The sequence below is a fragment of the Levilactobacillus wangkuiensis genome, from assembly GCF_016861605.1.
GTDB lineage: Bacteria > Bacillota > Bacilli > Lactobacillales > Lactobacillaceae > Levilactobacillus > Levilactobacillus wangkuiensis.
In genome coordinates this window covers 1-57,671 of record NZ_BOLM01000012.1, presented here as the reverse complement: position 1 = coordinate 57,671, position 57,671 = coordinate 1, and the positions used below count along the sequence as shown (strand labels likewise).

46 protein-coding genes, 1 tRNA gene and 1 rRNA gene are annotated in these 57,671 nt (G+C 52.3%); 6 read left to right on the top strand and 42 right to left on the bottom strand.

Going from position 1 to position 57,671, the window contains the following annotated elements:
* Window positions 1-24: 24 nt before the first annotated feature.
* The 14 genes from JUF13_RS09590 to JUF13_RS09525 form a co-directional block, all read right to left on the bottom strand.
* Window positions 25-1,005: a ribose-phosphate diphosphokinase gene (locus JUF13_RS09590; RefSeq protein WP_203639458.1), complete on the bottom strand. Its 981-nt coding sequence runs from the start codon at window positions 1,003-1,005 to the stop codon at window positions 25-27.
* A gap of 83 nt (window positions 1,006-1,088) precedes the next feature.
* A complete protein-coding gene (gene glmU / locus JUF13_RS09585) occupies window positions 1,089-2,468 on the bottom strand; it encodes a bifunctional UDP-N-acetylglucosamine diphosphorylase/glucosamine-1-phosphate N-acetyltransferase GlmU (RefSeq protein ID WP_125765472.1) in 1,380 nt (459 codons plus the stop codon).
* A 16-nt stretch (window positions 2,469-2,484) separates the two neighbouring features.
* Window positions 2,485-3,324 (bottom strand): pur operon repressor, encoded by an 840-nt coding sequence (purR, locus tag JUF13_RS09580; RefSeq protein WP_125765471.1) that lies wholly within the window; start codon window positions 3,322-3,324, stop codon window positions 2,485-2,487.
* A gap of 984 nt (window positions 3,325-4,308) precedes the next feature.
* Window positions 4,309-5,106 carry a metal ABC transporter permease gene (locus JUF13_RS09575; protein WP_203639456.1) on the bottom strand — a complete coding sequence of 266 codons (798 nt, stop codon included), beginning with the start codon at window positions 5,104-5,106 and terminating at the stop codon, window positions 4,309-4,311.
* Window positions 5,099-5,800 carry a metal ABC transporter ATP-binding protein gene (locus JUF13_RS09570; RefSeq protein ID WP_203639455.1) on the bottom strand — a complete coding sequence of 234 codons (702 nt, stop codon included), beginning with the start codon at window positions 5,798-5,800 and terminating at the stop codon, window positions 5,099-5,101. The genes JUF13_RS09575 and JUF13_RS09570 overlap by 8 nt, the downstream gene beginning before the upstream one ends.
* On the bottom strand, window positions 5,800-6,726 hold the full coding sequence (locus tag JUF13_RS09565) for a metal ABC transporter solute-binding protein, Zn/Mn family (protein ID WP_203639454.1): 927 nt from the start codon (window positions 6,724-6,726) through the stop codon (window positions 5,800-5,802). The genes JUF13_RS09570 and JUF13_RS09565 overlap by 1 nt, the downstream gene beginning before the upstream one ends.
* Before the next feature lie 645 nt (window positions 6,727-7,371).
* Complete coding sequence (locus tag JUF13_RS09560; RefSeq protein ID WP_203639453.1) at window positions 7,372-8,619, bottom strand: MFS transporter; 1,248 nt, start codon at window positions 8,617-8,619, stop codon at window positions 7,372-7,374.
* A 289-nt stretch (window positions 8,620-8,908) separates the two neighbouring features.
* Window positions 8,909-9,829, bottom strand: a complete 921-nt coding sequence (locus JUF13_RS09555) for a dihydroorotate dehydrogenase (protein ID WP_203639452.1) — start codon at window positions 9,827-9,829, stop codon at window positions 8,909-8,911.
* Between the two features lie 186 nt (window positions 9,830-10,015).
* On the bottom strand, window positions 10,016-10,948 hold the full coding sequence (locus JUF13_RS09550; RefSeq protein WP_203639451.1) for an alpha/beta hydrolase: 933 nt from the start codon (window positions 10,946-10,948) through the stop codon (window positions 10,016-10,018).
* 486 nt (window positions 10,949-11,434) lie between these two features.
* Window positions 11,435-11,626: a hypothetical protein gene (locus tag JUF13_RS09545; protein ID WP_203639450.1), complete on the bottom strand. Its 192-nt coding sequence runs from the start codon at window positions 11,624-11,626 to the stop codon at window positions 11,435-11,437.
* A gap of 66 nt (window positions 11,627-11,692) precedes the next feature.
* A complete protein-coding gene (locus JUF13_RS09540; protein WP_203639448.1) occupies window positions 11,693-12,577 on the bottom strand; it encodes an ROK family protein in 885 nt (294 codons plus the stop codon).
* The gene (locus JUF13_RS09535) at window positions 12,561-14,036 is read right to left on the bottom strand and encodes a 6-phospho-beta-glucosidase (RefSeq protein WP_308439870.1); all 1,476 of its coding nucleotides are present in this window, start codon (window positions 14,034-14,036) and stop codon (window positions 12,561-12,563) included. The genes JUF13_RS09540 and JUF13_RS09535 overlap by 17 nt, the downstream gene beginning before the upstream one ends.
* A 1,029-nt stretch (window positions 14,037-15,065) precedes the next feature.
* Entirely contained in the window at window positions 15,066-16,223 is a 1,158-nt protein-coding gene (locus JUF13_RS09530; protein ID WP_203639447.1) for an ROK family transcriptional regulator, read from the bottom strand.
* Between the two features lie 22 nt (window positions 16,224-16,245).
* Window positions 16,246-17,646 (bottom strand): MFS transporter, encoded by a 1,401-nt coding sequence (locus tag JUF13_RS09525; protein ID WP_203639446.1) that lies wholly within the window; start codon window positions 17,644-17,646, stop codon window positions 16,246-16,248.
* Window positions 17,647-18,092: 446 nt separating this feature from the next.
* On the opposite strand from JUF13_RS09525, the gene yicI reads away from it, so the two are divergent.
* A complete protein-coding gene (yicI, locus tag JUF13_RS09520) occupies window positions 18,093-20,381 on the top strand; it encodes an alpha-xylosidase (RefSeq protein ID WP_203639445.1) in 2,289 nt (762 codons plus the stop codon).
* Window positions 20,382-20,574: 193 nt separating this feature from the next.
* Entirely contained in the window at window positions 20,575-20,847 is a 273-nt protein-coding gene (locus tag JUF13_RS09515; RefSeq protein WP_203639444.1) for a hypothetical protein, read from the top strand.
* A gap of 55 nt (window positions 20,848-20,902) precedes the next feature.
* On the opposite strand, the gene JUF13_RS09510 is transcribed toward JUF13_RS09515, so the two are convergent.
* From JUF13_RS09510 to JUF13_RS09435, 16 genes are all read right to left on the bottom strand, one after another.
* The gene (locus JUF13_RS09510; RefSeq protein WP_203639501.1) at window positions 20,903-21,481 is read right to left on the bottom strand and encodes a uracil-DNA glycosylase family protein; all 579 of its coding nucleotides are present in this window, start codon (window positions 21,479-21,481) and stop codon (window positions 20,903-20,905) included.
* A 48-nt stretch (window positions 21,482-21,529) separates the two neighbouring features.
* Window positions 21,530-22,096 (bottom strand): ImmA/IrrE family metallo-endopeptidase, encoded by a 567-nt coding sequence (locus JUF13_RS09505; RefSeq protein ID WP_203639443.1) that lies wholly within the window; start codon window positions 22,094-22,096, stop codon window positions 21,530-21,532.
* A 121-nt stretch (window positions 22,097-22,217) separates the two neighbouring features.
* On the bottom strand, window positions 22,218-23,072 hold the full coding sequence (ispE, locus tag JUF13_RS09500; RefSeq protein ID WP_203639442.1) for a 4-(cytidine 5'-diphospho)-2-C-methyl-D-erythritol kinase: 855 nt from the start codon (window positions 23,070-23,072) through the stop codon (window positions 22,218-22,220).
* Between the two features lie 209 nt (window positions 23,073-23,281).
* Window positions 23,282-23,521 (bottom strand): Veg family protein, encoded by a 240-nt coding sequence (locus JUF13_RS09495; RefSeq protein WP_125765455.1) that lies wholly within the window; start codon window positions 23,519-23,521, stop codon window positions 23,282-23,284.
* Window positions 23,522-23,620: 99 nt separating this feature from the next.
* The gene (rsmA, locus tag JUF13_RS09490; RefSeq protein ID WP_203639440.1) at window positions 23,621-24,511 is read right to left on the bottom strand and encodes a 16S rRNA (adenine(1518)-N(6)/adenine(1519)-N(6))-dimethyltransferase RsmA; all 891 of its coding nucleotides are present in this window, start codon (window positions 24,509-24,511) and stop codon (window positions 23,621-23,623) included.
* Window positions 24,511-25,074, bottom strand: a complete 564-nt coding sequence (gene rnmV / locus JUF13_RS09485; RefSeq protein WP_203639438.1) for a ribonuclease M5 — start codon at window positions 25,072-25,074, stop codon at window positions 24,511-24,513. The genes rsmA and rnmV overlap by 1 nt, the downstream gene beginning before the upstream one ends.
* A complete protein-coding gene (locus JUF13_RS09480; RefSeq protein WP_203639436.1) occupies window positions 25,061-25,840 on the bottom strand; it encodes a TatD family hydrolase in 780 nt (259 codons plus the stop codon). Before JUF13_RS09480 ends, rnmV begins: the two co-directional genes overlap by 14 nt.
* A gap of 715 nt (window positions 25,841-26,555) precedes the next feature.
* Window positions 26,556-28,592: a methionine--tRNA ligase gene (metG, locus tag JUF13_RS09475; protein ID WP_203639434.1), complete on the bottom strand. Its 2,037-nt coding sequence runs from the start codon at window positions 28,590-28,592 to the stop codon at window positions 26,556-26,558.
* A 200-nt stretch (window positions 28,593-28,792) separates the two neighbouring features.
* On the bottom strand, window positions 28,793-29,638 hold the full coding sequence (locus JUF13_RS09470; protein WP_203639432.1) for a DUF72 domain-containing protein: 846 nt from the start codon (window positions 29,636-29,638) through the stop codon (window positions 28,793-28,795).
* Window positions 29,639-29,651: 13 nt separating this feature from the next.
* A complete protein-coding gene (locus tag JUF13_RS09465; protein WP_125765450.1) occupies window positions 29,652-29,978 on the bottom strand; it encodes a hypothetical protein in 327 nt (108 codons plus the stop codon).
* A 4-nt stretch (window positions 29,979-29,982) separates the two neighbouring features.
* A complete protein-coding gene (locus JUF13_RS09460) occupies window positions 29,983-30,687 on the bottom strand; it encodes an NAD-dependent protein deacylase (RefSeq protein WP_203639430.1) in 705 nt (234 codons plus the stop codon).
* 993 nt (window positions 30,688-31,680) lie between these two features.
* Window positions 31,681-32,646: an IpaB/EvcA family protein gene (locus JUF13_RS09455; RefSeq protein ID WP_203639429.1), complete on the bottom strand. Its 966-nt coding sequence runs from the start codon at window positions 32,644-32,646 to the stop codon at window positions 31,681-31,683.
* Window positions 32,647-32,661: 15 nt separating this feature from the next.
* Complete coding sequence (locus JUF13_RS09450; protein ID WP_203639499.1) at window positions 32,662-33,924, bottom strand: hydroxymethylglutaryl-CoA reductase, degradative; 1,263 nt, start codon at window positions 33,922-33,924, stop codon at window positions 32,662-32,664.
* Between the two features lie 12 nt (window positions 33,925-33,936).
* Window positions 33,937-34,857, bottom strand: coding sequence for a Ppx/GppA family phosphatase (locus JUF13_RS09445; protein WP_125765446.1), 921 nt, complete (start codon window positions 34,855-34,857; stop codon window positions 33,937-33,939).
* 20 nt (window positions 34,858-34,877) lie between these two features.
* On the bottom strand, window positions 34,878-35,897 hold the full coding sequence (gene trpS / locus JUF13_RS09440; protein WP_203639428.1) for a tryptophan--tRNA ligase: 1,020 nt from the start codon (window positions 35,895-35,897) through the stop codon (window positions 34,878-34,880).
* Between the two features lie 434 nt (window positions 35,898-36,331).
* Window positions 36,332-37,282 (bottom strand): alcohol dehydrogenase catalytic domain-containing protein, encoded by a 951-nt coding sequence (locus tag JUF13_RS09435; protein WP_203639427.1) that lies wholly within the window; start codon window positions 37,280-37,282, stop codon window positions 36,332-36,334.
* A 1,114-nt stretch (window positions 37,283-38,396) separates the two neighbouring features.
* Here JUF13_RS09435 and helD point away from each other — a divergent pair.
* Window positions 38,397-40,703, top strand: coding sequence for an RNA polymerase recycling motor HelD (gene helD / locus JUF13_RS09430; protein WP_203639426.1), 2,307 nt, complete (start codon window positions 38,397-38,399; stop codon window positions 40,701-40,703).
* A 54-nt stretch (window positions 40,704-40,757) separates the two neighbouring features.
* Here helD and JUF13_RS09425 read toward each other — a convergent pair whose 3' ends face one another.
* The 4 genes from JUF13_RS09425 to JUF13_RS09410 form a co-directional block, all read right to left on the bottom strand.
* Window positions 40,758-41,219 carry a hypothetical protein gene (locus JUF13_RS09425; protein WP_203639425.1) on the bottom strand — a complete coding sequence of 154 codons (462 nt, stop codon included), beginning with the start codon at window positions 41,217-41,219 and terminating at the stop codon, window positions 40,758-40,760.
* A 534-nt stretch (window positions 41,220-41,753) separates the two neighbouring features.
* Window positions 41,754-42,935: a cation:proton antiporter gene (locus JUF13_RS09420; RefSeq protein WP_203639423.1), complete on the bottom strand. Its 1,182-nt coding sequence runs from the start codon at window positions 42,933-42,935 to the stop codon at window positions 41,754-41,756.
* Between the two features lie 1,136 nt (window positions 42,936-44,071).
* Window positions 44,072-45,406, bottom strand: coding sequence for a dihydrolipoyl dehydrogenase family protein (locus JUF13_RS09415; protein WP_203639422.1), 1,335 nt, complete (start codon window positions 45,404-45,406; stop codon window positions 44,072-44,074).
* 55 nt (window positions 45,407-45,461) lie between these two features.
* The gene (locus tag JUF13_RS09410; protein ID WP_203639421.1) at window positions 45,462-46,727 is read right to left on the bottom strand and encodes an MFS transporter; all 1,266 of its coding nucleotides are present in this window, start codon (window positions 46,725-46,727) and stop codon (window positions 45,462-45,464) included.
* Between the two features lie 188 nt (window positions 46,728-46,915).
* On the opposite strand from JUF13_RS09410, the gene JUF13_RS09405 reads away from it, so the two are divergent.
* The 3 genes from JUF13_RS09405 to JUF13_RS09395 all read left to right on the top strand — a co-directional run bounded on the left by JUF13_RS09405 (window position 46,916) and on the right by JUF13_RS09395 (window position 48,612).
* Window positions 46,916-47,362 carry a DUF3290 domain-containing protein gene (locus JUF13_RS09405; protein ID WP_203639420.1) on the top strand — a complete coding sequence of 149 codons (447 nt, stop codon included), beginning with the start codon at window positions 46,916-46,918 and terminating at the stop codon, window positions 47,360-47,362.
* A gap of 3 nt (window positions 47,363-47,365) precedes the next feature.
* Window positions 47,366-48,004, top strand: coding sequence for a DUF421 domain-containing protein (locus JUF13_RS09400; protein ID WP_203639419.1), 639 nt, complete (start codon window positions 47,366-47,368; stop codon window positions 48,002-48,004).
* Between the two features lie 77 nt (window positions 48,005-48,081).
* Entirely contained in the window at window positions 48,082-48,612 is a 531-nt protein-coding gene (locus JUF13_RS09395) for an NUDIX hydrolase (protein WP_203639418.1), read from the top strand.
* Window positions 48,613-48,678: 66 nt separating this feature from the next.
* Here the strand turns inward: JUF13_RS09395 and JUF13_RS09390 are convergent, their stop codons facing one another.
* The 8 genes from JUF13_RS09390 to rrf all read right to left on the bottom strand — a co-directional run bounded on the left by JUF13_RS09390 (window position 48,679) and on the right by rrf (window position 57,619).
* Window positions 48,679-48,885 (bottom strand): hypothetical protein, encoded by a 207-nt coding sequence (locus JUF13_RS09390; protein ID WP_203639417.1) that lies wholly within the window; start codon window positions 48,883-48,885, stop codon window positions 48,679-48,681.
* A gap of 124 nt (window positions 48,886-49,009) precedes the next feature.
* Window positions 49,010-52,768 (bottom strand): MucBP domain-containing protein, encoded by a 3,759-nt coding sequence (locus tag JUF13_RS09385; protein WP_203639416.1) that lies wholly within the window; start codon window positions 52,766-52,768, stop codon window positions 49,010-49,012.
* Window positions 52,769-52,922: 154 nt separating this feature from the next.
* Window positions 52,923-53,774, bottom strand: coding sequence for a C39 family peptidase (locus JUF13_RS09380; RefSeq protein ID WP_203639414.1), 852 nt, complete (start codon window positions 53,772-53,774; stop codon window positions 52,923-52,925).
* A 17-nt stretch (window positions 53,775-53,791) separates the two neighbouring features.
* Window positions 53,792-54,694 carry a C39 family peptidase gene (locus JUF13_RS09375; protein WP_203639412.1) on the bottom strand — a complete coding sequence of 301 codons (903 nt, stop codon included), beginning with the start codon at window positions 54,692-54,694 and terminating at the stop codon, window positions 53,792-53,794.
* A gap of 15 nt (window positions 54,695-54,709) precedes the next feature.
* A complete protein-coding gene (locus JUF13_RS09370; protein ID WP_225893680.1) occupies window positions 54,710-55,495 on the bottom strand; it encodes a CAP domain-containing protein in 786 nt (261 codons plus the stop codon).
* A gap of 433 nt (window positions 55,496-55,928) precedes the next feature.
* Window positions 55,929-57,149, bottom strand: a complete 1,221-nt coding sequence (locus tag JUF13_RS09365; protein WP_203639410.1) for an RNA-guided endonuclease TnpB family protein — start codon at window positions 57,147-57,149, stop codon at window positions 55,929-55,931.
* 208 nt (window positions 57,150-57,357) lie between these two features.
* Window positions 57,358-57,430 (bottom strand) — tRNA-Thr (locus JUF13_RS09360).
* 72 nt (window positions 57,431-57,502) lie between these two features.
* Window positions 57,503-57,619 (bottom strand): 5S ribosomal RNA (gene rrf, locus JUF13_RS09355).
* Window positions 57,620-57,671: the final 52 nt, after the last annotated feature.

Genomic DNA, 57,671 nt, shown 5'->3' with positions numbered 1-57,671 from the left:
CCACTTGAGTCTCTCCGTATCTTTTTATTGTTCGTGACTCCGGAAACGGTTCTTGAACAATGGGCTGACTGGCCGGTTTTCGTTGATTCGCTTGATGGCTTGACCAATCAGCGGACCGACTGAAATTTGTTCGATCTTATCGATTTGCTTGTCGGCGGTCAATTGAATGGAATCCGTCACAACCAATTTCTTGATTGGTGACTTCTCGATTCGTTCAATGGCTGGCCCAGACAAGACTGGGTGGGTACAGCTAGCGTAGACTTCCTTGGCGCCCGCATCCATTAAGGCTTGCGAACCCAAAGTAATCGTCCCGGCCGTATCGATCATATCATCGATCATGATGCAACGTTTGCCTTTGACATCACCGATGATGTTCATGATTTCAGCCACGTTCGCCTTTGGCCGCCGCTTGTCGATAATGGCAATTGGGGCCTTCAAGAATTCAGCTAATGCCCGTGCCCGCGTCACACCACCATGGTCAGGTGACACAACAACAGCATCTTCAGCCAAACCACTGTTGATGAAGTAGTCCGCTAACAGCGGTGCGCCCATCAAATGGTCAACTGGCACGTCGAAGAATCCTTGAATTTGGGCGGCATGCAGGTCTAATGCTAAAACCCGGGTCACACCGGCCGTTTGTAACATGTTAGCGACTAATTTCGCCGTGATTGGTTCGCGGGAACGCGCTTTACGATCTTGCCGCGCGTAGCCGTAGTACGGAATGACCACGTTGATGGTAGCCGCACTTGCCCGTCGTAACGCATCGATCATGATCAACAGTTCCATCAAATTGTCGTTGACGGGTGCTGACGTGGACTGAATCACGTAAACGTGACTGCCCCGCACACTCTGTTCGATGTTAATTCGAATTTCGCCGTCGCTGAATCGGTCCACCGAGGTTTTCCCTAATTCGACACCAACTTCGTTAGCAATTTTTTCTGCCAACGGTTTGTTGGAGTTCAACGCAAAAATCTTTAGTTTAGGGTCAAAATATTGCGTAGCCATAATTTCCTCCAATAGCCTATAGTCTGCCTGAATTTCCTACAACAATTTTATGCTATCGGGTCGGGAAACACAAGACCTTCGGCTTAATCTTCGCCACGATATGGCAGTTTTTGATAATAATTAGGCTTATTTGTCTGCCGTTCCCGGGCAATTGCCATGTCGTATTTATTTACGGCGTCGGTAATCGTCGAACCGGCAGCGATGAAACTGTGATCCGCCACGTCCAATGGCGCAACCAAGTTCGAGTTAGACCCGATGAAGGCGTCGTCGCCCACCACCGTCTCGTGCTTGTTCTTGCCGTCGTAGTTGACGAAGACCACGCCACAACCAACGTTGATGTTCTTGCCCAGCTTGGCGTTCCCCACGTAAGTCAGGTGCCCCACCTTGGTGCCTTCACCAATCGTGGCCTTCTTCACTTCGACAAAATTGCCGAGGTGAACCTTTGGCCCGATGTGTGATTCTGGCCGCAAATGACTGTTAGGGCCAATGTTTGAGCCCGCTGCCATGTCGGAATCTTCTAACAGAGAAGACGTGACCGTCACGTGGTCGGCCAATTTGGCATTCCGTAATTCAGAGTGCGCACCGATGTAGCAGTCGTCGCCAATCACCGTGTCGCCCTTTAACAGCACGCCAGGCTCGATGATGGTGTCAGAACCAATCTTCACGCCGGCATCAATGTAGGTCGTCTCTGGGTCGATCAAGGTAACCCCGTTGCGCATGTGGGCTTCGTTGATCCGCTTACGCATGATCTTCGTCGCTGCAGACAAGGCAACCCGGTCGTTAACCCCCATGGATTCATCGAAGTCAGCCATTTGGTAAGCGGCCACGATGTCTCCCTGACGCTTTAAGATTTCAATGACATCGGTCAGGTAGTATTCACCCTGCGCGTTGTCGTTAGAGGTTTCGTGAAGCGCCTTGAACAACTTTTGGTTGTCGAAAACGTAAACCCCGGTGTTAATTTCGTGAATTTCTTGTTCTTCGGAGCTGGCATCCTTTTGTTCCACAATCTTCTCGACGATACCGATGTTGTTGCGGACAATCCGGCCGTAACCGGTAGGATCTGGCGCAATGGAGGTCAAAATGGTGGCCGCCGCGTGCTTAGCTTCGTGGTAGGCGAAGAGGTCATCGAAGGTCTCTGCCCGGAATAAAGGCGTATCCCCACTAACAATCAGCGTGGTGCCTTCTTCATCCTTGAGCATCGGTTCCGTCTGTAAGACCGCGTGCCCAGTTCCCATTTGCTTGGCTTGCAGCGCGTATTGCGTCCGTTTGCCCAGCGTGGCTTCCACGTCGTCGGCACCGTAGCCCACGACCGTCACGATTTTATCCATCTTGGTCTGCTCGACCTGGGTCAACACGTGGTCAACCATCGCCTTCCCACATACCTGATGCAACACTTTGTACAGCTTCGACTTCATCCGGGTGCCCTTGCCGGCAGCGAGGATAATGGTATTTCTGGTAGTCATTCCAAATATCTCCTAGCTAATTTAATTGGGAATTTTCGTCGCCAAAGATTTGGGTCAAGTAGTTCCCTTGTGAAACGCGAATCTGTTCGTCCGCCGTCTGAATCTTCAATAACGACGTGTACTTGCTAACGGTCCGTTGCCCGGCAAAATCGCCTTCGGCAAAGACGGCCACGCCAGCCAATTGTGAATCGAATTCATCGACCAAGGAGCGCAGACCACCAACGGTCCCGCCACCCTTCATGTAATCGTCGACGATCAACACGCGTGAGTTTGGCTTCACACTGCGCTTCGACAGGGCCATCCGCTCGATGCGCTTGGTTGAGCCGGACACGTAGTTCACACTGACGGTCGAGCCTTCCGTGATTTGTGAATCATGACGCACGATGACAAATGGCACGTTCAGGTAGTTGGCAACACTCTGTGCCAACGGAATTCCCTTCGTGGCAACCGTCACAACGACGTCCACATTTTGATTCAAGTACTGGGTCGCTAAGATCCGCCCAATCTGACGCAAAGCTGAGGGCCGCCCCAGGATATCGGACATGTAAACGTAGCCCCCTGGCAGGTAGCGGTCAGCTTCGGACAGTTCGGTCCGCATTTCATCAACAAATTGTTCGGCTTCTTCCCGCAAAATGTAGGGAATGAATCGCGCCCCACCGGCAGCGCCGGGAACCGTCTCCAAGAGACCCGTCCCCCGTGCTTGGAAGGTGCGTTTCAAAATGGTCAGGTCTTCACTAATGGAAGACTTAGCCGACTCGTAGCGCGCTGCAAAAAATGTCAATGAGACTAATTGATGCGGCCGTTCCAACAAATACCGGGTCATATCAACCAACCGGTCACTTCTTCTGACTTTCAACTTCTTCACCTCAACTATTTCTTTAGAGTTAATTGTAAAGCCAATTTTAGCATAAATGTTCGGGTTTTTCGTTACATTTTCGTGAGAATTCACATTACTTGCGGAAATTTAAGAAATCGGGTGGATATTTTCCATGTTTTTGACGATTTTGTTGGGTGATTGGTCTACGCCACCTTCCAAATTACTGGACTGACTGTTAAGTTCGTTCCCGACGGCGGGTTCAAGCAGCCCTGCTGTGGGGCCGGTTCCAGCCTGTGAAGCGGGCTTCCACCTCAACTTTGAGCCAAAAAGCGGTCTCAAAGGTTGTCCCGCGGGCTAAGCTGAGTGGGAAACCTCAGCTAAGACCGCCGACACAGCTGGTCTGCTTGACCCGCCTCTGGTCACTGACAGTTGTCTTTGTGATTTTAGGTGGGGTTGATTCCCAGGTTGTTGATTAGCTTTTGTAAATTGTAAGTTTGATTCGCCGTCAAAATTTTTAGCTGATTTGTGATTAATAGCGTCCTCGAAAAAAGAGCTGACCGGTTTGGCCAACTCTTTGGTTTTAACTTAATTTATTTGGTTGCTCCATAGATAGAAATTGGATTGCTTTGTCCTAGTTTGGAAATGAGTTTCAGCCCGAGAGCTACGTTCAATTCAGACTAAGCAATGACCCAAGCATTCCATCCAGATTGTTTTAAATCATTTCTCTGGTTCTACACGGAACACCTTTCGGTCCTGGCGTCCTCTGAAACGTGTTCCGTGGGGCAACTGGTTCCGCTTAACAGCGTAACGAAAACGACCCAAGCCTCAGACTTCACCCTAAACTTAGACTTACTTAGTTCGTTAATCTTGTTCTACACGGAACATCTTTCGGTCCTGGCGTCCTCTGAAACGTGCTACACGAGCCAGACTCCTGCGCTTAACCCGGCTAAGAAAATATCCCAGGCCCGGGGATATTCCCTTAGCCACGTTAATGCTCAGAGTCTAAGCGGCTCGTTCCGCACTCTATTCCGCTGTCTGCAGCTTCTGCCAGCCCAACGCCAAGAAGTAAAAAACGGCTTCAATGGCGGCGATGAAGAACGAAACCGGGTAGTTGGTCACGTAACTCAGCGTTAAGCCTGCCCAGACACCAATCAAGGCTAAGCCGACCGCTAAGATCATCATGCCACCTACCGTGTGGGCGAAGTATTTCGCCGTTGCGGCTGGTAATGTCAACAGGATGAAAATCAACAGGGAACCCACGATTTGGGCCGCGACACTGACACTCAGCGCGACCAGAACCAAGAACGTGATGGACAGTGTGTTGGTCCACAGTCCCTTGACCCGGGCACCGGTGTGGTCGAACGAATCAAATTTCAGGAACCGGTAAATCACGAACACGATGATCAGGACCAGTATCGACAGCCACAACATTTGCTGGACATCACTGGCACTGATGCCGATGACGCTCCCGAACAGGATGCTGGTGGCGTAGCTCGCGTTTTTGTTGGCGAGTGACAGGAACAAAATTCCTAACCCAATAAACAGTGCGGAAATGGCACTGGTGGCCGCTTCACGCCGTTCACTGCGGGCACTCAACTGACCCACGATGACCGAGCTGATGACCGTGAACAGGAGCATCCCATTCAGTGGTGCCCACCCAGCGAAGACCCCGAAGGCCGCGCCGGAGAAGCCAATTTCAGACAACGTATGCGTCAAGAATGACATGTTCCGGGCAATCACGAAGACGCCCATGATACCGCAGATGATGGCGATGATGGTGCCGGCCGCGAAGGCGTTGCGCATAAATTCATAACTAAACATTCTTCTCGCCCTCCCAGACCTTTTCCTGCGTCAAGCCACTGATGGGGCCCTGTTCGGCGCCGGCTGGCGTTAACATCAGGTATTGCGAACTATACTTACGGGCCATCGGAATATCATGCGTCACGAAGAGCACGGTCAGATGGAGCCGCTGATTCAACTCGATGACCAGGTCCAGCAACTCGGTCTTGGTAACCGGGTCCAGACTGGCCGTCGATTCGTCTAAAATCAACAGGTTCGGCGATTCCACCAACGCCTGCGCGAGGTAGGCCTTCTGCCGCTCCCCGCCGGACGCCTGGCCGATTGGCCGCTTTGCCAATTTCGTCAGTCCCGTTTCCGCTAAAATGTGTTCGATTTCCACGTGCTCCTTGCGGGACAACCACGGCCACTTCCAGCCGGTCAGGTTGAGCCCCACGAAGTCCTTGATAGTCAAGGGATAATCGCTGTCGATGTTGCGAAATTGCGGGACGTAACCGATCTTCACCCCACCGGCATTGGGCAGGTAGGAGACCTTCCCCGTCGTTGGGTGTAATTGGTGTAGGATGGCGCGCATCAGCGTAGTCTTCCCGACCCCATTTTTCCCGACAATGCTCCAGAACTCCCCCTGATGAATCGTCAGGTTAAGGTCGGTGAACACCGGGTGATTGGGGAAAGTCACGCCTAAATTTTCAAGTTTTAAAATGGCTGGTTCCGTCATTAGCGATTCTCCTCCTGAATCCGTTGGACCTGGCGATACTGTTGCAGCATCCAGGTTCGGTACGTTTGGTGGGTCGGCATGGTCTCCGTCACCTGGACCACGGGCACGTGGTACTTATGGGCGAGCTGGACCATGGCGGTCACGTTTTTGCTGGAGTTTTGGGTATTCTCCACGAAAAAGGCAATTTGATGGTGCTTGATTTGCTTCTGTAATTGGGTGATGTCGGCCGGAGTCGGGTCACTGTCCTCCTCGATGGATTGGGCAAAATGACCGTCGCTGACCTGATAGCCCATCGCAGTCAACGCCAGATCAAAGACCGGCTCACTCACGGCAACCTTCTGGCCATGGGCCTGGCGCTTGATTTGCTTGGCCGTTTTCGTTAACACGGCCAGTTGCTTCTCGTAGGCGGCGCCGCGGCGTTTGAAATCGGCTGCGTGCTTAGGTGAGATGCGGCTGAACTGGGTAACCAACCGCTGCGTGACCTGCATCATCACGGTCGGGTCCGACCACAGATGGGGATTGTCCCCCGTGGCCTTGCCCATGAGTTTGCCAATCGACAAGGTCTGCGTCCCAGAGCCCTCATTGGCGGCCACCACGCGGTCCATCCAGCTGTCATAGCCCAGACCATTCTCAACCACCACGTTGGCCTTAGCGACCAGCTTAGCCGTCTTCACGTCCGGCTCATAACTCTCGGCGTCGATGCTGGGACTGTTGATAATCGTGTGGACGTTGCCTTGCTCACCTAAAATGGCTTCCGCCGCCTCGCCATAAAAGCCCAGCGTCGCCACCACGTTGATTTTGCCGGACTGCTTGGGCTGGGTCGTCGCTTGGCACCCCGCCAAGGTGAAAACCGCCACCAAACTGACCACCAGTGCTAGCCACCGGTGGCCTTTCAGTCGTCCTATTTGTTTTCGCAAGTCCGTCATCCCCATCTTTACTTCATTTTTTATATTCGTTACTTTGTCGTTAACATTGATCACCACTGGAAACCAGATATAACTTGGTCGCCTCCGGCCTCCAGGGATTCCGCCTGCTGTGGGGCCCGGTTCCAGCCAAAGAGCGGGCTTCCACCTCGCTTGAAAGCCTGCCAAAGTTCAGCAGTCTCTCAAGTCGTCCCATGCTGTAAACGGCCAAAGGACAGCCGTTAACACCATCGACACAGCTGACTCCATCCCTGGCTGCCTGCGGCTACGGTGGTGCACCAATCAAGAAACAGCGTCAAGTGTCGCTTAAACTCTGGCGCTATTCTTCACCATTAGGTCGGAAACACTAGGCAACGTGTAGGCAAACTAACTATTCGCATGATTATTATTCTGACATGAATAGGCATACTAACCAGAACGTTTAAACACACATATTTTTATGTAAACAGTAATGATTACCGTTTAGTAGTTTACCAGAAATTGAAAACTTGTCAACAGCTTTCGAGCGACGGGGTGGAAACTTTGCACAAATGTAAAAAGCCAGCCCAGTTGGTGGACTGACTCGGTGATTACTCTATAGAAGAATTCTGCTAATCTGACCACTCAAAACCAAGCACACCTACTGAGGGTTCCTTGAACTGAGCGTACCTAAACCGTCTCTGCTGGCTTGGTTGATTTACCGGTCAATAAAATCGCCGTCCCCAGCACCAAAATCATAATCGACACCCAGTACGCGGCGGCTGGCGAAACCGCGTTGTAAATCAAAACGATGCCGACACTCCCGACCGGTGCGGCTACCGTGACCAGCGAACTGACCGTGCCGAAGATGGTTCCCACCAAGTTCTGGTCGGCAATACTAATTACCTGCGCATAGAGTTTGGGGTTCATGTTGCCCAAGCCAAACGCAATGGCGAACATCAAAATCGCCAGTAGCGCATAATTTTGAATCCATAAGAAATTCAGGTAAAGGACGACCATCACCGCAATCGTTTCCACCATCACTAGCTTGAACGACTGGCGGTCAAGAAACTTCAACCGCAGCGTACTGCCCAATACAGTACCAATGACAAACAAAATGTTCACAATCAAAATGGCAACGCCAAACGGCAGCCCAGTTGCTTTACCCTGATCCAACAAGTAGAGGTTAATCACTGCATCCACACTAGCCCCCACTGCATTGACAATCACCACTGCCACTAATAGACGGATGATGCTGACTCCTGAAGACTGGCCTAAAATCGTACTCATTTTTTGCCACAGGCTGGGGCCCTTCACCGTCTCAGTCTGCGGTTGTGGAATAACAGCCGGTGCGATGTGAATGGCCCGCCGCCCAATGAAGAGAATCAGCGCTGCAATAAGAAATGTCCCAGCATTAATCAAAGCAGCCAGCGCGTAATCATGCGTCGCTGCGAGCACGAAAACCCCAATCGACTGGCCAACCGGTTGTAAGAGAGAAGCAATACTCTGGTTTAACCCTAAAACTTGCTGGCGGTCATCTCTGGCTACCCGTTCGCGAATAACTGGCAAACGTAGACTGCTACTCAGAAATCCCAAACAATCCGAGACTAAGTTAATGGCCACGACAACCGTAAAGACCACCAGTGTGCGTGCATCAATCACCAGGGCCAATACCAGATACAACCCGGCTTGAATCACCTTGGTCAAAACCAGCATACGATCTTTGTGGATGACATGATCCGCTAAAAAGCCAATCACAAATCCCAGAGTCCCTGGCACCACGGTGGCAATCGAAACAACTGACACCATAATCGCTGGATTAGCGTAGGTCTTCGCATACGTCAGTAAAACAATATTGAAGATACTAACCCCTAAGGTTTCAAAGATATTCGCCAAGGATAGAACCTCGACCGATCTGTTCTTTAAGACATTAATCATACGCACCATCCTCAGGTTCTGTTATTCTCATTTTCATTTCGTCTGCGACTTGTATCTTAGAACCACAATTCATAGTTTTAACGCGCAATCGCAGCATTTGTTAAGATAAAAATTTATAAACATTAACTCAGTGTAAGCCTTAGTTCATTAAAAAACAATGAGACATGTTCTAATCTTTCCGATTGTTATATAAATAACCTTTTCGCAACGCCACGCAAATTCTATTTTTTTCGCAAATTAAAAAGTGGTCTCAGAAATTCTGAAGATTTCTGAGACCACTGCCTTATTTTCATCTAATTTTCTGTTCCCGCGTCAACGTCATCAGGTCTGGCAAGTGATATTTCGCCAGCGTTGTCGGTAATGCCCGGGCAATGTCGCGACAGGCGCAGGGGTTGCCGTACGTGGCCGCCCCGACCTGCACGGCGTTGGCACCCGCCAGGAAGAATTCGATAGCGTCTTCCGGCCGCATGACGCCGCCGACCCCAATGATGGGCACGTCCGTCACGGCGCGCACCTGGTGAACCATGCGGACGGCTAAGGGATGAATTGCCGCGCCAGACAAGCCACCCGTGCCGTTACTCAGGGTCGGTTGCCGCGTGGTTAAATCCAGTTGGAGCCCAGTCAGCGTATTGATCATCGTCAGGCCACTGGCCCCACCCGCGACCGCTGCCTGGGCGATTACCGTGATGTCCGTCACGTTCGGCGTTAATTTAACGTAGACCGGCTTCGTTGCCACCGCCACCACTTGGGCGACCAGATTTTGGACCAACTCGGGATCCGTGCCAAAGGCTAATCCACCGGCCGCCACGTTGGGACAGGAAATGTTGATCTCCAAGGCGTGCACGTTGGACGCTTGGGTCAGCCGTTGGGCCACCGCCACGTACTCGGTAAACGTGCTGCCGGCCACGCTGCCAATGATGGGCAGGTCTGGGTAGTGCGTGGCCAACCACGGTAAGCGGTCCGCCATCACGGCTTCAATGCCCGGATTGGTCAGACCGATGGCGTTCATCCACCCCGCCGGCGTTTCCGTCACGTTGGGCTTGGGGTTGCCAGTTCGAGGTTCTAACGTCGTGGATTTAATCACGAGCGCCCCTAGTTCATTCAAATCAAACTGTTGGGCCAGGCCTTGACCGTAAGCCGCCGTCCCACTCGCTGGGATGATGGGGTTCTTCAAATCAAGCCCGGGTAACTGCACACTAATTGTCGACATAATATCCTCCCGTGATACGTTAATGTCTTGCTGAAAACGTTTGGCCGGTCTCACTGGACCTCGAACCAAACTGAAATTAAATTAATCGTAGAATACCGCCGAAAGGGGTGCGCGTCAACCCAAAATTTGATGGCAAAAAGGACGTGCTCCCCTAACAACGGGCAAACACGTCCAACACAAATTTTTCTATTTAATATATGGGGCTAAGAAATCCGCGACCAAGTGGTCATAGGCCACCGGATCATCCTCCCGCGTCGCAATGTGGGCGGCATCCGGGTCCCGGTATTTCTGCTTGGGACCGGCCGCTGCTTGGTAAAGTAAGTCCAAATTTTCAATCGGCACGGTCTCATCCTTAGCGCCCTGAATCAGGAGTAGGGGGATCTGACTCTTCTTCAGCTGCCCGGCAATGTCGCCGTCCGCCAAGCGGTAATCACCCAACCGGGAATACTGGTCGGCAATCGCTAGCGTTGGCTGGGTCGGCACGTGAAATTCGTGCCGCATCCGGAAACGGGCCTCGCCCAAGACAGACGCGTAGCCCGAGTCAGCGATGATGGCCTTGACGTTGGCCGGCAGGTTCTCCCCGGCAGTGGCCATGACGGTCGCTGCGCCCATGGAGATGCCCAGCATGACAATTTGACTGTCGTTCCCATTCTGTGCGATCACCTGGTTGATCCAGCCCTGATAATCGTGCCGGTCCGTCCAACCATAGCCAATCGTGTGACCGTCACTTTCGCCATGTGCCCGAGCATCCGGCATCAAAACTGCGTAACCCCAGTCATGAAAGGCGCGCGCCCAGGGAATCATCTGTTCCCGAGCGTGACCGAGCCCGTGGGCCAGGATAGCGACCTTGGTCGTCGGCTGGTCCGCCGCAATCCAGCTCGCGCGTAAACACAGGCCGTCTTGACTGGTCTGCGTCCACTCAACCGGATTGTGCCGCAAGTACCACACGTTGTCGGCCGCCGTATTTTCACTGATGGCCCGTTCCTTTGACTGTTGCCGGCTACGGGCATAGGACCGCGTGGCCGATAAATACAGGCCGGCCGCGGCACCCAACACGCTCACGGCCCCCACCGCAGACAGTGCGGCCACGCCACCAACGACCTTTTGCCAAGTCTTCATCATCACTACCCCATTTCTACTTAATACGGGCGAAATTGATGTTGTCTTCGAAATCGTGAAATGAATTGTGGTGGCTTGCCGTTCCCGGCGGCGGCCTCAAGATGCCCTACTGTGGGGAACGGTTCCGGCCTGGGGAGCGGTCCTGCACCTCGCCTGAAAGCCTGGAAAACCACCAGTCTCTCAGGTCGTCCCGTGCTCTAGACTGAGAAAATCACTCAGTCAAGACCACCGACACAGCTGGTCACCTTGGTCCGCCTCTGGTCACTCACACGGACCTGCCCAATTCATTCACGATTTCTACGATCAACGCCTGTTTCTCCCGCGTCGCTCATTCAAGTCATTGGTCCAATTTTTGTTGCCTTTATTGATTAATCACATGTCTGTAATTTCAACAATCCCTGGCCAATGTTCTACCCTTACTGTACCGAAAATTTGTCGCTGGTGCCACTAATTCACTTGAAAAAATAGGGTGAGTTGTCTCCTTAACTATTTCGTCTCAGTACTCGCTAACTGGCTTTTGACAAAGGCAGTTAGGTCGGGAACTGCTTTTTCCGTGTTGATTTGCGCGTACAGGGTCTTAATGAGATCTTCCATCGTCAAGTCATTGGCCTCGAGAATGCAATCTACCTTGTCAGCTAACTGCTTATCTATCAATAGGTTCAGGCTATCCACAGCCATAATGCTCACCTCCATCGAGACTATGCGCGACTTCGGTGACCAATACAAGCTTTCAATCTTGTTAACTTATTCACCCATTTCCAAATAAAACTGCCGGACGGCCCCAATCAAATTGGCATCGTTTAAGAATAAACAAGGCCGAACATCAGCGGTTAGCGCGGCACGCTGTTGGTGCATCAGGTGCTGGATTCGCCGCTGCAGGTCGGCCACGAATCCCGGTCGGGCCGAGATGCCGCCACCAATCAACAGGCGTTGCGGGTTCAGCCCCACGTAGAGGTTGTAGGCCCCCAGACTCAACCAATTCAATAAATCGCCAACGCACTGTTGGGCCAGCGTATCACCGTTGTTGGCCAGGTCAAAGACGTCCTCCGCGGTCATGGCCGTGGGCAACTCACGCAACCGCTGATAGCGCTGGGCCATTCGCACGGGACTGCCCAGCTGACTCAACGTTTCGTTGGCCGGGGTCATCACCATGTAGCCGAACTCCCCAGCAAAGTGGTCTTGGCCCGTGATCAGCTCGCCGTTACGTGTCACGGCCCCACCGACCCCGGTGCCAACGATTAGAAACAGCGTGTCGGTCACGTCCTTGGCATTTCCCCGCCAGGCCTCAGCCAGCGCGGCACAGTTGGCATCATTTTGAATCGTCACCGGTACACCCAAGGCCGTTCGTAGCGTTGCCTTGATGGGGAAATCATTCAGGTAGTCCACGGCGCTGGTCCCGGAAATTTTCCCGACCACGGTATCAACACCACCGGGCAAGCTCACCGCCACCCCAGCAAACGGTAACTTAAAGCTGGCTTTGACGGCCGTTAATTTGGCCAAAAGTTCCGGCCAACTGGCGGGCGTGTCAAAGCGATTCTTCTGCCGCAACTGGTCGTCCGCCCACACGCCGTATTTGACGGTCGTACCGCCGATATCAATCACCAGTAGTGGTTCAGTCTGGTTGGTCATCTGCGTCACCCACCGTCATCTCAAGGTCCGCGCCATTGGTCGCAATCACGCGTTGATACCAGTAGAAGGAATCTTTACGGTAGCGTGCCAAACTCCCGCTGCCATCGTCGTTGCGGTCCACGTAAATGAAGCCGTAACGTTTGGACAACTGCCCGGTGCTAGCCGATACGATGTCGATAGCGCTCCAAGGCGTATAGCCCATGACGTCCACACCATCCTCGTTGATGGCCAGCGCCATTTGGGCAATGTGGTCATGCAGGTAATCAATCCGGTACTGGTCGTGCACCTGGTGGTCGGCGGTCAGTTCATCGATGGCGCCAATCCCATTTTCCACGACAAACAGTGGTAGGTGGTAGCGGTCGTTCATCCAGTTCAGGGCATAGCGCAGCCCTTGTGGGTCCACTTGCCAACCCCAATCCGATTGCGGGACAAACTGGTTCGTCACTAAATCAGTGGCCTCATTATAGGAAAATTGGTCATCCTCATGGTCGCTGGCCTGCGTGGCAAACGACATGTAGTAGCTGAAGCCCAGGTAGTCGACCGTCCCCTTCTTCAGGTTCGCCAGGTCGGCCGCCGTGATGTCGAGGTCAAACTGCTTGCTCTGGAAATACTGCGATAGCCAGGTTGGATACTGCCCCTCGACCTGCACGTCCGAGAACCAGAACCGTGCCTGCATCGCGCGTTGGGCCTTGAAGACGTCGCGTGGCTTGTCACTGGCCGGATAAACGGGCGAGAAGGCCACCATCGCGCCAATTTGAAAACCGGGATTGATGCTGTGACCAATCTGCACGGCCAAGGAACTGGCAACAACCTCGTAGTGTGCAGCCTGGTACATCACGGCCTCGGCATCCTCACCGGGTTGGGCCTGAATCCCCGAGTTGGTGAACAGCGTAAAGGCCCGGTCATAGTTCGTTTGGTTATTGATTTCGTTAAACGTCAGCCAGTAGGTCACCTTGTCTTGGTAACGGGTGAAGACGGCGCGAGCAAAGCGGGTGAAAAATTCAATCGTTTTGCGACTCCGGAAGCCACCGTATTCGGTCACCAAGTGGTAAGGCATTTCAAAGTGGGACAGGGTCACGACGGGTTCGATCTCATACTTATGGCATTCATCAAAGAGCCGGTCGTAAAAAGCTAGCCCCTCCTCGTTGGGTTCCAATTCGTCCCCCTGCGGAAAGATCCGCGACCAAGCAATCGAGGTCCGGAAACTCTTAAAGCCCATTTCGGCAAACAGCTTCACGTCCTCGGGATAGCGGTGGTAGAAGTCCACGGCCTCATGATTGGGGTAAAACTCCCCCGCTTGGACGCCAGCCGTGATACGCCGTTCGTCGCGGTTCCCTGCCGCAGTCATGACATCGGCCACGCTGAGTCCCTTGCCACCAGTATCGTAAGCGCCTTCAACTTGGTGTGCCGCAACGGCACCGCCCCATAGGAATCCAGCTGGAAAACGTTTCTTCGTCAAAATAATTTCCTCCTTGAGTGTCTTTTGTTTTTACATAGTTATATTGTCTTTTACTGCCGCCTTACCGGGCGGGAAAAATGAGACCGGTTCGCGGTGGGCAGGGCGCCCGAAGCCAAAGAGCGGTCTTCGCGCTTGCTTTGAACCTCTGAGAACCGAGTTTCAAAGGCACCATTTCACTCACGCCAGTCCCTGCCGTGAGTGAAATCCCACGGCTGGGCTCATTTTTCCCGCCCTCACGGCTACGGTGGTGCTTATAGGTTAAAACGGCTGGCGGAAATTATTTTCACGCCTATCTTTGGTCAGCACCCATCCGGCTTGCAAATACTTACGCAAATGTGGTGAAACTAAGCGTAATCAGCCGTTCCCGGCGGCGGGCTCAAAACGCCCTGCTATGGGGCCGGTCCCAGCCTGAAAAGCGGTCTGGAACCTCGACTTGAAACCTCGCTAAAAACCGCGAGTTTCCAAGGTCGTCCCGTGCTCTAAACTGAGAAACCCACTCAGTTAAGACCACCGACACAGCTGGACATTTTGGCCCGCCTCTGGTCACTCACATGGACACCTGACTTTCACCTTGTCTTCCGAAGGTCTCATTTTCCACTCAATCACAGCAACACATTAATTAACTAATCTGATGTACCGGTTCACAATTATTTAAACCATTCAAGACGCAACCACCAGCCAAAACGGCACATCCAGAACCCACCCCAACTGGTTGGCCCCCAACCACCAGACTGGTCGGGCCACCATCAAGAGCCGGAGGTAGCTGGGTACGTAGTCTTCTGTGTCGATGGTGTTAGTCCGGGCGAACTTTCCCGGGCTTACAGCATGGGACGTGTTTGGAGACGGCGGGCTTCCGGCTTCAAACCGAGCTGGAGGACCGCTTCTCAGGCCGCAAGCGTGCCCCACAGAAGGCGGAGTCCCCAGAGGCCGTAGGCGGCAAATCACCCATAACCCCATCCCCAAACCAGTCCAAAAAGAAAAGTGGCCCAGCAAACCCAAGGAATGAGCTTGCGGACCACTTTGCTGGTGCTAATGGTGAAAAATCAGCCGCGTGCCGGGCATCGCCAACACCTCATGAATCGCCAAGGAAGCGCCGCCCAGTAAGGTGGCATACTTCACATCCTTGGACATCACCAGTGGCGGGACCAATGGCATAAAGCTCAATTTCATCTGAATGTTCTTTAAAATCTCTGGCAATTGTTCAACCAACGGTGAGTTGAAGAAAATCATCTGTGGATCGTAGGCGACAATCAAATCGCTGGTCACGATGGCCAGGTGGTAACACAGCTCCTCAAGTAGCCCGGAGATTTCCGGGTCGTTTTGATTGGCCGCCGTGACCAACTCCGCCAAGGTAACCTGCGCCACGCCCTTGATCTGGGCCGCCTTCTTGAGCAAAGCCGTTTCCGACCACTCCTCATCAAAGCTTGGCAGCTGAGCTAAGCGCTGGCGTTTCCGCCCCGTATCCTGAATCATGATGTGGCCGACTTCACCAGCGCGCCCGTAATTTCCGCGGTAGAGCTGCTTGTTGACCAGGATGCCGGCCCCGATACCCTCATGAATACTGATGGCAACGATGCTTTGCAGTTCCTGCTTACTGAAGTCCTGTTCAAAAACGGCGGCCAGATTGGCTTCGTTTTCCAAGATGATGGGCACGTGGTAGCGGCGCTTAAAGTAGCCGACCAGGTCGAAATCGGCGAAGTCCACGAAGGGCGACGTCACGATTTCATTTTCATAAACGACCCCGAAGATGGCGATGGAGATGGCTTGGAGGCCGTTCTCCGCCTTGAAGCTCGGCAATTGACCGATCATGTCGACCATCTTAGCGACAATTTCCTTCACGGCAAGGTGACTAATGGGACTTTCGTTGTATTCCAGGGCCCGCCCATCCAGCTGGGTCACCAACATTTCTAGCTTTTCACCGGAAATACTGAAGTTGATGATGTAGCCGTAAGTGGCGTTAAAGGCCACTAGCTCGGCGCGGCGGCCACTCCCCTGATTTGAGGTGGCTTCACCCTGACTCAGAACTAATTTGCGGTCGCTAAACGTACCCACGATATCCGATACCGAGACCTTGTTTAGCCCCAACAATTTAGAAATTTCTGACCGCGAAATCGGTCCGTGATTCACGATGGTCTGCAGGACAGACCGTTCGTTGTGATCACGCATCACGTCCTTGTTAATAATCATGCCGTTCACTCACTTTATCTAGTTATTCGCCGTCCTCTGCGTTTTCACGGGCGTGCTTTTCTGCTAACTCACTTTGCATTTGTTTTTCAATGCCGTCAACGTGGTAGAACATCAAAGCAATTCCGGAAAGTGCGAAGCCTAACAGGGGAACCCAAATGTAGTTCAATTCGATTCCGTGTAAGGCCGCAGCCGATTGCGTATGGTTGGCAACGTAGCCACTTCCGGTCAAAATCCAACCGGTGATGACCCCACCAATCCCCATACCTAATTTAGCACTAAAACTAGAGAAAGAGGTAACAATTCCTTCGGCGCGGACGCCGTTCTTCCATTCCCCGTAGTCCACAGCATCGGCTAACATCACGGCAATCAGACCAGAAACGTACCCGGTCCCCAGGTAACCGACGATGGTGGCGAAGATAATCATTGGGACACTCAGATGCGTGGCACCCAGGCTCAAGAGTAATTGACCGACCACGGCAAGAATCATCCCACCGAGCATCGTGTTTCGCTTACCGATCAGCTTGGACGTCCATGGCGTTAAGACCACGGCGACCAGTGCAACCATTTGTAAACTCAGTACAAATGAAGCTAATTTGGCATCGTGCATGTTGTACTTAAAGAAGTAAACCGTCACTTGAGACCGCGTCTGCATCCCCATCCAGTAGATGAAGTTGATGAAGATGATGATGGCCCAAGGCCAGTTGCGCTTCAAGGCTTTCAGAGATTCCTTAATTGGAATAGATTGCCGAGAACTCTTGGTTTGGACCCGTTCCGTCGTGTTCTTGAAGACGAACCCAAAGATGATGACCACAATGATCCCGACAATTAAGGCCCAGATGAACCAGCCGCGGGCACTCGTAGTTGAGCCGTGGCCGAAGAAGGCAACCATGGTCAACGTGATCCCGGTAATAATGGTGGCACCGGCCGTCCCCATGAATTGCCGAATCGTGGATAACGTGACCCGTTCTTGGGGGTTGCTGGTTAATGATGGCAAAATCGAAGTAATCGGAATGTTAACGGCTGAGTACAGCACATCGACCCCAATGTAAGTCACGTAGGCCCAGACCAATTTACCGGTCAGGCTCATATTTGGCGTGGTGAAGACTAACACACAGAACACCGCAAACGGTATCGAGAACCATAACCAGTACGGTCGGCTCTTCCCCCACTTGGTATGCGTGTGGTCGATCATGATTCCCCAGAATGGCCCATCAAAGGCATCCACGATCCGGGCGACCAGGAACAACGTCCCCACTGCAGCGGCACTGATACCAAACGTATCCGTGTAGAAAATCATTAAGTACGTCCCGACCATTTGGAAGGACAGGTTGCAGGCAAAGTCACTAAAGCTATAGGCAATTCGTTCGTTCCACGGCACCATGTTCTTCTCGGCAACCGCGACTTTAGGAGCATTTTCACTCATAAGTACACACCTCATTATTTGGTTGAATCAATTGACTTGCGTTTGAACCGTCGACGTTCAAGGAAATTCAATTTTCAAATCACAGTTTACTGTAACCGTTTTCAGTTGTCAACAACAATTTTAGGGGTTGAACGACTTTGGGGTTGAATGTGGTGGGTAAAAGCCCGATGGAATCTAGTTAAACGGTCAGTTCTTAAATTTTTAGGCAATTGGTCTAGGACTTTTATCGAGTCAATTCAGTACGTTATAGCTGCTTAGGTGTAATTGGTCGGTGCAACCGGTTGTCGACTTGACGCCTATTTTCTCTTACCTCTATAGGCGACCCACCACCCCCATCCAGGATAATTTCTTCTCATGAAAGCGTTGACATTTAAATCAAATCCACGTACACTGTTGGTGTCGATTAAGAAATTCAATTTTCTAAAAAATCTAAGAGGTGTTTATCCATGAAGTTTACGAATGGCTATTGGTTAGACCGGCCACAATATCAGATTGAATCACCACGAGAAGTTTTCGATTACAAGCAGACGGACCGGCAGTTAACGCTGTACGCCCCCTTCAAATTCATCAACGAACGTGGCGATGAACTGAACTTGGGGATGAGTACGATTGACCTGACTTCCCCGATTGAGGGCGTGATTGGTGTCAAGCTGACCCACTTCGATCAGGAGACGCAGGGGCCTTCCTACCACATTACCGATCAGAATCCGGACGTGGCCATCACCACGGGTGCCGACGAACTGACCTTTACCACCGGCGGACTGACCGCCCGCATTCCCTTTAAGCAAGCCTTCCAATTAGACTTCTTACATGGTGATCACCTATTGACCCAGTCGTTGGACAAGGCCCAAGGCGTAATTCATGACAAGGACACCAACGTCGACTACATGCGTGAACAACTGAACGTTGGCGTGGACGACAAGGTTTACGGCCTCGGCGAACGCTTCGGTAACTTCATCAAGAACGGCCAAGAAGTCCGCATCGATAACCAAGATGGTGGAACGGCCTCCGAACAATCCTACAAGAACATTCCGTTCTACTTAACGGATGCCGGCTACGGGGTCTTCGTGGACCAACCACAACCCGTCGACTTTGAAATCACTTCCGAAAACGTTGACCGGGTTCAATTTAGTACCGAGGGCCAATCCCTGCAGTACTACGTGATCTACGGCCCAACGCCCCAAGAGATTCTCCACCGCTACACGGAACTGACTGGGAAGACCCAGCTGCCACCTGCCTGGTCATTTGGCCTCTGGCTGACGACCTCCTTCACCACTGATTACAGTGAAGAAACCGTCATGAAGTTCATCGACGGCATGAAGGACCACGAGATTCCACTGGACGTCTTCCACTTTGACTGCTTCTGGCAAAAGGGCTTTGAATGGTCCAACATGGAATGGGACCGCGACGAGTTCCCCGACCCAGAAGGCTTGATCAAGAAGATTCATGACCGTGGGATCAAGGTCTGTGTCTGGATCAACCCGTACATCGCCCAAAAGGGAAAGATGTTTGAAGAGGGCAAGAAGAACGGCTACTTTGTCAAACGCGAAAATGGCAATATCTGGCAATGGGACCTCTGGCAAGCCGGCAACGCCTTCGTCGACTTCACCAACCCCGCCGCTGTTAAATGGTATCAAGGCAAGCTCCAAGCGCTGATCGACATGGGCGTGGACTGCTTCAAGACCGATTTCGGTGAACGGATTCCGGTGGACGACGCGGTCTTCTTCGACGGCTCCGATCCTAAGCGTGAACACAACTACTACACCCTGCAATACAATCAGGCCGTTTACGACACGATTGTCGCTGCCAAGGGTGAGGATGAAGCGGTCGTCTTTGCCCGCTCCGCCACGGTTGGTTCACAGAAGTTCCCTGTTCACTGGGGTGGTGACGCCCTGTCGACCTTCAAGAACATGGCTGACACCTTACATGGTGGGCTGTCCTTCCTGAGTTCCGGCTTCGCCTTCTGGAGCCACGATATTGGTGGGTTCGAAGACGGTCCCGACACGCCAACCGCCGACCTATACAAGCGGTGGACCCAATTTGGCCTGCTGTCTTCTCACAGTCGTTACCACGGTAGCAACGTTTACCGGGTGCCATGGAACTTCGATGACGAAGCCGTTGAAAACACACGGAAGTTCGTTAATTTGAAATTGTCCCTGATGCCTTACCTGTACACCCAGGCCGCCCACAACACGGCTTACGGCAATCCCCTGATGCGGCCAATGTGGTTCGACTTTACCGAAGACCTCACCGCCCACACCCTGGATAACCAGTACATGTTGGGGAGCCAGATTCTGGTTGCCCCCGTCTTCAACCATGAAGGCCACGTCAACCTCTACCTGCCAGCCGGCAAGTGGACCAGCATCATTGACGACAGTGAAGTTTACGATGTCACTGATGGCAAATGGTTCAGCAAGGACTACAGTGAGTTAGACCTCCCTGTCCTGGCCCGCGACAACACGATTCTGTTGCGGAATCCTAAGGCCGTTCATGCCGACTATGACTTCACCAAGGATCTCGATATCCACCTCTACGACATGCACGAAGGCACCACGACCGTTGCTGTTGTGAATCAAAAAGGTAAGGATGCGGGTCAGGTCACCGTTGACCGGCATGGCAACGAACTGACTGTGACTACGACCGGTTTGACTGGTTCGGCCACCGTACTCGTTCACGAAAATGGCCACGTTACCCAGGCAGCCCTAACCGACAACTCGGTCACTGTGACACTCTAAGTTAATTTTCAAATAAAAATCCCCGCACTACCAGCGACCCGAGAGTCGTTAGTGGTACGGGGATTTTTTAGTTGCGCGGGGGTCCTTTACTGACCGTTGCCCCCACTGGCCATTCGCTGGTCTTCGGCGGCATAATAGGCATCGCTAACAATAGCTTTAGTCGATTGCGGCTTGTGCACGCAAAGAAAGGCAAGTGATTACGATGCACCTACGCCACCAGTACCATCATAGTCTGGTTCTCATCAGTCTCCTCGCTGCCGTGCTTCTCCTGAGCAAACTGATGATTCTCCAATTCGCCCTGCCAAATACGTTTACAACGACCGTCATGATGATTTTTGATTTTGTCTTGCTTGTCGGCGTCTACCTGGTCGACCGTCTACGCCGCCAAATTTCATTGACGAAACGCGATCGACTCCTGTACGGCGGCATCCTGGTTTGGATTATTTTGGCCAGCGTGACTTTCTAGCGCTTCATTTAAAAAAGAGGTATCCGGGAAACTCCCAGACACCTCTTTTGTCATTTCACGAAATAATCTCACCAACGCGGGCCTGCAGTTCCGGCACTACCGACGCCTCGAACCATGGGTGCTGATGCATCCAGCCGTAATTCAGTGGTGACGGATGGACCAGTGGGAAGAACTCTGGCAAATAGTCCGCGTAGTGCTCGACCGTTGCCGTCAGCGTCTTCTCGTGTTTGGGGAGGTAGTATTTTTGCGCGTACTGCCTAATCAAGAGGGTCAGCTTGACGTTGGGCATCAACGCCAGGAGCGGTGCGTGCCACTTGTCCGCGAAGCCCTTGCGTGGCGGTAAGTCACCCCCGTGTGCGTGCTTGCCCGGATAGTAAAAGTCCAGGGGCAACACGCCCAATTTACCGGAATTGTAAAATTGGTCCTTGGTAACCCCCATCCAGTCGCGTAAGCGGTCCCCGCTGGCATCATCCCAAAAGGTCATGGACGCCTGGCCCTGTCGGCTGGGCGCCTGACTGATCAAGAGAATTTCCGCCTGCGGTTCAACGTGGTAGAGGGGTAAAATCCCCTGCTGGGTAAAGTGTTGGTTGGCTGGATCATCCTGAATGGCTTGAAAAATCTCCTCTGCATCGATGGCTCTTCGCTCCTAACGATTTAAACTTTCTGTTGGCTCAATATTTCCTTAGTCATCCATCTTCACAAACATTCTGACGTTTTGAAGACGATAGGTCATGGTCTCCCCAGATACCGCCAACTCTCGAGAAATGATTTTAGTAACTTCATCAACTTGCTGCTTTGTTAACCCAGCATCATCTAGCTCAAGTCGGTTGATTGTTTCATTCACTAATTTCACCAATAACTTTCTAGGCATTAATAAAGTCGCTGCAAAGTTATTCGCCGCCATCTCATTACTTTTCTCTAAGACACTTTCATAAGAACCGAGAGCAGTTGAACGTAGCGAAATCCCATGATGGCCTAAAATATCATGACCAATTTCATGGGCAATTGTAAATCGATTGCGTGTGGCAGGATGCTTTTGATTGATTCTAATCGTTTGATTAGCTTCGTCAAACTCCCCAGAATGGTTATCTGGTAAGTGGACATAATTGAGTTTAATGCCAAGTAATTCCGCAATTCTTTTTAAGTCAATGTACGGAGAAGAGGGAAGCAATAATAATTGACCAAAGCCGTCAGCATTGTCACCAAACTGATTGATAAAATCAGATGAATATATTTCTTTAAGTTTCATGACCAGCTTCGCCTCCCTAGCATTCAATATAGCACACGCAGGTTCTCAAACCTAAACAAAATAGCCCGTACTAAATGACCAGCAATTCACTTAAAAAAGAAACAACTAATCCCTAAAGCAACTAAGGCAACGGCCGCACCAAATACACTTCACGACAGAACCCTTTCATGCCGTTAAAGACCCGTTGGGCGCGTGACTGCTTGCTACACAGGCCAAAGACCGTGGGCCCCGTGCCACTCATTTGCGCGGCATCTGCGCCGAACTTCATCATCTGTTGCTTCAACTGGGTGATTTCGGGGTAACGGTGTGCTGTGAGCGGTTCCAATGCATTGCCCATGACCGCACACATCCCATCGATATCCTGATCCCGAACGGCTCGCAGTAGCGCCTCAATATCCGGGTGTTCCAGGTTATCGTAGCGAATCTGCTGCAAAATCGTCGGCGTGGAAACACTCACCTTGGGCTTGGCCAAAATGACCCAGGCCGCCGGTAGCTTGGACAGCGGGGTGATTCGCTCGCCCCGCCCGCGCACGTGGGCCGTCCGCCCGTAAACACAGTACGGTACGTCGGAGTCAATCTGGAGACCTAACTCGGCCAGTTCCTGCCAGCTCAGGCCCAACGACCAGGCCTGATTCAATCCGCGTAGGACCGCGGCGGCATCCGATGATCCACCACCCAAACCGGCCGCCACCGGAATATTTTTCTTGATGCGAATATTGACCCCCTCATCAATGTGGTAGTTTGTTTGCAGCAAATGGGCGGCCTGAAAGGCTAGGTTCCGCTGATCATTTGGTAAAAAGCCGCTATCCGAAGCGACCCGGATGCGTTTGTGCTTGGTTAACGTTTGAATTTCGACATAGTCGGCCAAGTCCACGGACGTCATGACCATGTTCCACTCCTCTGCCCCATCCTGATGGTGGTACGGGGTGTCGAGCCCGAGGTTTATCTTAGCTGGCGCCTTTTCAATCAGTTGCATGTGCTCACCTGAATTCTACTAGGTAGGTTGCCTACCGTTCTCGTAATTCTAATTAAGCCTATTATACTATGGTTTTAGCCAAAATAAAAAGAGTGTGTCAAAAGCCAAGTAGTTAGCGGGGTTAAGCGCCACTACCGGCCTTGACACACTCTTTATGGTCAGGTCAGTCCGAAAAAACTGGGCAAAATAAAAAGGCCTAATTGGCCCAATTATTGTTCATCAAAGTCAACTTCGATGTTTTTAGTTAAAATATCGGTATAGCTGTATGAAACCCGTTCGAACGAATTTTCGTTTTGGTCTAAATCCACCACGAAAACGGCTGGATAGGTTTCCCGAAGAATTCCATGCCGCTCTGTCGTTTTCTTACGACCGGCCTGGGCAATCACCATCAACTTTTCGCCGATACGATCGTCCAGTTTGTTCTTAATGTTCGCTAAACTTGTTGGCATGCACTTCACCTCTGTGAAACAATTATAGCACCGTTTCACAGAAATTGCAAATTATACCACAACCGCTGCCAAACCGCAAGAATCCACAGTTGGTAAGGGTTACATAAGCCCTTCATTGTGGAAAGCGTTGGTTAATTCGATGAAATTTATCAGCGTTAAGCGTTCTGGCCGTAGCTGACGCGAAATTTTGGTTTCATTTAAGACTGATTCAATTCGTTCGCGGACTTCCGGTTGCTTGCCGAAGATACCTTGCAAATTGTTCCACAAGGATTTCCGCCGATGCGCAAAGCATCCCTTAACAAAACTAAACAGGGCTTTGTCTTCGTACGGATTAACTGGTAACGGCTCCCGCGGCGTTAAGCGAATGATAGCGGAATCAACGTTCGGTTGTGGAATGAAGGCCGTGCGCGGCACGTTAAAGGCAACCTCAACGTGCGCCCGGTACTGCATGACCACGGACAAGGACCCGTAAGCCTTCGTCCCGGGTTCTGCGACCAACCGATCGGCCACCTCGGCCTGCATCATGACCACGATGGCGTCAAAGTCCACTGTGCTTTGGAGCACCCCCATCAGGATGGGGGTCGTGATGTAGTATGGCAGGTTGGCGACCAGCTTCAGGGGATGGCCCGGCTCAAATTCAGCTGCCACGACCTCGGGTAGGTTGGCCTTCAGGATATCCTGGTTGATGACTTTGACGTTGTGGTAATCCATCAGCGTCTCGTCCAGGACTGGCAACAGGTTTTCGTCAATTTCAAAGGCGACGACCTTGTGGGCCCGTTTGGCGATCTGTTCCGTCAGAGCACCGATCCCGGGACCAATTTCAATGACGTTGTCTTGTTCAGTCACGTCCCCGGCGGCCACAATGTTCCGCAAGATGTTGAGGTCGGACAGGAAATTCTGCCCCAGACTCTTCTTCGCAACCAGATGGTACCGGTTCAAAATCGCCTTTGTCCGTGCTGGTGACCCAATTTCAGGTACTTCATTCATCATTATTTATCCTCCTTTGCGCGCACCTGCTTGAGGGCGGCCGCAAAATCAGCCGGCTGAATCCCAAACATCCGCAGTCTTTTCTCGAGCTGCTTCCCATTCACGTAACCAATCTGTAACAGCTCGCCCAGCTGTTCTCGGCGTTCCTTGGCGCCTGCGCCACCAATCAAGCCAGCGGCCAGCAGGTCTTCGTGGGTAATCAGGGTTGGTGCAGCGGTCGTCTCCGTGTAAACGTGGTCCAATGCTGCCCGAATGGCTTCGGGACTGGCGTGCTCCACCCCTAACGAGCCACCGGCCTTGTCCGGACGCCCCTCCTTCTTGGGGAGGAAGGCGTGCTTAGCATTCGGCACCGCCTCGGCCACAATCTTGCGAATCTTTTCCCCAGAAAAATCTGGGTCGGTGAAAATAATAATGCCGCGTTGATCCGCTAATTTTTGAATCAAGGCTAACGTGTCCTCATCAATCGCGGAGCCCCGGGTTTCAATGGTGTCGGCGTTGACTGCGCGATTGATTTGTTTGGTATCATCTTTGCCCTCAACGACGAGGACCTCTTTAATCTTTTTCATTAATTTTGTAAAACTCCTCTGCGTTCTTAAACGTGGCGGCCGCAATTTCTTCCGGCGTGGTCTCGCGTTCCTTAGCAATGGCTTCCACCGTGTAGCGGGTGAAACCAGGCTCGTTCTGCTCGCCGCGGTGTGGTTCCGGCGTCAGGTAAGGCGCGTCGGTCTCGACCATCATGACGTCCAGTGGCGTCGCGCGAACGGCGTCGTGGACCTCGTGGGCGTTCTTGAAGCTAGCAACGCCAGAATACGAGATGTGCATCCCCAAGTCAAGGAACTTCTTCAGCCATTCGGGGTCACCATTAAAACTATGCATGACGCCCCCAATTTCACTGATGTCGGCGTCCTTGATGATTTGGTAGGTGTCTTCAAAGGCATCCCGGTTGTGCACGGCGATTGGCTTGCCCACTTCCTTGGCAATGGCAATCTGCCGGGCAAAGACCTTCCGCTGCACATCCCGTGGCGACGTGTCCCAGTGATAGTCCAACCCAATTTCACCCAGCGCAACGACCCGGTCATCGGCAAGCTGTTCTTCCAACAATTTCTCAGCTGCGGCATCGTAGTTCTTGGAATCTTCGGGGTGCCAACCAACGGCGGCGTACAGCTGCGGATACTGGTGGGCCAACTTGATGGCATCGGCGTTCAGCTGTGTGTTCGATCCGATATTGGTCATCTTGACGACACCCAAATCGGCAGCCCGTTTCAAAAAGCCAGGCACATCATTGATGAACTCTTCGCTGTTCAAATGTGTATGCGAATCAAAGATTTTCATCGTCATTCTCCTTTACCCTAATTTGATTGATTAAACGAACAAAACGCAGCCGGCGTCTCATCGATCCGCCGCCCACGTTTTGGTTATGGTTTTATTTGGTTTGTGTGAAGTGTTACCCCTACTGGCTACCGGTATTACTGCTACCAACCCACAAACTACATGTGGCATGCTGACGGTATCATGTACCATTGTCAACACGACGTCAGTGATCTACGGGTTAACACCATGTCAGCCGCAGGGCTGGTGAAAATGAGCCACGCAGTCAATGTTAGTGACCAGAGGCGGGCCAAAGTGACCAGCTGTGTCGATGGCCTTAGCTGAGTGATTTTCTCAGCTTAGCCCATGGGACAACCTTTGTGACCGCTTCTCAGGCTCAAAGTTGAGGTGGAAGCCCACTTCACAGACTGGAACTAATCCATACCGTCTAGCGCCCCACAAGTTACATGTGGTGTGTTGACAATGCCATCCTACCATTGCCAACATCTACGTCAGCGCGATACGGGTTAACACCATGTCAGCCGCAGGGCTGGTGAAAATGAGCTCAGCCGTGGGAGTTGCCTTAGCGGTTTACCGCTTAGGCAACTGCTATCTTTGAGACGTGAACTCCGGCTCAAAGTAAGTCTGAAGACCGCTTCTCAGGCTTCAGACGCGCGCCCACAGCGTCACGGCCCATTTTCACCGGCCCGGAGGCGCGGCAAGCAACTAAAACGTAACCTTAGCTGACGTCGGAGCCGTTGACCATGGTGCTTGGCAATGTCAATAACTCGACTTGCCCGTCATGCTCAGCAGACAACAGCATCCCCTGACTGACTTCCCCACGCATCTTCCGTGGCTTCAAGTTGGCCACAATCACGACCTTCTTGCCCACTAATTCTTGTGGTTCTGGATACCATTCGGCAATCCCAGATAAGATCTGGCGGTTCCCTTGATCCCCAGCGTCCAGCTGGAACTTCAGCAGCTTGTCGGCCCCTTTAATGTGGTCGACGGCTTTGATTTCAGCAACCCGCAGTTCAATCTTTTCAAATTTATCGAAGCGAATCTCTGGCTTGTTCAGCGTCAGGTCTTCGGCAACGTCGGCCTTAGCGGCTTCTTGTTGCGCTTGCGCCTTCGCTGCCATGGCGGCCCGACCCTTGGTCTTTTCAGACTTGGTCATTTGGCCTTGGATGAAGTCCACTTCTTCTTGCACGTCGATCCGAGGGAAAATTGGGGTCCCCTTGGCAACGACCTGTTTACCAGCTGGTAAGTCGGCCAATTTGAGGTCGGTCATGGTCAGCGTGGCTGGGTCTAAGCCTAATTGGGCAAAGATTTCCTTTGGCGCATGGGTCATGACTGGGCTGATCAGCGTGGCAACGACCCGTAAACTAGCCGCTAAGTGAGCCATAACAGCGGCCAAGTCAGCGGCCTTGCTGTCGTCCTTGGCTAAGTTCCAAGGTTCCGTTTCATCAATGTACTTGTTGGTCCGGGAAATCAGTTTCCAGATTTCAGCCAGGGCATCGGCGAAGTGCATCTTGTCCATTAAGTCATGGTAGTTGGTGATAACCGTCTCGGCCGTGGCTTCGAGGTCCTTATCAAAGGCCGTCACGCCAGCCTTGAATTCAGGCAGCTTGCCGTCTTCGTACTTGTTGATCATGGCAACGGTCCGGTTCAACAGGTTCCCCAGGTCATTGGCCAAATCATAGTTCAAGCGGTCCACAAAATCTTCGGGCGTAAAGGTCCCGTCGTTTCCGTAAGGCATGGCACGCATCAGGTAGTACCGCAGCGCATCCAAACCGTACCGGTCGACCAAGGTCTCGGGGTAAATGACGTTTCCCTTAGACTTGGACATCTTGCCGTCCTTCATCAATAACCAGCCGTGCGCAAACAATTCGTCTGGGGCTTCGATTCCCAAGGCGTGTAGCACGATTGGCCAGTAAATGGAGTGGAACCGAACGATTTCCTTACCCACCATTTGGACGTTGGCAGGCCAGAACTTCTTAAAGAGGCCCTCGTCATCGCTGGCGTAGCCTAAAGCGGTGATATAGTTGAGCAAGGCATCGATCCACACGTAGACCACGTGCTTAGGATTGCTCTTGACCGGCACACCCCAGGTGAAGGTCGTCCGGGAAACGGCGAGGTCTTCCAGGCCTGGTTTAATGAAGTTGTTGATCATTTCAGTCATCCGAGATTCTGGTTGGATGAAGTGGGGATGGCTGTGGTAGAAGTCTAACAGCCAGTCCGCGTATTTGCTCATCTTGAAGAAGTATGATTGTTCCTTAACCAGGGAAACTTCGTGGCCAGAAGGCGCCTTCCCACCGATGACCTTACCATTATCATCATGGTAAACTTCGGCGAGTTGCGTTTCAGTAAAGTATTCTTCGTCATCCTCGGAGTACCAACCTTCGTATTCACCCAGGTAAATGTCGCCCTGCTTCAACAGACGTTCGAAAACTTCCTGAACGGCGGCAACGTGTTCCTTGTCGGTCGTCCGGATAAATTTATCGTTAGAAATTTCCAGCGTCTTCCAGAGTTCCTTGATGCCTTTAGCCATGCCATCCACGTATTCCTGTGGCGTTTGGCCTTGTGATTGGGCCTTGTCTTCGATCTTCAGACCATGTTCGTCGGTCCCGGTCAAGAAGAAAACGTCGTAACCGTTGCTACGCTTGTAACGCGCAACTGTGTCACACGCAATCGTGGTGTAAGAGTTTCCGATATGTAACCGCCCAGATGGGTAGTAGATCGGTGTTGTAATGTAAAAACTTGGTTTGTCTGCCATAAAATAAAAGCCTTCCCTCGCTCTAAATTATTCCGTTATTATCGGGTTAAAATTCATGATAAATTCTAATCAAGTATAGCATAAACCCCGGTTTAGCCATAGCGCTAACCCAGGATTTTGTGGTGAAACTACCCAATGAAAAAGACAAAAGTACCCAACCGATTCACTCAGTTGCGTACTCGCTCGTTTCACTCGTTCAGTTAAAATAGATCCAATTGTTGTGGCGCCAAATTTTGCCAGTGCAGGTCCAAGATTTCTTGGAGTCGCTGAGCATTGGGAGCGGCGTCACGACCCGCGTTGTTGTTAAAAATCACACAGACGTCTTTGGCCTGCTGGTCTAAGCGCTTGACCATGGCCGCAAAGTCCTGCAGCTCCTCTTCCGAATAGTGATAGAGGGTGCGGGTCTTCCGCCAATTCTGGCCCTGATTAAACCAGCCCTCGGCGTTACGGCCGTGCAGCCGAACCATCGCCAGCTCAGGTGTCGTCACGGTCTCATCCAGGGGAATCCCGTCGTTTAGATTGTGCGGCTCGTCGGTCGTCACGTTGGTGAACCGCAACGACTTCAGGTAGGCCAACACATCTGCGCTCATCTCCGGCGTCGCAAACCAACTGGGGCTGCGGAACTCCACGGCGACGGGCAAATTGCCCATCAGCACGCGGACCTGCCGCAAGTATTCGATGTTTGCCGTCGTCCGGTTAAAGAACGGCGGAAACTGGAAGAGCACCGTCAACAATTTCTGGTGTGCAACCAGTGGCTGAATCGCCGTGCGAAACTGATCAAAGGCTAGATTTCGCTCGGTTTCAGGCAACGTTTCATCCCGGTCGTGCCGGGTCATGACCTGATTGGCCTTCAAAATGTATTGAAACCCATCCGGCACGGCCGCTTGCCACTTCTCAATCGTGCTCTGGCGGGGAATCCCGTAGAACGGCGTATCCAGCTCAACGACTGGAAAATGCCCCGCATACTCCGGTAACGTGACGGGTCGCGTATCGCCGCCAATTAATGCCGGATGCTCCGTCCAGGTGGTCAACCCAATGGTAATCATGCCAAACCACTCCTTACTTAAAACGTTCAAACTTCTTAATCAATTCGGCTTCAGGGGTAGTCAGGCGTCCGCTCAGTTGGCTGATCAGCCGCTTCCCCGCAACCCGGTCATTGTAACGAATCCCAGTCACACAGAGGTCAATCAGCGCAAAGAGCACCGTCACGAGGACCGCCTGGTTGCGAGAAAAGCTCGCTTCAAACAGCGTGACGATTTGCCCGCTAAAGGCCAGCTGGAGAATCCCGTAGATGACCAACGTATCTGGAATCAGCTGGAGCACGTTTAGCCAACGCAAACGCCTCACCAGCCCGTGTAGTTGATGGATTACTTCTTGATGCGTCATCGGCTTACCCCCGAACTTGGAGTTCGTTGAAGAACTCAGTAGCGTCCGCCTGAACCATCGTGTAGTCAAAGCCTAAATTCAAGCGTTCCTGGTTGACCACGACTACCTTGGCCTGTTGATTACGATAATCTAGGAGCCCGGCAAACGGGTAAACCCGCATGGAGGTCCCGACAATCACGACCAAATCGGCCTGGCCCATCGCGGCAACCGACCGCTGAATATTCAGCTCGTTGAGGCCCTCGTCGTAAAGCACAACGTCTGGTCGCAACCAGCCACCGTCAACATCGTGGTGCGGGTCCCGCAAGTAATCTTGCCAGCTGACCTTCGCCCCGCAGAGTTGACAGTGAACCTGGTACATATTGCCGTGAAATTCCACCAAGTGCTTGGTGTGGGCCACGTTATACAGGTTATCAATATTTTGCGTAATCACCATCGCCCGGTCCTGCTGGGTCAAGGCCGCCTGTTTTTCATGAATGACGTTGGGTTTGGCGTCTGGATAGTACAGGTTTTGCTTCACGTAATCATAAAAGACCTCTGGCTCCTGTACCAGGCAGGCGTGACTCAGGTAATACTCGGCGTTGCGGTGTCCCGTGTACAGGCCGTTTTTCGACCGGTAATCTGGAATCCCCGACGGCGTCGAGACGCCTGCGCCGGTTAGAAACACGATGTATTTGGCGTCATCAAAGGTTGCTTGCAAGCTCGCTTCCATCCCCATCATCCCTTCTTAAATCAAATCCATATCTTAAAACATGTGCGACTTTCGCTCCCGGCGGCGGGTTCAAGCAGCCCTGCTGTGGGGCACGGTTCCGGCCTGAGGAGCGGTCCTCCACCTCGCCTGAAAGCCTAAAAGCCAAGTCTCAAAGGGCGTCCCATGGGCTAAGCTGGGAAAGAACCCCAGCTAAGGCCATCGACACAGCTGGTCAACTTGACCCGCCTCTGGTCGCTGAAACTAGCCCTATCATTTTAAGCTAGCATTAAATTGCAAAGGTCCACTTATTCAGCCGTAAAACTAACTAAGATTCACCTTATCCTATATTGTTCCTAACAATGGGCTCAAGGTGCCCTGCTGTGGGGCACAGCTCCGGCCTGAGGAGCGGTCCTCCACCTCGCCTGAAAGCCTGGAAAATCACCAGTCTCTCAGGTCGTCCCATGCTCTAGGCTGGAAAAGAACTCCAGCCAAGACCATCGACACAGCTGATCACCTTGGCCCACCTCTGGTCACTAACATGGTCCATCTAAGTTAACGTTACTTCAGTTCGCCGGCCCACCTATACCTGTATTTATTTCAATACACATTTCTCATGCCACAATGACTAACGTTCGCACGAAAACAATCGAATAGAAAACAGATTTCGCTCTCATTGTATGCCGGTTTCAGCTGATTGTCGCGGATTCTTTTCATAAAGTTCAAAATATATCTAGCTGAATGAACACAGTTGCCACCTTACAACTAACCAATCCACATCTCACAAATACCATTTATTTACTGTTGCAAGCTGCGCCAGTGTCAGCCGTGAGGGCGGTTAAAATAGGCTCAGCCGTGGGATTTTCTAAGTGATTTGCTTAGAAAATGGCGACTTTGAGACGCGACTTTTGCGGCTCAAAGCGAGTCTCAAGACCGCTTTTCGGCTTGAGACGTCCTGCCCACCGCGTTCCAGCCTATTTTAACCGCCCGGTAAGGCGAACCCAGGCGCACGTCTAGCTACCGCAAGATGTATGGCATCTTGAGTTGCTTGAAGAGCTCTTCGACCGTCATGCTGTAAATTTTCGTGAAGTACTCTGGCGTATCGTCCTTGGGCGCTGGTGCTGGGAGCACGAACGCGTTTTGTTCGTCGGCGTGATTGAAGCCGACGTAGCCGCGGCGTTGTGTCGTCTTCTCGTGCATGTCTGAGTGGTACAGCTCAAAGATCTGCTTGACCTGTAGGCTTAATTGCCGCTTAGACAAGACGCTGGTCAGTGTTGTGAACTCAGTGTTGTGCAGAGCTGGTAAGCTCCAAGCTTCCAGTTGGGCGTCGAAGGCCTTGAACAACTTGACCACGTTCCGGCGCAGGCTAAATGGTGAGTCGACTGGCTTTTCCGTGATAACTTGGTACAGCTTCTGAGCGGCAGCGAAACTGATGGGATAATCCTTGGTGAATTGGGCCATCAGGTCTTGGTCGTCGGTGCCGAAGAAGACTAAGGCATCCAGCAAGGTCAGCGTCCGCAACGTCATTTCATCGTCGACTGGGTTGGGTTCTGGCTTAATGGTTGCCGTGACCCCTTTCAAGTATAAATCCTTGATATTGTCGTCAATTAAATGGTGCTTGCGTTGTTCACTGACCACGACTTCGTGGCTGACGATATCATACAGCTCGGTGCCCATGATCATCAGTTGTTCGTCGAGTTGGGGTTGGCCGGTCGTCAAGGAGAAGAAGACCTGTGGGAACCCAGACAGAATCATTAACAAATGGAGCAGTTCGTGTGAGGCCGTGTAGTTTGGCGCGGTCAAATCGGCCACCTGAATGGCAATGTCCTTGCCCATTTGCATCTGTTGGGCCTGGTCATGCCGGACGAAACCGGCTTGCAGTTCCCCAATAAATTGGACTTCAACCTTACCTGGATAGATAGCGTTAACTTGATCTAACAGGCTTTGAACCTCTTTATTTAATTTGACATCTTTTGCTTGCATACTGTTTATTTTCACCTATTCCTTTAAATTTGCTTGACGGACGGCGGTTAGGGCCGCTTGGGCCTGCGCCATAGTTGGCTGAGTGATGGTCGCTAAGCGTTGCATCACTGCTGGCAGCTCCATGGGGGTCGCCCCAACGGATAAGGCCAACGACTTGCGTTGCAGGGACATGTGGCCGCGTTGAATGCCGTCGGTCACCAGTGCGCGCAAGGCCGCCACGTTCTGGGCGAGTCCGACCGCCGCGGTGATCCCCATGAGTTCACGAGCACTCGTCACGTGAGCAATCTGTTGGTTCACCTTCACCAGTGGTAACACACGCGTGGCGCCGCCCACAAAGCCCAAGGCCAGGGGTAGCGTCAACTCGCCGCGTAATTTGCCATCAACGATTGACCACTGGCTGAGTCCCTGATACTGACCATTGCGACTCGCATAGGCGTGTACGCCGCTCTCGACGGCCCGCCAGTCGTTGCCCATCGCCAGGACGACGGCATCGATACCGTTCATAATGCCCTTGTTGTGAGTCACGGCGCGGTACGGATCGACCTGAGCCAGGTCACTGGCCTCAACGATGCGTTGGGCCACCGCGGCTCCGGCAATCGTGAGCGTTTTCACCTGGTCGACCGGCACTTCACAGGTCGCGGTTACCAGGCTGTGCGTCGCGTAATTACTGAGAATACTCATTAGAATATCCTCGTCGCGGTGCGCCTTGATGTCCGCTGCCACGGCTTCCGTCATGGTATTGACCAGATTGGCGCCCATGGCCTCGCCGACATCAATGAAGACGTCTAGCAATACCCAATCGGGCGGCAGCTGGCGAATCCGTAGACTGCTAGCGCCACCTCCGTGGGTAATCAGGCTGGGGTGGGCCGCATCGGCAACGTTAAGAAGTCGCTTACGGTTAGCCGTCAACCATTTCACTAAATCACGGGGATCAATGACGTGACTGAAAACGATTTGCCCCATCAATTCTCGCTGGGTAACCTGGGTCTCAATCCCCGTTGGACTGGCCAATAGCCGGCCACCATTGCTAGCTGCTGCGATGACTGAGGGTTCCTCAGTCACCATCGGCACCGTTACCGGTCGGCCATCGACGGTCAGGTTTACGGCCACCCCCTCGGGCAGGCCGTACGTCGTGAGATAATTTTCAATTAAATTCTCGTCGGTCGCCTGTCGATGGGCGGTCAGCTCAACTAACTGGTCGACCGTCAAATGGCTTTGGCTGGCAATTTGGTCCCGGCGCGCCTCATAAGGTAGCCGGTAAAATGGTGGTTGGTTGATTGATGTCCCCTCCTAACGTTGACTCAGGTACTCGGAGATGATGCCCTCCCGGACGCCACTTTCAGAGAAAATGACCCGGTCGGAATCCAGCATTTGGAGCAGCGTGACCAGGGGTAACATTCCCCCGATAATAATATCAGCCCGCTCCGTCTCTAGGCCAGAGATCCGCTTGCGTTCCCGCAAAGGTACCCGCAGTAACCGTTCAAACGTCTTCATGACTTGACCAGTGGTGAGCCGATACCCGTGAATATTTTCGACGTGCAAAATCTTTTGCTGCTGACGGTTCATCCGGGCCAGTGTCCGATTGGCCCCACCCAAGAGCACCAGTGGCAGGTGTTTGGCATCATTGAGCCACCAAATGTCCTGGAGGCGTTCGCGGAGGAAAACCTGAGCGGAGAACAAGTCTACGGCCGTAACGCGGTCATCGAGCCGGAACTGTTCCGACAGGTTGACGGCGCCAAACGGCACACTGATCAGGTTGGCATCGCGGCCATCTTTGACGTGAACCAGTTCACAGCTGGCCCCACCAGTATCCAGCAACAGACAATCCTTAATTTTTAACCGGTTGACTGCGCCCAGGTAGTCGTAGTAGGCTTCCTGGTCCCCAGACAACACTTCTAATTCAATGTTCGTGGCCGCTGCGACGCGTTTTAAAAATTCGTCGCGGTTGCGGGCTTGGCGTACGGCCGCCGTCGCAATTCCCCTAACAATTAAATGGGGCAACTGCTCATAGTACGGTCGAAACGACTTCAGCGCCGCAATCGTGCGGTCCATCGCCTTCGGTTGGAGGATCTTTTCGGGACCCATCCCCTCTGACAAACGGCTGTCAGCCTTGATGCGGTTGACTTCACGGTACGTGCCGTCGTCATGCAGTTCGTTAACGGCCATCCGGACCGAGTTAGAGCCCAAATCAACAATGGCTAAGTTTTGCATTGTTCATCCCCCGTTTCAATCTAACCGAAGTAATCAATACCAATCGCGTGCCGAACTTCACGTAACGTCTGTGCGGCGACTTGGTTAGCCTTTTCGCTCCCCTGCTTAAGGATGTCGTAAACGGCGCCCTCATCGGCAGCGAAGGCTTCACGGCGTTCGCGGATTGGTTGTAATTTAGCTTGTAAGACCTCGTTCAGGTACCGCTTGATCTTGACGTCACCTAGGCCACCGTGTTGGTATTGGGCCTTTAATTCTTCAACGTGTTCATGATCATCGGCAAAAATGTCGAGGTAGGTGAACACGGTGTTGCCTTCGATATGACCAGGATCTTCGATGTGAATGTGTTCTGGGTCCGTGTACATGGACATGATCTTCTTTTGAATCTCATCGGCGCTGTCGCCCAGGTAAATGGCGTTGTCGAGGGACTTACTCATCTTGGCGTTGCCATCCAAGCCAGGAATCCGGCCTTGCCCCTTAGGTGGGAAGTAGCCTTCAGGTTCAACCAGAATCTCTTGTTGGTAAATGCTGTTAAAGCTCCGCACAATTTCGCGGGTTTGTTCCAGCATGGGTTCTTGGTCTTCCCCAACAGGGACCGTGTCGGCCTTGAACGCCGTGATATCAGCGGCTTGGCTAACTGGGTAGATGAAGAAACCAGCGGGCACACTTTCGCCAAAGGCCTTTTGCTTAATTTCAGTCTTAACGGTTGGGTTTCGGTTCAACCGGGAAACGGAAACCAGGTTCAGGTAGGCCATGGTCAGCTCGTTCAAGGCAGGAATCTGGGATTGCACCAGAATCGTAGACTTGGCGGGGTCGATACCCACGGCCAGGTAGTCCAAAGCGACCTGTAACAGGCTGTGGCGAATCTTTTCGGGATCCCGGGCGTTGTCGGTCAGGGCCTGCATGTCCGCAATCATGATATAAGTATCGTAATCACCGGTGTTTTGCAAAGCGACTCGGTTCTTCAACGACCCCACGTAATGCCCAATATGTAGCTTACCTGTTGGTCGGTCTCCAGTTAAAATAACGTGTTTTTTACTCATTTTGTTCTTCCTTTCTGAAAAAGCGCCCTACTGGCCAATTGCCAATAGGACGCTCGTGCGCGGTACCACCTAATTTGTGGTCGTTGGGACCACCACTCTCGTCAATAACGGCGACACCGCGATAATTAATTATCGATTAAATGAAACTTGCTTGACCCATTTGGGCCGTAAAACCGTTTCAGCACGAGCGGTTTTTCTCTAATGTTGGCCTACTTTTATCAAGCTCTATTTCCTTATTTTAGAGGTTTTTTCGGGTAAAGTAAACTGGTAACTTCCACAAAGATTTTTATACTGAAAGCGTTGGCGGTCGTGACTCATTTTGGACTGACTTACGTGACTTATTTGTCCCGGCTTACATGCCGCAGTAAGTACTGATAGCCTAAAAATCATCACCAGCATTTACCCGCTGATGATGATTTCAAATTTAAAAATAACTAATCCTGTGTGGCAATCAGTCGACCGGTCACGCCACCTTGACGCAACGTTTCCAGCCCTTCATCGATTTTACTGAAGTCGATGGTCGACAGCGTTGGCTTGACCTGGCCTTTGGACAGCGCGTCATAACAAAACGCAATGTCTGAGCTGTCACCGCCCATGCTACCAACGACCTGAGCGCGTTTCATGATCAGATCCCAGGTGCTGATGGTTGAATGGAGAATCCCCATCCCCACCACGACGACCTTGCCACCGGGTGCGACAACGGATAAGGCGTGGCTCGTGGTGCTGTCGAAGCCGGCGAAGTCCACGATGAGGTCTGGGGCAATATCTTTCATTTCACTGACATCGTCGAAGATGCCCTTGCAGCCCATCGCCTCAGCCATATTTTTAGCGGCTGGCTTCGGGTCAGCGGCATAGACATCACAACCTGCCGCAATCGCGAGCTGGGCACCAAAGTCCCCGATACCTCCAATGCCGACGATACCAACCTTCATCCCCACCTTGGCACCACCGACGCCAAAGATAGCTCGGTGAGAGGTCATGCCGGCATCAGTTGCTGCGGCACCATCAATGAAGGACACGTTGTCGGGCAATGGGATCAACTCAGTCTGGGGGACAACGAGTTTGTTGGCATAGGCCCCGTCAACGACCCCGCCGATTGAGACTTGGGTGTCCGGATCAATGGGGCAAACCCCAACCCGGTCACCCGGTTTAAATTTAGTCACCCCCGTGCCGACGGATGCAATCACGCCCGCACATTCATGCCCTAAAATAACTGGCGGTTGAATCAAATCCATCCACCCAGGATCGTCAATGATAGTCACGTCAGTATGACACAACCCGGAAGCCTTGATGTCAATCACAACCTGCCCAGCCGCCGCAACAGGATCAGCGACCTCAACCAATTGTAGTGGTTCATGCGTCTTCGTAAATTGCCAGCCTTGCATTCAAATCATCCTTTCTAAGCTCAGAGAAACGACAACTATGCTTATGTATCACAAAATGTAAAACTAATGGGATACTATAAGCGTATCATAAAAGCGCTTACATCGTAAGGATAACTTATAATCTAGAAAATTGGTGCGCTGCTGAATAGATTACAAGGGAACTAAGTATCAGCGAATCCCACTCCGATTGTCGCCAACCTCCGCCACCGTCAGCCCTGCAGGGTGGTTCAAAATAGGCTCAGCCGCGGGATTTCCTGAGGGCACCTCAGGAAATGGTGACTTTGAGGCTCGACCCTTGAGGCTCAAAGCAAAACTGGAGACCGCCCTTTGGCTCCAATCGTCAGCCCACAACCTCCACTGACAAGAGGCAAAAGAACAAAGTATCAGCGAATTCCACTCCGCTTGTCGCCAACCTCCGCCACCGTCAGCCCTGCAGGGTGGTTCAAAATAGGCCCAGCCGCGGGATTTCCTGAGGGCACCTCAGGAAATGGTGACTTTGAGACTCGACCTTTGAGGCTCAAAGCAAGTCCCGAGACCGCCCTCAGGCTCGGGGCGTCCTCCCCACCACATCCATCTAAAGAAGAACAAAGTGTTAGCCGAATCCCACTCCGATTGTCGCCACCTTCCGCCACCGTCAGCCGCAGGGCGGGGCTAAATAGACTCAGCCGTGGGATTTCCTGAGGGTACCTCAGGAAATGGTGACTTTGAGACCCGCCTTTCGAGGCTCAAAGCAAGACTGGAGACCGCCCACAATATCTAATGATGCTGAAAAAACTAAGTGTCAGTGCAATCCCACTCCGATTGCTGCCAACCCTCACCACCGTCAGCCCTGCAGGGTGGTTCAAAATAGGCTCAGCCGCGGGATTTCCTGAGGGCACCTCAGGAAATGGTGACTTTGAGACTCGACCTTTGAGGCTCAAAGCAAGTCCCGAGACCGCCCCTCAGGCTCGGGGCGTCCTCCCCACAGCGTTCCGGCCTATTTTGACCCACCCGGAAGGGCGAAACCAACCCCCAAAAGAAAAATGGCGACAATCGAAGGGGGATTGATTGACACGGCCGGGGAATATGACTAAACTTGTTAGGCACTTTAGCCTAGCAAAAGGAGGCGGTCAGTTTGACCACCAGCGAAGAAGCACAGGAACAGCAGCGCGTCGACCGCGTGGCAAATGAAATTGGTAAGCGCATCGCGAAGACCGATGCCGACTACAACGCCGCGCACCAAGAATTGCGCAACGTCCTGCAGAATTATAGTGAAAACACCTCGGTCAACTGGTTTGAAGTCGATGACCGAATCGAAACCAGTGCTGAACTGCAACAGCAACGGGCGCTGGTCTCCCGGCTGACTGAAAACCAAAACATTATTCAAGACCAATTGGATACCTTTAAGGAACTCCAGAAGTCCCCTTACTTTGGCCGCATTGACATCCAGGATCCGGGCGAAACGCAGTCCGAGTCCCTCTACATTGGGACCGCCTCATTCGTCGACGATGACCAGAACTTTTTGGTCTACGACTGGCGCGCCCCCATCTCCAGTATCTACTACAACGGAGTGTTAGGGAAGGTCGCCTACAGCACCCCCGCTGGCGACCAACAGACCGACCTCTTAAAGAAACGCCAATTTTTGATTCAAAATGGGCAAATCGAGAGCATGTTCGACACCAACGAAACCGTGGGGGATGAAATGCTCCAGCATGCCCTGGGCGAGCAAAACGACGCCACCATGCAAAATATCGTGGCGACTATTCAACGCGAACAAAACGACATCATCCGTGATACCAAGAGTGACCTTCTGGTAGTCCAAGGGGTCGCCGGTTCCGGCAAGACGTCCGCCATTTTACAACGAATCGCCTTCCTGCTGTATCACAGTCGGCGGGATCTAGAGGCTGATCAAATCGTTCTGTTTTCGCCTAACCGCCTGTTCAGTCACTACATCAGCGACGTGCTCCCCAGCCTGGGTGAGCGGAACATGCGGCAGGTCACGTTGGCAGAGTTCCTGACGCAACGATTCCAGGGACTCAACGTGCAAACGCAATTTGAACGCTACGAGGCCGACCAGAAAACACCGGTCAACCTCCCCCTGCGCAATTTCCGGGAAAGTGCGGCCATGATGACGGCGGTCAAGGACTACTGTTACCAGTGTTCACCGGCCGATTTGAAATTCACGGATATTCGCTTCAAGAGTCGTGTCTTCTTCAGTAAGGAAGAAATTCGCGATATCTACAGCCAATTCCCAGACGCCACGGCGCCGGCCGACCGCCTACTTCGGACCAAGAACGCCCTGGAAAAACGGCTCAAGCACCGCATCGCCGACGAGGCCAAGGCGGACTGGGTCCGCGATACCATCGACCAACTCAGCGATGAGGATTACCACAATCTGTTGGGCGAAAAACACCTCGGCCAATTCGAGCAGTTGGACGATGAAATTGACTTCATCGCCCGGCAAATTGTTCGGCGGCGCTTGCGGTCGGTCGACGATGCCATTTACAACGGCTACTTCTTGGACGCCTACAGCCAGTACACGGCGTTTCTGCAACAGTGTCCCCTACCGGACGACGTCTCCGCTGATGACTGGCAAACGGTCATCGATGCCTACCAACACGACATTGAGTTTCACCGGCTGGCGCTGACCGACGCGGCGCCGTTGCTCTACCTGCGGGACATTCTCGCGGGTGGCGGGGCCAATCACCGGATGCAGCACCTGTTTGTCGATGAGATGCAGGACTATTCGATGGCCCAACTGATTTACCTGCAACACGCCTTTCCCCGGGCCAAGCTCACCCTGTTGGGCGACAGCGAACAGGCGCTGTTCAAGGCCGTGGAAGCACCGGAAACCATTTTGAAAAAGTTGGACGCCGCGCTAAACGTCAAGCGGTCTCGGCTGATTACGTTGCGGCGGTCCTACCGCTCGACGTTGCCCATCACCACCTTTGCCAAGGCACTCCTGCCCGACGGTGACCAGATTGAGGCCTTCAACCGGCCGGGCGACCTGCCGAAGGTCATCATCCGCTACGATGCCGCGGCGGCCTTCAAGGCGTTAGCTCACGAGCTGAAATTAGAGCTCGCGACCAACGGCACCGTGGCCATCCTGACCAAGAGCACGGCGGAGGCCAAGTACGTTTACCAGGAACTCCACCGCGACTTCGACATCACGCGGCTGACGGACACCGACCGTTCCCTGCCAAAGGGCATCGTCGTCCTGCCAATCTACCTGGCCAAGGGCCTCGAGTTCGACAGCGTCATCGCCTACAACGTGTCCGCGGAGAATTATCCCAATGAGCAGCTGACCGGGACGCTCTACACGATTGCGTCGCGGGCCATGCACCATTTGACGCTGTTATGCATCGGCGCGGCCTCCCCGCTGATTGCCTCCAACAAGATTCCCGCGTCAGACCTCACGATCGAACACGAATTTCAAAATTAGCTGAAATTAAAAAGTCTCACCAGCAGAAATTGTTGGTGGGACTTTATTTTTTGCCTATGATAAGCCGGCGGGCGCCTTCATCGTGGCGAAGGTCGCCTTGCGGACATAATTTTTATAGCCCTTGTAGAAGTGCAGCTGTTGCTTGGTCACCTTGACCTTGTACGTCATGCGTTGCCCGTCAAACTGGACCTGACTGCCCTTAGGTGAATACTGAATCCCGGACAACCGGTAAACGTGTTTGCCTAAGGATTGGTATTTCAGCTTTTTCAAACCATATCCGGGCAGCCGATAGTAGCGTTCGCTGGTGCTGTCGTAACCAAATAGGTTGCCCGTGCTCTTGGACTTGCTATAGGTGATGTAGGCCTTGTTGTCGTCTTTACCGTTGTAAAACCAGGTGTGGCGCAAAACTTTCGGCGTCCCCGTGTGCCACGTCGCCGCTTGGGCTGATGACAGGTTGTTCGCCGTTAAGCCGAGGGTGACGGCTGCCAATCCGATTAAAAAATAGGGTTTCTTCATGATTATTCCTCCCGTGAAATGTTCCGCGCTGCGTCTAGCTTTCCCTAAATTTACGCGTCTTCCCCCGATAAAGCAAGTCTTTCACTGGACTGGGCGTTTCTAGGGCTGGTTCTGGGGCGTTCCCGGCGGTGGATTCAAGGTCCCCTGCTGTGGGGAACGGCTCCAGCCTGAGAAGCGGTCTTCCACCTCGCCTTGAAACCTCGCAAAGAATCGCGAGTTTCCAAGGTCGTCCCGTGGTCTAAGGCTGAGAAAATCACTCAGCCAAGACCACCGACACAGCAGGGAACCTTGATCCACCTCTGGTCACTCAGACTGGCCGTAGAACCCCAATCCAGCAGACTGGCTTTACACCCTTATATTCTGATTGGGCTTTTCCACTGCTAAGCGAAGTCTATTAATTTTCTACACGCTAAGTTGCCTGGCCAGCCCAGCTGGTTGGTTAGCATTTTTTGCGATTTTAGCTTACTTAAACTTAAAGGCCCTGCTAAATTCATCACGAATTCGGCAGGGCCTTTACCTATTTTATTTAATCACTTAGACCGCCTGTTCTGGCCGGCCCGCTGGCATATGTTTCAATGCCTGTTTCAATAACAGTGGTGCGATGACGGTGGCTAAAATAATCACCAGAATCATGGCGGAGTAATCACTCCCACCGAGCAGACCGGCCTGATGACCAATCTGGGCGGTGATCAAGCCCATTTCGCCCCGGGCAATCATTCCGGTCCCAATCACGGTACTGCTGCCCGTGGTAAACCCGCTCAAGCGCGCACCCAGGCCGCAACCAATTAGCTTGGTCACACAGGCCAGCACCGTTAAGATTGCGATGATGCCCAAGTTATCCGCCAAATGGTTCAGCGTCATATTTAACCCGACACTCACGAAGAAGACCGGAATGAAAATGGCATTCCCCAGTGGTTCCACGTGATCGGCCAGCACAGCGCGGTATGGCGTATGGGCTACCGCAATGCCGGCAAAGAAGGCGCCAATCGCCCCACTCAAGCCGACCAAATTGGCAATCCAGGCCATGCCGAGGCAGATGACCATCGACATGATGGTCACACTGGAGGCCATCACCAGGCGTTCGCTCAAATGCATGAGGTATGGGGCCACCCATTTGACCAGGATGTACGTGCCGCCAAAGAACGCGACCTGTTCCACTAAGACCAAGGCCAACGCCGGCTGACTCCCGGCCGTCTCGATGCCCTGACTAGCCAACAGGCTGATCATTAAGGACAGCAGCACCACGCCGATAATATCGTCGGCCACGGCCGCCCCCAGAATCGTGGCGCCCTCCCGCGTCGTCAGGGCGTGATATTCCTTCAACACCGCAACCGAAATGGACACGGACGTGGCGGAGAAAATCACCCCGATAAAGAGGGATTCCAACGGTGTAAAGCCCCACCACCAAGACGTCAGCCCCATCAGTGTCACCGGAAAAATGACGCCAGAGGTTGCCACCACAATGGCCGGGCGCAGATATTTCATCAGTAACTGCAGATTACTCTCCAGCCCCCCGAGAAACATCAAAATCACCACCCCGATATCGGCAAATAAACTAACTAAGCTGTTGAGCTGTACCCAGTTTAGCAATGCCGGTCCGACGATGATACCTACTAGCAACTCCCCGATAACTGCTGGAACGCCTAGACGGTTCGCTAAGTTTCCCGCCAGCGTCGTCAGTACCAGGATTAAACACAACGTTCCTAGAAATGCCACGCGGATCCCTCCTTCAATAAAATTTAATAAATACTATCATACGCCACATTTGGACAACACAAAAGCACCACCGGAAACTTTTTGGTGATGCTTGCGTAAGCTATGCCTGATGTTGTGGCCGACAAGACCAACCTAAAACCAATAATCCCCACAAAATAGCCAGCCCCTCCGCCGTCAAGTCCACAGCGGATTGCCGCGGATAAGTCAGTAGCCAACTCGTTGCGGGCAATAACAAAAACCAACTAAACCAAAAACTACACACACGCTTTTTCCGTTCTAACCCCCACATTAGCCAGTCCCCCTCCTGGAATTGCCGCCAGTGTACCACGCTTACGAGGGGGCAATGGCCGCTAACCATTCAGTTACTTGGGTAACCGCGCAATCTGAAAATAGGCCTGACCAGTTCGTTCCCGGCGGTGGATTCAAGCAGCCCTGCTGTGGGGAACGGTACTCAGCTTGATTCCCCTCTGGTCACTGATATTGGCTATATATTTTCTACTAGTTATTACAGCTGTGACGAATCAGCTTCTCACCCCATAGTCTGTGCAATTTTGCGTTCAAAAATTCATAATGACAACCACTATAGTAATAATCGGTTCAACTTCTGAATAGCTAATCCCCAATCAATCACAAAAAGGCCCAGCCACTTCAAAACATCTGAAGTAGTTGGACCATCAATTTAATAACTCAAATAGACTGGGCTAAATTCCGTATCGACCACAAGGCTGGAAATGCTGGGCCGGCCAAGGGAACGACCAGAGACGAGCCACGACCTTATTTAGACGATGACCATCCAAACAGCCAAAACCAACAACTCAGAACGGCTACTCGCAATTCAGCGGGCTAAATCCGTGTGAGCCGCAGGGCTGGAAAAACTGGGCCGGTCGTGGGAGTGACCAGAGGCGGATCAAAGCGACCAGCTGTGTCGATGGTCTTAGCTGAGGTTTCTCACTCAGCTTAGAGCATGGGACAACCTTTGAGACCGCCCCTCAGGCTCAAAGTTGAGGTGGAAGCCCGCCCTTTGGCTGGAACCGGCCCCACAGCAGGGCACTTTGAATCCGCCGCCGGGAACGGACACGACCAGGCCCAGTTTTCACCAGCCCGGAGGCGCTGCAAACCACCAATCTAAACAGAGCTTAATTGAAGTAAGTCAGGTCTGAAGCTAGTGTTGGATAGGCCGTGATCATCCGGTTGATGTCTGCCGTAGTCATGTGATTTTGAATCACAAAGTCCAAGTAGTTGATGACCTGCTCGGCCTCGCTACTGAGAATCGTCGCCCCCACAATGTTGCCGCTGATTTGATTGACCACGACTTTGATCCGTGCCGCCGGGTCCTGAATCCGCTGATAGCTGTACCAGTGGGTCAAATCCAAATCCGTAACGTGGTACTTGTCGGGTGCTGTTGCCGCCTCGGCGGTCGTGACGCCCACCTGGGCCAGTTGCGTTTTGCCGTAAACGACGGACGGAATTGCTGGATAAACAATGGCCGCCGCATCCCCCGTCGCCAGGGTATCCGCCAGGTACTGACCTTCAAAACCGGCAACCGGCGTCAGCTTGGGTTGTGGCCGGTCGACCACGTCACCGATGGCAAAGACATGGTGGTTAGTCGTTTGGAGCTGGCCATTGACCTTGATGCCATGCCGACTGGTGACCACGTCAATCCGATTCAAGCGGAGGTCCGCAGTAACCGGCGTTCGACCTGCCGTGGCAAAGACCAAATCTGACGTCCAACTCTCACCCGTGGCCGTCGTGACGCGGTATTGATCATCCGCTGGCGTCACCTCGGTGATGTCGGTGCTTAATTTGACATCGACCCCCTCAGCGGTTAACCGGGCCAATAAGTCCGTGACCAGGTCACCATCGAAGGCCCGTAATGGCCGGTCGCTGTGGTGAACCAGGTGGACACGACTACCCGCGGCACTGGCGATGGCCGCCAGCTCAACGCCGACAAACCCAACCCCCATCAACGTGATGTCTGCCGGAAGGTTGTCCAGGTCCAGAAAATCATTACTGGTCCGTAACCACTCCTGCCCCTTAATAGCGGGCAAATGAGGTTCTTGGCCGGTCGCAATGATCCAGTTCGTCGCGGTCAGCTGCGTCTCGCCCACCGTCAACGTGCCATCGGCGTTAAAGCTAGCGGTCCCGTGAAAGTTGGCGATACCAGCGGATTGCAGGCCGCCCTGGGTACCGCTGGGAATCTTCGCCGTGTACGCCCGTTTGGTGGCCATTAAGGCTGGCCAATCCAGCTGGGGCACACTGGTGAGACCGTGACCCTGGAGCGCTTCACTGCGCCCCTGAGCCTCCACCGCGGCCATCAAAATCTTCTTCGGATCACATCCCCGGTTGGGACAGGTGCCACCCCACAGGTCCTTTTCCACCACGGCGACGTTCATCCCGCGCGCATGTAACCCATAAGCTGCGGCTAGGCCACCCGGGCCACCGCCGATGATGACAACATCAAATTCTTGCATGTCAGACTCCTCCATTTCGTGTCGATTACGTCTCCGAGTTTAGCACGAAAATGGGTCAATCAGGCGTATTTTGTTCCGTGCCGGCATGCCGGTGAACGGCGAGGTAATTGACGCCAATGTACACCACGATGACAATCCCGGTCGCCAAATAAATGGGGCCCGCTGAAACCTTTTGAAAGGCAAACCCGTAAAATGCCGTCCCTAATGGCAGGGCCAGTTGCAGCAGCGTGGAAAACGTCGAACCGACTCTTCCCAGTAATTTGGTGGGCACGGTCATCTGCATGTAGACCGACATCGGCGTGTTGACGAAGGCCAGGATCCCCCCGATGATAAAGGAGATACCAATCAGACTGGCGACCAGCAGGAAGCTGGAGATGGGCACCAGGAAGAGCCCACCGATGACGCCAATCAGAACACCCAACAGCATGGCTAACCGTAAGACGGCAACCAGTACATTTTTAAACCGGGGCAGCACCGACAGGACTAAATTACCGACCAGGACCCCACCGGCAAAGGCGCTTAAAATCCAGCTCAAGCGGGCGTTGCCCAGGTGGCGGGTCTGCACGATGGCGTAGGGCAAGCCGACGTCGATCGAAGAGAATAAGAAATTTAGAAAAATACCGATCGTCACGATGGTAAAGAGTGTGAAGTGGCGCCGGATAAAGACCAGGCCGACCTTAAATTGTTGCCACTGAGTCTTGTCCGTGTCCGCCTCGTCTTCGTCCGTGGCCTTCAGGGGATGGAAGTGCATGCTCAAGGCAATCAACCAGGTCAAGCTCTCGGCTACGATTTCGACTTCCACAATCCCTTCAAAGCCAATCCAGCCATACAGCGCGGCGGCCAGCACCGGTGAAATCAACTGGATTCCCGCCGTTGCCGCCTGTTCAATCGTCGCGAGCGTTTTAATGTGCTCGTCGTTGACCAGTTCGTGGATCGACGCAGTATAGGTCGTCGAGGTCACTTTGTCTGCGCAGGCAAGGATGGTTAGCACCACAACCGCCAATGCCATGACGTTGCTGACGCGGTTCGCTAATAAAGCATACCCGACGAACGCCAGCAAGGCCACGCCCCGACTGGTCAGTAAGAGTGGCTTATGGCGCCGGCGGTCCACTAAGTTGCCGACCGGCATGACCAACAGTAAACCGACCAGCGGATAAATAATCGATCCCAAGCCAAAACTGATGGCGGAGTGGGTCGTATGTAACAGCATGAGTCCCAGGGCAAAGCTGAAGGTGTCGCCACCAAGTGTCCCAATGATGTCGCTGCTAGCGGCCTTAACAATTTGAATGACCGACTGGCGATTCGTGATTTGAACGTCCATGGTGGTCCCTCCTAATGTAAATATTCTCATTATACTCTAATCGTTTCTTAATTAAAATATTAATTGGCCGGGTTGGCAAGTCAGCTGAATATCTAACGATTGAAACGACTTTTCCGCAAACGTAGTCCGACCCGCAACCACCATTTCGTGATAAAATAACCCCTAGTAACTATTGAAGGGAGTACACGATGACATTCTATACTTATGGGTATCTAACCAATCATCACAACACCTGGCAATACGCCCGCATTGGCCTACTAATTGCCCTCTTGATTGTTTTCATTGGTTTGTTCGTTTACTACTTACGCCACCGGTGGAACGTTAAATATAAAGATATGAGTATTATTACCGGGACCCTACTTTTACTCGTCCTGGGCTTTCAAATCAATAGTCTGGTTTCCTTACGGTCGGCAACCGAACAGACCGGTGAGATTACCAGTACCGTCACCACCGTCGCCAAACAGCTGCACGTGGCCCCCACCCAGTTGGCGGTCAACGCGACCAATACGAATACCAATTTATTGATCAAGGCCCCGCAAGGCTATTACCGCTTGGATTACAACGCTGATGGGTCCGCCTACGTTTTGGAAAAGGTCCAGTTACACCGGCCGAAGATCACACTGGTAAAGGAGTAAGCTATGTTCGTTTATTCAGATGTTTTTATTAAATTGCTCGTTGGTTTTATTTTTATGACTCTGCTGATCAATTTCTCGGGGAAAGGCAACCTAGCCCCCACCTCCGCTATCGACCAAGTGCAAAACTATGTCTTAGGGGGAATCGTTGGTGGGGTCATCTATAACTCGGCCGTGACCTTAATCCAGTTCATCATGGTGTTACTGATTTGGTCACTGCTGATACTGGTCACCCGCTACCTCAAGATTCACGTCCGGGCCGTTGGCAAATTCATTGACGGCGGTCCCATCACGGTGATTCGCAACGGCCAGTTATTGGTCCACAACTGTTTAAAGGCCAATTTATCCGCCAAGGAAATTGATTTCAAACTCCGAACGGCGGGCGTTTACCAAATTGATGACGTTAAACGGGCTATCGTCGAGCAAAATGGGAGCTTAACTGTGCTCCGGCAAGGTGACGGCTCCATTCGCTACCCGGTCATCGTGGACGGGCAGATTGACTACGACGTTCTGGAATTGATGAGCCACGATGAAACTTGGCTCTTAGCGCAACTGAAGCAACACGGAGTTCAGAACGTGCGGGACGTCTACATGGCTAAGTATGAAAATCACCAGTTCGAGATTACCCGTTACGACGAAGCCTAAGCTCTTCAATAAATTTAACGGTCAACGTTTTGTCCTAAAAGTGGTACGCTAGACTAAAAGGTAAGGAGATGACCGGCATGGCCGCGGATCGGTTAAGTGAGTATTGGGATATTTATAATCGGCGCCTACAACGCGTCGGTCAACAACAGCGGCGCAATCCCGTGCGAGCCGGTGAATTTCATTTGGTCGTGGATGCCTTTATTTTCAATCCAGCGGGCGAAGTGCTCTTGCAAAAGCGGTCGCCCAACAAGCTGAACTTTCCCGATTGCTGGGACTGTTCCGTCGGCGGCTCCGTCGTCGCTGGTGAAACCATTACGGCCGCCATGCACCGTGAAATGGCGGAGGAGCTGGGACTGGATTTACCGGTCACGCCGGCGGACAACTATCTACTCCAGCCCCATTCTCACTGGATTGAGGCCTGGTTCGCCTTTCAAACGGACCAGCCAGCAAGCGCACTGACGATTCAGACGGAGGAACTCCAGCGGGTGGCCTATTTTGATCTACCAGCTGCCCATGAACACCTCAAACAGATTGGCTTCAACGCCTACACCCAGGAGCTCCAGCGCGCCTGGGCACATATCCAACAACACAGTCAAATTGATTCATGACAAAAAGGTATGACCTCGTCAACTGACAGGGCCATACCTTTTCATTTCCGCTACTCTTTGGCGTTGCTAGTCCTTACCTTGCTTCGCTGATTCTTGTTGGCGCCCCCGTAGCACCGCCAACAGTGTTCCCAGCCAAACCAACGGTGTCGCTGGTTGTCGCAGCGGGACTCCCCCAGTCCGCAACGACTTGTGTGTGTCTTTAGCTGGTCCCGTTTCGCCGCACTGCTCGGTCGTTATCCCAGCAACCGGTGCTGTCGGCTTTTTTGATTTCATAGCTAGCCTCCTTTAATTTTAAAAATATTTTTGTTCACTATATCAGGTAACCACTGGATTTGGACTCTGTATAACACCCATTTTTTCAGTGTCCCCTAACGCTTCTATTCTGCGCGTATGCGTGCTAACTCTGACGCCGTTTGCGGTTGACCAATTTCCAGCCACCCAGTGTAAGGACCGTTAACAGGGCACCTACCCAAGCAGCAGAAGATTGTTGCTCGTTGGCTTGTGGTAAAATACCGTTCGCGGTCTGCCCACCAATTGTACTGCCACTGTGGCCGTAACTACCGGAGCCGCTACCGCCAGTTGACCCCGTTGAGCCGGTTGAACCAGACCCGCTGTAACTTAGCCCGGTTGGTGCATCGTCGTTGGTCGATGACGTCCCACCCGTTAACGTGTCTGCCGCGGAACCTGTAACGTTTTGGTCACCCGTATCGTCAGGACTTACCGTTCCCGTCACGCTGCCAGTATCACCGGTTGTGCTACTACCGGTCCCATTGCCAGTCGTTCCCGTGCTGACGTCGGTCGTGCCGTTACCTGAACCGGTGGTGTTCCCAGTTCCGATGCCACTGTTGTTATTGCCGGCATTGTGATCGTCGCCAGTGCCCGTGTTCCCGCTGCCTTGGTTATTACCGTTAGCATTGCCATTGTTACCGCCAGTGTTGGAACCGGAACCCCCGGTGTTACCATTGTTGTTGCCATTGCCGGTACCACCTGTGTTGCCGTTACCCGAGTTGCTACCAGAGCCATTACCTGAACCAACACCGGTATCGTTGTTATTATCATCGGTGTTGTTACCCGAGTTAGAGCCGTCGCCGGTGTTGGAACCATTCCCGTTGCCGGATCCATCTCCGTTACCAGAACCATTTCCGTTACCAGAGCCGTTCCCGTTGCCGGAACCATTTCCGTTGCCAGAACCGTTTCCGTTACCAGAGCCATCCCCGTTACCAGAGCCGTCTCCATCACCAGAGCCGTCCCCGTTACCGGAACCATCTCCGTTGCCGGAACCGTTTCCATCGCCAGAACCATTCCCGTTGTCGGAACCATTTCCGTCACCAGAACCGTTCCCGTTGCCGGAACCATCTCCGTTGCCAGAACCGTTTCCGTTACCAGAACCGTCCCCGTTGCCAGAACCCTCTCCATCGCCAGAACCGTCCCCGTTGCCAGAACCGTTTCCGTTGCCGGATCCATCTCCGTCACCAGAACCATTCCCGTTGCCGGAACCATCTCCGTTACCAGAGCCGTCTCCATCACCAGAACCGTTTCCATCGCCAGAGCCGTCTCCATCACCAGAACCGTTTCCGTTGCCGGAACTATCTCCGTTACCAGAACCGTCTCCATCACCAGAACCTTCCCCGTTGCCGGAACCATCTCCATTACCGGAGCCGTCTCCATTACCGGAACCATCTCCGTTACCAGAGCCGTCTCCATCACCAGAACCGTTTCCGTTGTCGGAACCATTTCCGTTACCGGAATCGTTTCCATCGCCAGAACCATTCCCGTTGTCGGAACCGTTTCCGTCACCAGAACCGTCTCCATTGCCGGAACCATCTCCGTTACCAGAGCCGTCCCCATTACCGGAACCATCCCCGTTACCAGAGCCGTTTCCATCGCCAGAACCATTTCCGTTACCAGAGCCGTTTCCATCGCCAGAACCATTCCCGTTGTCGGAACCATTTCCGTTACCAGAACCGTCTCCATCACCAGAACCGTTTCCGTTACCAGAGCCATCTCCGTTACCGGAACCATCACCGTTACCGGAACCATCACCGTTATCAGAGCCATTCCCGTTACCGGAGCCGTCTCCATCACCAGAACCGTTTCCGTTACCAGAGCCGTCACCGTTGCCGGAACCATCACCGTTACCAGAGCCATCTCCGTTGTTAGATCCGTCTCCGTCGTCAGAGTCATCACCGTCGGAATCGCCATCTACACCAGTATCATTTTCATCTCCATCGTCACCGCTGCCGGAACCAGAACCGCCATCGCCGGAACCATCCGAACCGTCAGAACCATTGTCCTCACCGTTGCTACCGCCGTTGCCAGAACCATTACCACCAGGGCCAGTCACGTTGCCATCGTTACCGCCACCTGATCCAGAGCCGCCGTTACCATTTCCAGCGTCAGAACCGCCATTACCGTTTCCAGTATCGGAACCACCATCGCCGTTCCCAGCGTCGGAACCGCCATTACCGTTTCCAGTATCGGAACCACCATCGCCGTTCCCAGCGTCGGAGCCGCCATCGCTATTTCCAGCATCGGAACCGCCATCACCGTTCCCAGTATCGGAACCGCCATCGCCGTTCCCAGCACCTGAGCCGCCATCGCCATTCCCAGCATCGGAGCCGCCATCGCCATTCCCGGCATCGGAGCCGCCATCACCATTCCCGGCATCGGAGCCGCCATCACCGTTCCCAGTATCGGAGCCGCCATCGCCGTTCCCGGCGTCGGAACCACCATCGCCGTTCCCAGCGTCAGAACCGCCATCGCCGTTCCCAGCGTCAGAACCGCCATCGCCGTTACCAGCATCGGAACCATCATTACCATTCCCGGTGTTTGTATCACCATCACCGTTGTTATCGCTACCATTGGAACCGCTGTCATTTCCATCCGTTTCATAAACGAAGGTCACAGCCTGTTTTTCCTCGGTAAATGTCCCACTTGCTTGGCCCTCAACCTTTTTCAGTTTGTAGCCGGCAATTTTCTTTTCTTCCGCGGTATATGCCACACCTAAATTATCCTTCAACACGACGTCTTCGCTCAAGGTCTTGCCGTTTTCATCAACGTAAGAAACCGTGACTGGCGCTGGATAAACGTTGGATGAGTAGGTGTCAATGTACGTCCAAATTGGCTTGCCGTCATCCCCTAATACTTCACCGATCATGGCGTACCGGTTATCTTGACCGGCATTAGCAACCTTACCTTCACCAATCGTATCCGTCTTCCGCACCTTTTCCTGGACGGCTAAGTCTTTGAAATCCAGGCCATAATCCTGCGTGTTGGGCGTTGCCTTACCTCCGCTGAACCGCGGCTTGTAGAAACGCGTCGTCATTTGCCATTCTCCCAGCTCGTTGCGGTATTCCTGATAGTAAGAGGTGATACCAAATTCTTGGGCGGCGGTCATCTGCTTCTTCGTGCCATCGACCCAGATAAAGTCGTTGGCCAGATGGGCGTTGACTGTCTGACCCTTCAACCGGCTATTATCGGTGATGACCTGCCCAGCCAGCTTCAAAACCTCAAAGTTCGTGCCCTTCAGTGGGGAGAAGTCTTTGATGCGACAGCCTTCAAGCCGCAGCACCGACAATTCGGGTAGCCCGGCCAACGAGCTAATGTCTCTGATCATGTTGTTGCTTAGGTCGACTGACTTGAGCTTGTGGAGTCGTTCGAGCTGCTTCAGTCGGGTAATTTTTCCCTGTCCCTGACAAACGGGCTTTTGACCAGCTGTGAAATGGTTCTTGTCATCAAAGTTCCGAACGGACCCATCCAACGAGAGTTCTTCCAAGTCGGTGAAGTATTTCAACCCGTTCAAGGTGAATTCACCGGTTGGAATATTGGTCCCGTAAATCGTGTTTTCCGTTGAAATGGCCAACCGCTTGATGTGGGCAACGTCCCGAACTTTAACTTCAGAAAAATCTTGCCATTTTTTCCGGCTTTGATTTTCACGATTAAGCGCTTGCAAAACAATGTCTTGTAAGTAGGTGTTCGTCATTTCTTTGTCCAACCGGTCGCCGGGTTTTAAATCACCGGTTTCGACCACGCGGTGTTGGGCATCCACCGTAGCGGCAAAGACGTGCTTACTTTGGTCATCCGTCATCAACATTCCGGCCCCCACCAGAGTCGCTGCCGCCGTTAACCATAAACTTGTGCGTACGTGTTGTGTCATTTTCTTTTCCCCCAAAATTTTTAAATTTGATTGTCTGTTGTTCTCTCTCCGATAATTAACATCCTATCAGGTTGATACGCAGAAGAAAACACAATTCGTTGCACACAATCAAAAATGGAACCACCGCCTTCGAACGGTGATTCCATTTTTTTAATTAACGTACCGTAATTGCCCGTGAATACCGGGATTGGTACACCTTCATAAAGTTTGACGATTTGGTCCAATAAGTTTTATTTGGCCAGCTCTTTTTCATGTACGGATCAGCAACTAAAAATTGCCCGCGTTGATAGCCAACTAGCGCTAAAACGTGATAGGGACGGAATCCTTGCATGCGCCAAGCCCCAGAAAAGATGACGGCATTGCCGCGTTTGACTTCCGTGATCAACTGTTGCTTGCTAGCACCGGTAATATTTTTAGCCTGGGCATCATACGTTTTGGTATAGGCCGTTAGCGGTTTGGGATAAATGGTCCGGGTCTCCCCTGGACGACTCTCCGTGTACGGATTACCCACGAACCCCTTGCTAGGTGTCTTGGCCTTGGGCATCTTGGTGATGATGGTCTTCAAGCTGGTCTTGGTCGCAATTCCCTTGACCGACAGCGCCATCTTCATGCTGGCCGCCTCGCACGCATTAGGCGCGTACAGCGGGTACAGTTGACTGGTGTAGGTGTACGGCAACACATAACGACTGGTCTTTTTCAATCCCTGAGCATTGAGCCAACCGTAGTTATGCCCCCGCCGACTGATCTGAAAATACGTGTCCTTTCCTTGCTTGGCCACCTGATCCACTTGGACCAACTGACCGCTAAGCTTTCCCGTCTTACCTAACGCTTTGGCTTGTTTGGTGTACGGCTGATTCCATAGCCGCCACCCCTTGCTCCGAACAATGCGGGAATTATAAGTCCGCCCAGATTTAACGGTATAGCTGCTAGCACTGGCCGCCTGGCTCAGTCCCAGTAATCCGAGAGCAACGACAAACCCGGTAAAAATTTTTGGCCACTTTGACATGTTCATCCTCCTATCTCTTACTGAACAGCAACGGCGAAATGTTTGTAATTATAACTCCGTGCAAATTTCTTGGCGCTGACCCAATATTTGCCATGGTTCGGATCGGCCACATGGTATGCACCAGACTTATAGCCGTCGAGTAGCATCACGTGGCTGTTGTTGATGCCAGTGCCCCAGAAATAATGGCCATATTGCGCCTTGGCAAAGTGCAAGGTCACATAGACCACAACGGGATTATGTAGCCGGAGTTGCGCGCGTAACTTAGCCAACTTGGCCCCACTAATGTTCTTAACCGGCTCATACCGGTTCCCCCACTTGGCCAGTGGCTTAGGAAAAATGGATTGGAACACCCCTGGCGTCACCTTGTAGGGGCTCCCGGCAAACCCATTATTGGGATTATTATTTTTACTACGTAGCAGGTGTTTCATAAAGGCGACCAGGCCGGTGGAAGTCAAAACGCCTTTGTAGTGTAGGCCCTCAAGTAAACTGGCCGACTCACACCCCATCCAGGCCTTCACCGCCTGCTGACTCACATAGGGCGCGCCGAGCTTAACGGTCGTTGGCGTCTTGAGATAGTGCGCCCAGACCCAGCCACTCACCGTCTTTTTGGTTTTGGAACTGGTTGACGTCACGTAGCTATACCGATAGTGCTGACCGTTCGTCTTTTGAATAACCGCAGTCTTGCTAACGATCCAAGCCGTGTGCGGATAATTCTTCAACTGATGGGTCGCCGTTAAGGTTAATGCCTGACCAGTGGTCTTAAAGGCATACAACTTGCCCTTAACGTTACCGGTCACCTGACCATACCGGGTCACCGATTTTTGTGAAACGAGTTGTTGGCTGCTAGCGGCTTGGGCAGTTGCGCCCAGGCCCAAGACTGCTAAGCCGACAGCGAGTCCTAAACTAAGTTGCTTAAACATATGCGATCTCCTAACCTAAATTTGGAACAATTGGGCCATCATGGCTGAGCCGTCGGAGGCAAAGCTAAACCCAACTTGACTATAATGGGCCCAGGTATTGAGCTCCGTATCCCGGTGTAACTTGTCAACGGTCATCAACTCGTTGACGGCCGTCTGAGCAGTCCCTTTGTAGCTAATGTGGCCCTTGGCATTGTAAACCAGATTGGCCCCGAGGCCCCCAACCATCATGCCGGCTGGCGTGTAATAGGCAGGTAACTCTGCCATGGTCTCGGCATAACCGCTCATCTTGGCGTTGTAGGATTTACCATTAGGCCGAATATGATCATCGCGAATCCAGAGTTCATGCGCGCGGACGTTCACCTTTTTCAGCAGGCTCTTCCGGTGCTTCAACGGTTGAAGGCCTTGCTTCTTCCGGTAGGCGTTAAACTGCTTAAGGTAACTCGCAGCGACTTTTTTATTGAGGACGGACTCCTTCACATAGGTCACGGTCACCTTGGTAGGTAGTTGACTGTAATGATAAGCCTTCTTCAGTGAAAATGGCACGTAGCCTTTGATCTTTTTAACGTATCCGGTGCCACCGTTACCAAAAGTCCCAGTCCCACTAGCACTAAACTGACTGCCATAAGCTTGAACCGTAGCACCGGTCGTCGTAATCTGCTTAGCGGGTTTGAGAGTCTTTCCCGTGGTTGATTGGTAATGTACGGTCATCTGTTTTGCCGGTTGCGTCGTGGCTGCGAGTCCGGTAGTCGTACTAAGCAAGCCCAGTAACAAGCCAACCGCAATTCCCCATTTAGTTGTCAAAATTTCATCCTCCTTAAAAATAGTTACAGCTAAAGTATACAGCCGGTAACGCAAGGAAGACAAGGTTTCCCATGATATTAACCGCTCTTATCCAAAGTTATTTACCCTGTGACATTTGTTCTGGTATTCTGCCTTTCGTTCCGCATTAGAACCGTGCACAGCCCCCAGTGGATCATTAGGATTCTGATGTCGCTTCACCACGCCATACCTTAGCAGTTTAGCTGGCATCAACGATGTTAAGCGTTCAAAAATGGCGCAAAATCTGCGTAAACTTTTCCTTAATCCTAGACCAAGTCAATTGCCCCTGAATGAATTCAGAGGCTTGTCGCTCACGTGTCTGACGACACAGTAGTCCAACATACCCTTTAAGGCACTCCTACTCATAGTGGCAACATCATCGGGTAATTGACGGCTACCCGTTTAACTACTAGTTTTACCCAATAGCTGTTAGCTTCTTAATCTTTGGTCGTTTGATACCGTTTAACCAATCTCGACCAAGCATCTCAATATTCATTGCGACTAATCGGTCATCATTACAACGATACTGACATTGAGCGCACCAATATTCGTGAGTTTCGTGATGACGATTAGTCTTCTCAACTAGGCCACACTTCGGACATCTCTGTGAGGTAAATGCTGGATTCACTTTCACAACGGTACTCTGAATGGCCTGAGCCTTGTATGTTAAAAAAGACTCTAGCTGGAAAAAGGACCAAGAGCGATGGCTATTCCGAAGGGACTTAGGTAAGTCATCGGTGTTGAATGTTACGTTGGTTAAGTCCTCCAGGACAAAAAGTGTATGCGAACCGTATCGTGCAACGAGTGTCTTAGCTAGCTGATGATTCACATCAGTCATCCAGCGGTTCTCTCGTTGCGCTAGTCGCTTCAGCTTTTTCTTGGCAGACTTGGTACCTTTACTTTGTAGTTGCCGACGAATCTCCAGGAACTTCTTTCGCTTAAGTAAGATTTTTTGACCATCAAAGAATAGTACCTTGCCTTCACTATCAAAGATAGTCGCTAGAAAGCGCAGGCCCCAGTCAATACCCACAATTTGCGGGATATCCTTGGGATTGAAATCACTAACTTCCTTTGTGATACCAATATGCAAAAACCACTTACCCTGGGTGTGGACCAGCTTAGCGGTACCCAGTTTCCAGTTGTCGGTGAAGTAATTCTCGAATCCTTTATCAGTGAACCTCAACTTAGTTCGTTTACCTAGAGTGGTGATTGAGATCTGTTGCATCTTATCTACAAAAGAGTAATTACTCTGACGTACCAAGTCTGCTTGTGGCCGACGAAACTGGATGGGATTCACCAACCAGTTCAGGTCTCTAGGAACTTGAACCCACTCCTTTTCTTCGTTCTGGTAACGGTAAGGATGCTGCTTCATTTGTTCTCGGACGGTCTTGTAGCGAGCCACAACTGTCCGAAAAACAGATTGGACCATCTGACTGTTGAGCGGTGATTCTTGTCTGAATATTTTGTACAGATAGTGATTGATTTTTAGCCAGCTTAACTGAAACTCATGGTCAAAAATCCATTGACTAACAACATTAGCTACACGTTGATATTCCTGGCTCATTGCCAAAAATTGTTCCGCTTGATTCGTGTCTGGATAGAGTCTCAGCTTGATTGTTCGTCCTAGTTCAACCAATGGATACCTCCCCTGTAGATTGGGTCAAGTATACCATATCTAGCACTTTAGGGGAACGTATGTTTCGAAAAATATTATTAAGTTCTGGCATTCATCCCGCGATTAAAATCGCAGGTTTTCTGCTTAGTCTTTAACAAAAAAGGAACCACACCGGAATACGACTCCAGTGCGGTTCCTTCTAGACGAAAATGTGAAAAGCTTGCTGATAAGCCGCTTATTGGATTTGAACCAACGACCTCTTCCTTACCATGGAAACGCTCTACCTTCTGAGCTAAAGCGGCATAAGTCCATTATCGCGAACTTCGCAGAAAATGGCAATAAAAAAAGAACCCAATCACTGGGTTCTTTCGTTCGCGTGGCAACGTCCTATCCTCGCAGGGGGCGATCCCCCAACTACTATCGGCGTGCTAAAGCTTAACTTCCGTGTTCGGCATGGGAACGGGTGTATCCTTTAGGCTATCGCCACCACACTATAAGAGAACTTATTCCCTCAAAACTAGATATCATCAAATTATTTTCTAT

Coding starts and splice junctions, on each gene's coding strand:
- JUF13_RS09375 (WP_203639412.1), bottom strand. CDS start 54,694: ATGTTTAAGCAACTTAGTTTAGGACTCGCTGTCGGCTTAGCAGTCTTG.
- JUF13_RS09465 (WP_125765450.1), bottom strand. CDS start 29,978: ATGACGCATCAAGAAGTAATCCATCAACTACACGGGCTGGTGAGGCGT.
- yicI (WP_203639445.1), top strand. CDS start 18,093: ATGAAGTTTACGAATGGCTATTGGTTAGACCGGCCACAATATCAGATT.
- JUF13_RS09470 (WP_203639432.1), bottom strand. CDS start 29,638: ATGATTACCATTGGGTTGACCACCTGGACGGAGCATCCGGCATTAATT.
- JUF13_RS09505 (WP_203639443.1), bottom strand. CDS start 22,096: ATGAAACTTAAAGAAATATATTCATCTGATTTTATCAATCAGTTTGGT.
- trpS (WP_203639428.1), bottom strand. CDS start 35,897: ATGAGTAAAAAACACGTTATTTTAACTGGAGACCGACCAACAGGTAAG.
- ispE (WP_203639442.1), bottom strand. CDS start 23,072: ATGCAACTGATTGAAAAGGCGCCAGCTAAGATAAACCTCGGGCTCGAC.
- JUF13_RS09480 (WP_203639436.1), bottom strand. CDS start 25,840: ATGAAAATCTTTGATTCGCATACACATTTGAACAGCGAAGAGTTCATC.
- JUF13_RS09380 (WP_203639414.1), bottom strand. CDS start 53,774: ATGTCAAAGTGGCCAAAAATTTTTACCGGGTTTGTCGTTGCTCTCGGA.
- JUF13_RS09435 (WP_203639427.1), bottom strand. CDS start 37,282: ATGCAAGGCTGGCAATTTACGAAGACGCATGAACCACTACAATTGGTT.
- glmU (WP_125765472.1), bottom strand. CDS start 2,468: ATGACTACCAGAAATACCATTATCCTCGCTGCCGGCAAGGGCACCCGG.
- JUF13_RS09530 (WP_203639447.1), bottom strand. CDS start 16,223: ATGATTATTAACAAGGACGTGATGCGTGATCACAACGAACGGTCTGTC.
- metG (WP_203639434.1), bottom strand. CDS start 28,592: ATGGCAGACAAACCAAGTTTTTACATTACAACACCGATCTACTACCCA.
- JUF13_RS09395 (WP_203639418.1), top strand. CDS start 48,082: ATGGCCGCGGATCGGTTAAGTGAGTATTGGGATATTTATAATCGGCGC.
- rsmA (WP_203639440.1), bottom strand. CDS start 24,511: ATGATGAATGAAGTACCTGAAATTGGGTCACCAGCACGGACAAAGGCG.
- JUF13_RS09425 (WP_203639425.1), bottom strand. CDS start 41,219: ATGAAGAAACCCTATTTTTTAATCGGATTGGCAGCCGTCACCCTCGGC.
- JUF13_RS09565 (WP_203639454.1), bottom strand. CDS start 6,726: ATGACGGACTTGCGAAAACAAATAGGACGACTGAAAGGCCACCGGTGG.
- JUF13_RS09550 (WP_203639451.1), bottom strand. CDS start 10,948: ATGAAGACTTGGCAAAAGGTCGTTGGTGGCGTGGCCGCACTGTCTGCG.
- JUF13_RS09445 (WP_125765446.1), bottom strand. CDS start 34,857: ATGCAAAACTTAGCCATTGTTGATTTGGGCTCTAACTCGGTCCGGATG.
- JUF13_RS09525 (WP_203639446.1), bottom strand. CDS start 17,646: ATGAGTGAAAATGCTCCTAAAGTCGCGGTTGCCGAGAAGAACATGGTG.
- JUF13_RS09390 (WP_203639417.1), bottom strand. CDS start 48,885: ATGAAATCAAAAAAGCCGACAGCACCGGTTGCTGGGATAACGACCGAG.
- JUF13_RS09385 (WP_203639416.1), bottom strand. CDS start 52,768: ATGACACAACACGTACGCACAAGTTTATGGTTAACGGCGGCAGCGACT.
- JUF13_RS09495 (WP_125765455.1), bottom strand. CDS start 23,521: ATGCCAACAAGTTTAGCGAACATTAAGAACAAACTGGACGATCGTATC.
- JUF13_RS09555 (WP_203639452.1), bottom strand. CDS start 9,829: ATGTCGACAATTAGTGTGCAGTTACCCGGGCTTGATTTGAAGAACCCC.
- rnmV (WP_203639438.1), bottom strand. CDS start 25,074: ATGAAAAAGATTAAAGAGGTCCTCGTCGTTGAGGGCAAAGATGATACC.
- JUF13_RS09590 (WP_203639458.1), bottom strand. CDS start 1,005: ATGGCTACGCAATATTTTGACCCTAAACTAAAGATTTTTGCGTTGAAC.
- JUF13_RS09460 (WP_203639430.1), bottom strand. CDS start 30,687: ATGGAAGCGAGCTTGCAAGCAACCTTTGATGACGCCAAATACATCGTG.
- JUF13_RS09455 (WP_203639429.1), bottom strand. CDS start 32,646: ATGCAAGCAAAAGATGTCAAATTAAATAAAGAGGTTCAAAGCCTGTTA.
- JUF13_RS09405 (WP_203639420.1), top strand. CDS start 46,916: ATGACATTCTATACTTATGGGTATCTAACCAATCATCACAACACCTGG.
- JUF13_RS09415 (WP_203639422.1), bottom strand. CDS start 45,406: ATGCAAGAATTTGATGTTGTCATCATCGGCGGTGGCCCGGGTGGCCTA.
- JUF13_RS09575 (WP_203639456.1), bottom strand. CDS start 5,106: ATGTTTAGTTATGAATTTATGCGCAACGCCTTCGCGGCCGGCACCATC.
- JUF13_RS09400 (WP_203639419.1), top strand. CDS start 47,366: ATGTTCGTTTATTCAGATGTTTTTATTAAATTGCTCGTTGGTTTTATT.
- JUF13_RS09540 (WP_203639448.1), bottom strand. CDS start 12,577: ATGACCAACCAGACTGAACCACTACTGGTGATTGATATCGGCGGTACG.
- JUF13_RS09570 (WP_203639455.1), bottom strand. CDS start 5,800: ATGACGGAACCAGCCATTTTAAAACTTGAAAATTTAGGCGTGACTTTC.
- JUF13_RS09410 (WP_203639421.1), bottom strand. CDS start 46,727: ATGGACGTTCAAATCACGAATCGCCAGTCGGTCATTCAAATTGTTAAG.
- JUF13_RS09560 (WP_203639453.1), bottom strand. CDS start 8,619: ATGATTAATGTCTTAAAGAACAGATCGGTCGAGGTTCTATCCTTGGCG.
- JUF13_RS09545 (WP_203639450.1), bottom strand. CDS start 11,626: ATGGCTGTGGATAGCCTGAACCTATTGATAGATAAGCAGTTAGCTGAC.